This window comes from Pseudomonas kilonensis, from assembly GCF_001269885.1.
Classification (GTDB): Bacteria; Pseudomonadota; Gammaproteobacteria; order Pseudomonadales; family Pseudomonadaceae; genus Aquipseudomonas; species Aquipseudomonas kilonensis.
Window position 1 is genome coordinate 228520 of record NZ_LHVH01000019.1, and the last position, 52955, is coordinate 281474.

A 52955-nucleotide genomic window follows, 5' to 3' on the forward strand; every position below is an offset into this window, starting at 1 on the left:
GTGGTCGGGGAATGCAGGTTCGCTCTGACTGCCATCGGCGATGAAGTCGAAGGTCGTGGCGCACATGTAGAGCCCGCTCAGTGCCGATAACAGCAGCCCAAGCAACGCGAATCGACCGACCTCTGCGTGCCAGCGCTGGCTGAAGTCGCCCCGCAATGGCCGCAGCAGGTTGCGCCAGCCGCCGACCCGCCGGACCAGCAACAGCGCCCCGGACACCGACAGCATCAGCATGAACAGCGCGCCGACGCCTGACACCCCGTGGCCCGGCGTACCAAGAAACAGCGAGCGGTGCAGGTCTTTCATCCAGCGTGAGAAAGCGGAGGGTTCGTACGGGGCCAGGCCTCGTCCGGTCAGCGGGTCGACCTTTTCGGCCCCGACCCGGCCGTCCTGATTGAAGTAGACGATGACGGTCCCGGACGCGGTGCGCTGGATCTGCTCCACGCCCGGAAAGTGACTGGCAACGCGTCCGGCCAATTGGCCGACATTGACTTGCCCGGCCGCAGTGGACGTGTTGTTCAGGCGTTCAAGGGCCGGATCGACAGACAACATCGCGCCGCTGATGGCCAAGAGCATGACCAGCAGGGCGGCGATCAGACCGGGCAGGGAGTGGAGCTGGCGAAGCATGTTCGGCCTCCGAACAGGTAGGTGCTACAAATCGTAGGTAAAGGATTCGACGTAGGTCTTACCGGCCGCCGGCTTGCCTGCGCCTTCGCTGGTCAGTGGCACGCTGACGTCGGCCCGGGCATCACGCTTATCCTCGACGGCGCTATCGATACGGATCTGATACCCGGCATCGATCAGGGTGTCTGCCAGCTCGACGCTGACTTTGAGGGTGTCGCCGCTGCCAACGCTGGCGCCGCTGACGCCGTCGTACTCGCTGGGGCTCAGCTTGCTTCCACGGGCCCAGTCGGCCAGGTGCTTGTAGTACTTGGCCTTTTTGCCGGCCACCCAGAGGGTTTTCTGGTACTGGCCGCTGGCGTCGGTGACGTAGATCGCCAGGTACGCATCGTTGCCGCTGTAGCGCTTGAGCAGGGTCGTGAGGGTTACTTCACGGGCTTGAGCCAGCCCCGGCAGGATGATGGCGCTGGCGAGGCAGGTTGCAGCGATGATTTTTTTCATGGGAGGTGTCCTTTTGATCGTTGGGGCGAGAGCCTGGACCTGCTTGCTGACAGCAACCTGAATGGCAGGATCAACGCGTCGAAATGTCACGGCGCGGGAGCAGGGGCGAGGTAGGCGCTGGCATCGTCATCGTCCCGGAAGTAGATCTCGAGCTCGCGCAGGTGCAGCGACGCTGGTGTGTAGCGGGCTTCGATGACATTGCCCTGGCGGTCCAGGCCCTTGAGCTTGTAGCAGCCGTCGTCCACCTTGATGCGCTGCACCGTCCAGCCGTACCGCTGTTCCACCTGCAGGCGCAGGGTTTCCCGTGGCTGCCAGTCATTGACCGGTTCGCCGCAGTCGTCATCGGCCAAGGCGTAACCGTTGGCCAGCACGCTTATCAGCGCAGTGCTGGCGATAAAACCTGATTTCATGATCTGTCTCCTGCCGGGGCTTCGTTGTGGGCATACCCTACGGTGCATTCCTGACAGCCAGCTGAATCTTCAGATTCACGTCAGGTAAGGCCGCTAAGGTGCGGCAAACCACGATGACAGGAGCTGCCCGATGCGGGTTTTATTGGTTGAGGACTCGCCAAGGTTGGGGGAGGCGGTGCGCGAGCAGATCGCCGATGACGGCCATGCCGTTGATTGGGTGCAGAACCTTGCCCATGCACGCAGCAGCGTGAGCACGACCGCTTATGACCTGATCCTGCTTGACTTGATGTTGCCGGACGGCCGAGGGCTGGACTTCCTGCGCCAGCGACGCAGCGCAGGTGAGGCGACTGCGGTGATCATCCTGACGGCCCAGGACCAGATCTCTGATCGAATCGCCGGCCTCAATGCCGGCGCCGACGATTACCTGGTCAAACCCTTCGACCTGTTTGAACTGTCGGCCCGTGTGGCTGCGGTGGCCCGTCGTTACAGCGGCAACCCCAATCCCCAGATCAGGCTCGGTGAGCTGCACGTCGACATGACGGCCCGTACGTTGCATCGGGCCGGCATGGCCGTGGACCTCACTGCCCGGGAATGGGCGCTGTTGGAGGCATTCATCCAGCGTCCCGGCGCGCTGCTGTCCAAGGGGCAACTCGAAGATCGGCTGTACGCCTTCGGCGCCGAAATTGAAAGCAACACGATCGAGGTCTATATCAGTCGATTGCGAAAGAAACTCGGGCGCGACCTGATTGAAACCGTGCGGGGCATGGGTTACCGGATGGTGTCGGCATGAAGACGACCTTCAGCCTGCAAAAACGTCTGGGCCTGGGACTGACGCTGGGCATGACGTTGCTCTGGCTGATGGCGACAATCGGCACTTGGCGCGGGGTGCAACATGAGCTGAACGAGGCCTTTGACAGCGCACTTGAGGAGACCGCCCAACGCATCCTCCCCCTGGCCGTGCTGGAAATCAGCAACCGGGAAAACCCGGAGGAGGTGCAACAGGTTGCCACCCTGAAGATGCACAAGGAGCACCTGACTTATCTGGTGCGCGATGCTGCAGGCAAGGTCCTGATGCAGTCCCACGATGCCAACCCGCAGATCTTCAGCAAACACCCGGCCGAGGGGTTCTCCACGATTGGAAAGTACCGTCTGTATGGCGCCAGTGCGCTGCGTGAGACGGTATTCATCGAAGTCGCCGAGCCGTTGCGCCATCGCCGCGAGGCCGCACGACAGGCCTTGTTTACCTTGTTGTGGCCGTTATTGGCGCTGGTCCCCATCAGCCTGTTGGGGACCTGGTTATTGGTGCGCATGAGCCTGGGCAGCGTGCTGGCCTATCGTTACGCGGTAGAGGCCCGTGGCGTGGGTGATCTGTCGCCGATCAAGGTGTCGCGCCTGCCGGCAGAAATCAACCCCTTGGCGGATGCGGTAAACCGCCTGTTGGAGCGCTTGCGCAAGGCCCTGGAGGCCGAACGCAGCTTCACTGCCAATAGCGCACATGAGCTGCGTACACCCTTGGCCGCGACACTGGCGCAAGTCCAGAGGCTGTACCAGGAGGCCCCTGAAGGCCCGTTGCGTTTGCGTGCGAAAAAGATCGAAAGCGCTTTGCGCGAATTGGCCCGGTTATCGGAAAAACTCATGCAATTGGCCAAGGCTGAAGGGGGCGGACTGCTCTCGCAAGCGCCCCAGGACCTGGTCCCATTGTTGGCTCACGTGGTGGATGAGTGGCGGCACAACAGCACCCGCCAGATCGCGCTGCAACTTCCTGCCCAGGCCCATGTGTATTCGACCGTCGACCCGGATGCCTTTGGCATTCTGTTGCGCAATCTGATCGAGAACGCATTGAAGTACGGTGCGATGGATCAACCCATCGAAGTCACCCTCACGGACCAGGCGCTGTTGCGGGTGATCAATGCCGGACCGGTGGTGCCGGTGGCCGTCCTGCAGCACCTGACCGAACGTTTCGTGCGCGGCCAGAGCGAAACCAGTGGGTCGGGATTGGGGTTGGCGATCGTCAAGACGATTGTGCAGGGGATCAATGGACGAATCGAACTGTTGTCTCCGGCAAAAGACCGAGAGGAGGGGTTCGAGGTTCGGGTCTGGCTACCACTTGCCACCGTTGCCGTCGGCCATTCGTCAGCCAGCTAACCCGGGCATTCTTGACAATCAATCGACCTTGAGCAAATACTCGCACCCATATTCATATATATGACTAGATAACAAGGTGAATAAGGTCAATGAAATCTCTCTCCAGTGATGCCCGCCTGCCGCTGTATCAACGTTTACGCGACCAATTGGCTGAACAGATCGCCAATAATCGCTGGCGTCCGGGGGAGGCGATTCCTACTGAGGCGGCACTTTCAGCCGAATACCAGTTGTCTACCGGCACGGTGCGCAAGGCCATCGATGCATTGGTCAGCGAGGGCGTCCTGGAGCGCCAGCAGGGGCGTGGCACCTTCATTCGCCGGCCGCAATTTCAATCGTCGCTGTTCCGGTTTTTCCGCTTTCAAAGCGCTTCAGGCGAACGCCGGGTTCCCGAGAGCCGGATCCTGTCCGTGGAGCCGGTGGCCGCGCCTTCGGCGGTGGCCCAGGCGCTGGGGTTGCCGGCGGATGCGCCGGTGATTCGCATCGTGCGGGTGCGTCTGCTGGATGTAGCGCCGGTGCTCGCCGAAGAAATCTGGCTGCCCCGCAACCGTTTCCAACCCTTGCTCGAGATCGACCTGAGTCAAAAGGGACCGCTGCTTTATCCCATCTATGAAGAAACCTGCGGTCAGGTGGTCGCCTATGCCGAAGAAACCCTCACCGCCGAATCGGTGAATGAGGTGTACGCGCGATTGCTGCAGGTACCGGTCAACAGCCCGGTGGTGGTGATCGAGCGTCTGGCGCGGGACTACGCCGGCAATCCCCTGGAGTGGCGACGCTCACGCGGGCACGCCGAGCATTTCCGCTACCGCGTGGAAATCCGCTGACCCCACCTGGCTAGCGGCGAGTCGGTCGCCGCAGCCCTTATCGTTTTGTTTGCCATGACTGGCCTTGCAGCGGCGCGGTTCGCTCTCGGCTGCCTTTCGTTCCAGCCATAAGGATAAAAATCATGTTCAGTTGGTATCGCCAAGTCACTGCGCGGGAGCGCAAAACGTTTTGGGCCTGTTTCGGCGGATGGTCGCTCGACGCCCTGGAAGTACAGATGTTCGGCCTGGCGATACCGGCGTTGATCGCCGCTTTCGCCCTGACCAAGGGCGATGCCGGGCTGGTCAGCGGTGTGACCCTGGTCACTTCGGCCATTGGCGGTTGGGTCGGCGGGACGCTGTCGGACCGTTACGGTCGGGTGCGCACGCTGCAGTGGATGATCTTGTGGTTTTCGTTCTTTACCTTCCTGTCGGCGTTCGTCACCGGTTTCCACCAGTTGTTGATCGTCAAGGCGTTGCAGGGCTTTGGGATCGGCGGGGAGTGGGCGGCTGGTGCGGTATTGATGGCCGAGACCATCAACCCCAAGTACCGCGGCAAGGTCATGGGCACGGTACAAAGCGCCTGGGCGGTGGGTTGGGGGCTGGCGGTCGGCGTCTTCACGCTGATCTACTCCCTTGTGCCGCAAGACATGGCCTGGCGGGTGATGTTCGTCGTGGGGCTGCTGCCGTCGTTCCTGATTATCTGGGTGCGGCGCAACGTTGAAGAGCCCGACAGTTTCCAGCGCCTGAAAAAAGAAAACGTCATCCCGCAAAGCTTCTTCAAATCCCTGGGCGGTATCTTTCGCCCCGAGCTGATCCGCGTGACCTTGTTTGGCGGGTTGCTGGGGCTGGGGGCACACGGTGGTTACCACGCGGTGATGACCTGGCTGCCGACCTTCCTCAAGACCGAGCGCAACCTGTCGGTACTCAACTCCGGCGGTTACCTGGCGGTGATCATCTTCGCTTTCTGGTGCGGCTGCGTGGTCAGTGGCTTGTTGATCGATCGTATCGGACGTCGCAAGAACATCGTGCTATTCGCGCTGTGCTGCGTGGTGACCGTGCAGTGTTATGTGTTCCTGCCGTTGAGCAACACCCAGATGCTGTTCCTGGGTTTCCCGCTCGGCTTCTTCGCGGCGGGCATTCCGGCGAGCCTCGGGGCGTTTTTCAACGAGCTGTACCCGGCGGATGTCCGCGGCGCCGGCGTGGGGTTCTGCTACAACTTTGGCCGGGTGCTCTCGGCGGTGTTCCCGTTCCTGGTCGGGCACATGAGTGACTCCATGTCCCTGGGCTCGGCCATTGGCATCGACGCCGGGATTGCCTACGGCGTGGCGGTGATCGCGGCGCTTTGCCTGCCGGAAACCCGCGGTCGCAGCCTGGAAGCCACTGCTGCATCGGCGCCTGCGGTGGAGAGTGACGGCCAGGGCGCCCGAGCCTGATTTTCCTTATTTTCGATAGATGAAACCCATGGTTGATACCCGTACTACGCCGATCACCGGCATTGACTGTCACGCCCACGTATTCAGCCGCGGGCTGGAACTGGTGGCTGTCCGGCGCTACACACCCGACTATGACGCCACGCTCGCCCAGTACCTGGGCCACCTGCACACCCACGGCTTGAGCCATGGCGTGTTGGTGCAGCCGAGTTTTCTCGGCACGGATAACCGCTACTTGCTGGCCGCGCTGCGGCAGGCGCCAGCGCAATTGCGCGGGGTCGTGGTGGTGGCGCGAGATATCAGCCGCGCCGAGCTGGATGACATGGCCCGGTTGGGCGTGGTCGGTGTTCGCTTGAACCTGATGGGCGAAGCCTTGCCTGACTTTCGCGACGTTGCCTGGAACGGTTTTTTGGGGCACCTCGCAGAACTGGGTTGGCATGTCGAGTTGCACGCCAACCTGATGGACTTACCGGGGCTGATTGATCAGCTGTTGCCATTTGGCATCCCGTTGGTGGTCGATCACTTCGGTCGCCCGGATGCGCGTTTGGGCCTCGATCAACCTGGCTTTGCCCAATTGATGGAGCTTGGGCAGGGCGGGCACCTGTGGATGAAGGTGTCCGGCATCTATCGATTGGGCGCAACGGCGCCGCAGAATCTTGAATTCGCCCGCGCCTCGTTGACGTTGCTGGAACACAGCTTTGGCCCCGAGCGCTTGGTATGGGGCAGCGACTGGCCGCACACGCAGCATGAAGAACATGTCGGTTTCGAAACGGTCATGGGGCAGTTGCGCGCATTGGAATGTTCGGCGTCGCTGATGCAGGCGTTATTGGTCCAGGCACCCCAGGCATTATTCAGGTTTTGAGGCGCGCGGCCTGTGACGTCAAGTTTTCCTGAACTCGCCCAGTGAATAGGGATCTAGACTCCATTCAGGCGGTTTGAGGATGACTGATGTCGAACATTGAAGAGCTACCCAGGGAAACGCGTGCGCCAAGCGAGTACGAAAGCTTGATCGCGATGGGGACGAGCGCACTCGATGCCATCCCCGGTGCCGTGTACCTCTGTGATCGCCAGGGGTGGCTCGTCAGGTACAACAGCGAGGCGGCCGAGCTGTGGGGAAGGGCGCCAGCACTTGGAGAGAACGCTGACCGTTTCTGCGGTGCCCATCGACTGTTCCTGACCGACGGTACGCCGCTGGCATTCGAACACTGTCCGACGGCCTCGGCACTCGATACCGGCATTGCCTCGCGCAATCAGGAAGTGCTCATCCAGCGCCCGGATGGCTCGCGGTTCGTGGCGCTGATGAATATCCGCGCCCTCAGGGATTGGCGGGGCGTCATTCAAGGGGTGATCAACTGCTTCCAGGATGTTTCGGCGCACCATGCCATGGCCGAGGAGCTTCGGCGCAAGAGTGCCGACCTGGAAGACTTTTTCGAAAACAGCGCCGTGGGCCTGCATATCGTCAGTGGCGAGGGCATCATCCTGCGCGCCAACAAGGCGGAGCTGGCGCTGCTGGGCTATTCGGCGGACGAGTACATCGGTCGCCACATCACCGAGTTTCATGTCGACGAGCCGGTCATTGGTGACATCCTCACCAAGTTGGGCAGCGGCGACTGCCTGCAAAGCTATCCGGCGCGACTGAGGGCCAAGGATGGCTCGATCAAGCATGTCACGATCACTTCGAATGGCCGGTTCGAGGACGGAAAACTCTTCAATACACGCTGCTTCACCCTCGACAGGAGCTGCGTTCACGCGGCGGAGGCGGCGCGCCAGGAGAGCGATGACCGGCTTTCGGCGACCTATGAGGCGGTGACCATCGGGATTTCCGAGGTCGATATGGATGGGCGCTTGCTCCGGGTGAACGACGCCCTGTGCAACATGCTGGGCCGTTCGCGGGAAGAGCTCCTGTCGATGACATTCCTGGACTATACCCACCCGGATTGCATCCCGCAGGACGCGGGGTTGTACGCCCGCCAGGTGGCCGGTGAGCTGGATAACTACGTGCTGCGCAAGCGCGCCCTGAAGCCCGATGGCGAGGTGGTTTACCTCGACATCCATAGCTCGTCGGTGAGGGACGCCAGCGGTACGTTTCGTTATGGCGTGCGAGTGCTGCAGGACGTCACGCTGGCGCGGCGGATGGAAAACCAGATCCGTGAAAGCGAACGGCACATGCGCAATCTGCTCGAGGCGTTGCCTGCCGCGGTGTACACCACCGACGCGGATGGCCGCATCACCTTCTACAATCGCGCCGCTGTCGAACTGTCCGGGCGCATGCCTCAGTTAGGCGACATGTGGTGCGTGACCTGGAAACTGTTCAATACGGACGGCACCGCGCTACCCCACGATCAATGCCCGATGGCGGTGGCCCTGAAGGAAAACCGGCCGATACGCGGCGTCGAGGCCGTTGCAGAACGGCCGGACGGTAGCCGCGTTCCGTTCACGCCTTATCCCACGCCTTTGCATGATGCCGATGGAAACCTGGTGGGCGCCATCAACATGCTGGTCGACATCTCCGAGCGAAAACAGGCGGAATATCGACAGAAGACGCTGATCGATGAACTCAATCACCGGGTCAAGAACACCCTGGCCACGGTGCAATCGCTGGCGGCCCAGACGGCGCGCAATGCCGAGGATGCGAAAGACGGCTACAGGCGTTTCGAGGCAAGGCTCCTGGCGTTGTCGCGGGCACACGATCTCTTGACGAAACGGCATTGGGGGCAGACGCCGCTCGACACCCTGGCCCACGAAGTGCTGATGCCGGTGTTTGGGCATGAGCCTGGCCGCATCGTGATTGAAGGTCCTTCTGCAGACGTCGGCACTCGCGTGGCGCTCAACCTTACGATGACCCTCAATGAATTGGCGATCAACGCGCTGAAATATGGGGCAATGTCGGTCGAGACCGGGACGCTTGCAGTCACTTGGCACCTGCAAGCCCAGGCGGACGGAACGTTGCTGACCCTCGACTGGCGCGAACAAGGAGGGCCACCGGTGTCACCGCCGGAACGGGAAGGGCTCGGTTCACGCTTGATGCAGCGCTGCATCGAGCGCGACTTGGCCGGCCAGTTCGACCTCACCTACGCTCCGCAAGGCGTTTGCTGCCGCTTTTCGTTCCTGATTGGGATGACAGGGGCATGACCCCCTTTGCGGGCGTCAGGGTGCTGGTCGTCGAGGACGAAGGCGCGATTGCCCTGTTGATCGAAGAGATGCTGGAGGAATTCGGATGCGAGGTGGTGGCGTCGGTTGCGCGGCTCGCTGCTGCATGTGAAGTCGCTGGCTCGGCGCAGGTTGACCTGGCGATCCTGGACGTCAACCTGGCGGGCGAGCGGGTCTTCCCGGTGGCCAACATTCTTCACGGTCGCAAGATTCCCTTCCTGTTCAGCACCGGATACGGCGCCAGCGGACTGCCAGCCGAATACGCCGGGTGCCCGGTCCTGCACAAGCCATTTTCGCAAAGTGAGTTGCAGCAGAAAATGGCCGTTACGCTGAAGGAGGACCGCGAAAGCGGCCTGGCATCCAGCACCGATGCCAACTGACCCGCCGCCATCGCGAGCAGGCTCGCTCCCACAATGGGGTAGCGGTGGACTTGTAAGTGGGTAATCACCACAAGTCCCCTGTGGGAGCGGGCTTGCTCGCGAAAGCGGTGGGTCAATCAACTACGATGCCGACAGGTCCGCCGCCTTCGCGAGCAAGCCCGCTCCCACATTGGATCGGCGGTGGAGCTTGATTGAGTGACCCCCGCAAGTCCCCCTGTGGGAGCGAGCCTGCTCGCGATGGCGGCCCGGCATTCAGCACCGATCCCCACTGATCCAACACCCTCCCCAGCAAGCCCAGTCCCGGTGTTCAAGCAGCCCTCGACAAGACGTTGCCCCTGGACTGTGCTAAATCTCTTACCGGCAACCCACCTCTCCGAACCCATTCAAGGAGTGATCATGAGTCTCCACGGTCATTACGATCCGCAGAACATCTTTGCGCTGATCCTTCGCGGCGATGCGCCGTGCTACAAGATTTACGAAGACGCCGATGTGTTGGCCTTCCTGGATCTCTTTCCTCAATCGCGCGGCCATGTCCTGGTCATCCCCAAAGCCTCCCAGGCGCGAAATATCCTTGAGGTCGAGCCCGCCGTCCTGGGCGCGATGATGTCTGCCGTGCAGCGCCTGACGCGGATCATCGTGGACGAGTTGCAGCCGGACGGGGTCCAGGTCGCGCAGTTCAATGGTGCTGTGGCCGGGCAAACGGTCTACCACATTCACATGCACATCATCCCTCGTTGGGACGGTGAGGCGCCCGGCGTGCATGGCAGGGGCAAGGCGGATCCCGAGGAGCTGGAAGCACTCCAGGCGCGTCTGGTCGAGCGCATTCGCTCAGAAGCCTGACGCTGGGCGGGACGCCGTAAGGGGCACAGGGCGTGCCCCACTCATCAAAATGTTCGGCAACCTTGCCACAACGTTCGAGGTTGTGAATCCCGCCACAGAACCCATCAACAATTCGCCACCCAATCCCTTGCCAACCGCTACCATTGCGCGCTGACCTCCTGACACCCGGACTTCACTTTCATGAAATTGCGCCTGCTGACCGCTGCCTTGTTGTTCACCTGCACCCTGACTCACGCCGCTGAATCGAAACCCGTTCCCAAAGCCTTGGAAAAACAGATCGGACACCTGGTCGCGCTCATCAAGGACAGCTACGCCACCGGCTACCCCGAAGCAACGCTGGTGCAGACGCTGGACACCGGCGAGGACAGCCAGGTCACCCTCGCGGTCTTCACCGTCGAGGGCTTCGGCATGGGCAACAACTACAGCCAATACCTGGCGGCCTTTACGCCCGAAGAGAACGAGGAGGGTGTGCCGCATTACAGCCTGTTGGACGTGATGCGCATCGGTGGAGACAGCTGGCGTGCCATCGACAAACTGGATGCCAAGCTGGTCAGCGATCCGACCGGTGAGCAGACCCTGATCGACATTCCCGTGATGGAGAATACCGACGAGGACGCACCGAATTTCCCAAGCAGGGCCACCGTGATTCACCTGTCTCTGGACGGGTCACAGGCAGTGCGGTTGGTTGAGATCAAGTAAATCGGATTTATGCGACTGCGATATGAGTGCTATGTAATTGGGATGGTTTATCGATTAATGCGGCGCGGGTAATTTGTTTCTCTACGATATCAATCGAGAGGAAAGCCAAATGACTCTGCGTTCAACCGGTAGCCTTTGTTTTGCGCTATGCGCGGCGGCGCCTTTTGCCGGCGCCGCCAGTACAGAAAGCACCAGCGAGTCGCGGACTTCGCAACAGATCAGCCGAGCCGGCAGCCAGGCTTCAGTCGCAGGCCCGGCGGACTATTTCACCGGGCGAGTGCGCGTTGATCCATTATTCCCGGCAACCCATGAAATCAATGCCTCCGGCGCCTACGTCAGCTTCGAGCCGGGCGCGCGCTCGGCTTGGCATACCCATCCGGCCGGACAACGCTTGGTGGTGATTTCCGGTGTCGGCCTGACGCAGGAATGGGGCAAACCCGTGCAGCAGATCCGCCCGGGCGATGTGATCGTCTGCCCGCCGGGCGTCAAGCATTGGCATGGCGCCGCACCGACGAGCGCCATGACCCACCTGGCTGTGACCGGCACGGTGGAGGGCAAAAACGTGGAGTGGCTGGAGAAGGTCAGCGAAGAACAATACGGCGCGGCTGGAGTGTCGACGCCATCGACCAAGCCGGAGGCCGTGGCGGTTTCGCAAACCCTGTCGGCCCAGCAGCAAGCCATCCCGTTGATTGCTGCCGCCATGGCGACGAGCAACATGCCTGGCCTCAATACCGCCTTGAATCAAGGGCTGGATGCCGGCCTCACCGTCAGCGAGGCGAAGGAAGTCCTGGTGCAGCTTTACGCCTACAGCGGCTTTCCCCGCAGCCTCAACGCCCTCGGCGAATTGATGAAAGTGGTCGAGGCGCGCAAGCAACGCGGCGTCCAGGACGACCCGGGTCGTGAGCCCGCTCGCCCGGTGCCTACCGGCGATGCGCTGCTGGCGGCGGGCAAGGCCAATCAGACGCGCATTGCCGGTGCGCCCGTCCAAGGGCCGTTGTTCGACTTCGTCCCGGTCATCAACCAGTACTTGCAGACGCACCTGTTCGGCGACATTTTCGAGCGTGACAACCTGGACTGGCAAAGCCGTGAGCTGGCGACAGTCGCCGCGTTGGCGGTCACCCCCGGCGTGGAGTCACAACTGCGCTCGCACATGGCCGCCAGCCTGCGCGTCGGCTTGAGCGCTGCCCAGTTGCGGCAGTTGATCCAGTTACTGGGCGAGCAGGGCGACGCCGCCGCGGCCAAGCGTGCCAGTGACGCGTTGGACACCGTCCAGGCCAGTCAACCTTCATAACGCAAGGCTTCGCGCAGCAACGTGAAGGCCGGTGAACTTTGGCGGCGACTGGGGTAGTAGAGGTGGTAGCCGGAGAACGGCTCGCACCAATCTTCCAGCACCCGAATCAACCGGCCTTGCGCGACGGCGTCCTGCACCAGGTCCTCCGGCATGAAGGCCAGCCCCAACCCTTGAAGCGCGGCCTCCAGGCGCATCGCAATGGTGTTGAAAACCAGTTGGCCTTCTACCCGGACTTTCAATTCCTGCCCGTTTTTCTCGAATTCCCAGACATAAAGGCCGCCATGGGTCGGCATGCGCAGGTTGATGCAATTGTGCGCCGTAAGGTCATCTGGAATGACCGGCTTGGCATGCCGGGCGAAATACGCGGGCGAGCCCACCACCGCCATGCGCATGTCGGGGCCGATGCGCAGGGCAATCATGTCCTTGGCCACCTGTGGACCCAGCCGCACACCGGCGTCGAAACCCTCCGCGACGATGTCGGTAAACCCGTAGTCGACGATGATTTCAATATTGAGATCGGGATGGTCAGGCAACAACCTGGCGAGCACGGATTGCAGGATCGTGATTGCGGAGTGCTCACCCGCGGTGATGCGCAATTTACCCGCCGGTTTATCGCGAAACGCACTGAGCATCGCCATCTCGTTATCGATCTCTTCGAACCGCGGCGCGACCACCCGCAGCAGGTGTTCACCTGCTTCGGTCGGGGCAACACTTCGAGTGGTTCGCGAGAGCAGCCTGACCCCCAGCCGCTCCTCCAACTGACGCATCGCCCGGCTCAGCGCCGGTTGCGACATGCCGAGTTTGGCCGCTGCGCGGGTGAAGCTGCGCTCCTGGGCTACGGCGGCGAAGATGGCGAGTTGGTCGTAGCGTTCGGTGGTCATTGATCCGTCTCTGGTATGAGCAGGGAGGGATTATGGCATCTGCCGGATTAATTGGCTGAGCCATTTGGCGTGAGGATCTGCCTGGAAAATTGACTGCTATAGTCAACCGGCAGCCCCTGATGTAAGTGAAGTTCGTAGCGCCAAGCGCCATAAAAATGATTTGAGTTGGCTGATTGTTATATCGACAAGGAGAGGGCGATATGCGTAAGGCTATAGCGCTTATGGTGCTGTTAATGGGTGTCGCAAATACACTGTTTGCGAGTCAGTTTACAGGGGAACTGACATTGCTCCCTGAAGGTTGCCAATTGACCAAGGAGCGAAAGTGTCAGTTAGGCTCCATGCTTACGTTCAAGGCGCCAAATGGCTTGGTTTGGCAAACCGATATTTGGAAAGCAGGCAATCATGAGTCAGGCACCACGGATGGCGCTTCGATCCCGAAATGGGCGCAACCTATAATCGGCGATGCTTACGACGAGTCTTTCTTGAAGGCGGCAATTGTTCACGATCACTATTGCTATAAAGAGAATCGGGTTCGGTCGTGGGTTGAAACGCATCGGATGTTCTATTACGCGCTCATCGATCTTGGTATTGATAAAGCCAAGGCGAAGACCATGTACTTTGCTGTCTTTACTTTTGGACCTCACTGGAAGGATGTTGTCGCTGGAGAGGTGTGTGGGGAAAATTGCATCAAGACGTTAGCGCCTTCTGGGCTGGTTTCAGAAGAAAGTCAGCTCAATTGGGAGCGCTCAATAACGACGACACAAAACTTCAAGGCGGCTGTTGAGGCGGATCCGAACATGAGTCTCGATGAAATCGAAGCGTATGCCGAGGCGGCCAAGCCAAATGATTTTTACGTGGGTCAGGGGAGTACGTATGTCGCCGAGGGCGTGAATGATCCCAATTTGTTACAGAAGTACTAGCTTGGTCAGGATACACGTCACATCGCACCCGTCGCGCAGCGCTTCGGTGGTGGAAGGGTTAAACGAGCTTGTCGTAGGAAGCGACGGAGCGAATATTCCCCATTGACTTGCAGGACATTTCCTAGAAAATTCCAGTCCCTTGCGCCTGCTGATTTCGGTGCCTAGTCTTTGTCCACCGCTGCCATTCAGCGGTCGGGTTTAGCAGCTCGGAATCACGTTAGGCGCACGGCAACTGCCTTCAGTGCGGGCATTTTCATTGCTCGAATTCTTATGGCGGCTGTGCGCAGGGCATCCTCGGGTGCGCCGGTTTCCTAACGTACCGGTCTGCTAACCTGCGCGCGGCTGCCACCCACTCGTTTAGCAGCGAACGTGGCAGCTCTCACTTACGTTAGGAGCATTCCATGGACAAACTCATCCCCGACCCACCCGTTCCACCGCTGCACCTGGACATCGCGGCCGACGCCAACGCCGAACGTGTCATCGATTCCTATCTGAACCCTAAACCCGCCCAGCCTGACAAGAAGCCACCTCCAGAGCAGCTATTCGCCGTCGTGGAGGGTGTCGATGCTGAAAGCCTGTTGGCCAACCTCAGCGAAACCTTGGCCTCTGCCAATGCCATGGCCGGCGATTTGGCGTTCGACCTGGAGGATTCTCGACGGCATGTTGCACTAGGGCTGCAACAATTGATTGAACTAGGTCTGCTATTGGCAAACCGGGCGCTGGATGTCATCGACCCTAGATAAGCGTTTGGTGGAATAGATTCCATTTTCCCAAGATGGATCGGGTCGGAAGCGAAGGGCTGCTTCCGACCCAAAGCGGACATTGCCAAGGGACGATTAGCAGATAGTGGTCGGAAACGTCACTGAAAGATTTTGAGGCGCAGAGGTTTAAATATAGAGTAATGACAGCTCTGGTTCGCTTGGTATTTGAATGAACGATTCTTCCGATATTGACTGTGTAACCCTGAAGGTGACGAAGCGAGAGCTTAGGTATCTCATTGCATGTGGGCCAGCTCTCGCGCAGAACATTCCGTCCGAATCACTTCCTACATATTGTGGAATGACGAAAGACGAGATCATCGCCGTAACACTGAAGCTGAGGGCGTTAGCGAATAGCCTGGGCGTAGACGTGTGATCAGCATGCTGTCCAGCGTCCGCTTCTGGCCGATAGCTGCCTGTCGTGAGGGCTGCAATCGGCCAAGAACGGACGTTTAGAGCAGAAAAATAAATCTGTTCTCTTTTCCCAATGGACATCACCGCGGCGTACGCAGGGCTATCGCGTGGTGCGCGCAGCGCTCTCTACAAAGGCACCTGAGCACTTGGGGCCGCGCAATGAGGCGAAGCATGGACTTCGCGTACGCTAACGTTATGCCTGAACCAATGCATTAAAGAACCACTCGTAGGGTGCCCGTGGGTTGTATTGGGGAAAATACACAACTAGCACGGTTGAAGTTACAAGCACCAGCACCACCAACAGCGCGGTAAGCAGCTTTACCGACGTCGAAAGAGGTGGATTGGGCGGGCCGTATTTATTAATCGCTTTACGCCCCGGAAGCATGAAGAGCGGAAGCGTTATCACAAAGCCGATAACAGGGACTACGCTGAGAATTCCCCATATCATCGGACTCCAGCCTAGATCACGTGCCCTGCGTACCAGTAGAGACACGTTGAGCAGGATGGCAGGAACGACAACGGTGACACCGACTATCAGCAAAACCACCAGTTGATGGCGCAACCCCACCATAAAGAACGTCAGCAAAATGCACGGAAGAACCAGCACCAAGGGCACATGAATCAGCCAGAAGCGCGCCAGAGAAATACGCCCGGAAAAACCCAAAATCTTGGGGTTTGAAAACGTGACAACCTCGTCGTCAATCAGTTGGGCGTCGCCCGGTTGGTATGGGTTTTCGATTTCGCTGCTGATGCTGCCGAAAACGGGTTCTATCCGGGCCATTTAGTGCTATTCCCTTATGTTTGATGGTGCTATTCACTTCACAACGTTTACGCCTCATATCTAATCGAAGGCCGGCATCAAACTCAAGAGAAAAGACGCTATCGTGTAAGGGGGGCTGTGTGCACCACAGCATGTGTGGGGCTGTCGCAAGGTGCGCGCCGTGCACCTTATGAAGCCGCTAGTAAAAAGGCGGGTCATGTCCCTACTCTGAACGACGGCTTCTGGGCCGAAAGCTGCCCGTTGTGAAGGACAGCTGACGACCCAAAACACCCACTTGCAGTTCACCCCAGGCCCTTCACGCTTAGACCTGATCCATCGCCTCCGTCACCCCCCGATCCTCACCCAGGAACCCACCACTCTGATGGTGCCACAGCCGCGCATAAATACCGTTCTTGGCGAGCAATTCAGCGTGGGTACCCTGTTCAATAATGCGCCCATCATCCATGACAATCAGCCGATCCATCGCCGCAATCGTCGACAGTCGATGAGCAATGGCGATGACAGTTTTACCCTGCATCATTTCATCGAGGCTTTCCTGGATGGCCACTTCGACTTCCGAATCCAGCGCGCTGGTCGCCTCGTCGAGGAGCAGGATCGGGGCGTTCTTGAGCATCACCCGGGCAATCGCGACGCGCTGGCGCTGGCCGCCCGACAGCTTGATGCCGCGCTCGCCCACCAGGGTGTCGTAGCCGGAGTGACCTTGGCGGTCGCTCAGTTGGCTGATGAACTCATCGGCCTGGGCATTGGCCGCGGCACGGCGGATTTGCGCGTCGCTTGCATCGGGGCGGCCGTAGGCGATGTTGTCGCGAATGGAGCGGTGCAGCAGGGACGTATCCTGGGTGACCATGCCGATGGCGCTGCGCAGGCTGTCTTGCGTCACGTGCGCAATGTCTTGCCCGTCAATGCGAATCTGCCCGCTGTCGACGTCATAGAAGCGCAGCAGCAAGTTGATGAGCGTGGATTTGCCCGCGCCGGAACGGCCTACCAGGCCGATTTTCTCGCCCGGGCGAATGTTCAGGCTCAAGCCATCGAGCACCTGGCGTTCACCGTTGTAGTTGAAACTCACATTGTCGAAGGTGACCGCGCCGCCAGAGGTCTCCAGCCCCCCGGCGTCCGGCGCATCCTGCACCTTGGGGCCGCGGGTCAGGGTGGTCATGCCGTCCTGCACGGTGCCGATGCTCTCGAACAGCGAGGTCATTTGCCACATGATCCAGTGCGACATGCCATTGATACGCAACGCCATGGCGGTGATTGCCGCCACGGCACCGGCGCCGACTTCACCCTGGTGCCACAGCCAAAGCGCATAACCGCCTGCGGCCATGATCAAGCCCACCACCAACGCCTGGTTGACGATCTCGAACTGGCTGACCAGGCGCATCTGGCGAAAGCCGGTCTGCTTGAAATCCTCCATGGCCGCGCGCGCGAAGTGCGCTTCACGATTGGAATGGGAGAACAGCTTCACGGTGGTGATGTTGGTGTAGGCGTCCGAGATCCGTCCGGTCATCGAGGAGCGCGCATGGGCCTGTTCCTGTCCGACTTTCCCCAGGCGGGGCACGAAGTAGAGCATGGCCAGCCCGAACAGCACGATCCAGGCAAGGAAAGGCAGCATCAGTTTCAGGGCGAAGCCGCCGGCCAATGCGATGATCGCGATGAAATACACGCCGATCCCGGGTGCGATCTCGATCAGGGTGAACAGCACGTCGCGCACGGCCAGCGCCGTCTGCATCACCTTGGTGGTGACCCGGCCGGAGAACTCATCGGAAAAAAACGACAGGCTTTGCCGCAGCATCAGGCGGTGAAAGTCCCAACGCAGCCGCAGCGGCAGATTGATCGCCAATACCTGGTGCTGCACCATCGTACGCAGCGCCACCAGCCCGATGCTGGCCACCATGACGATGCCCATACCCCACAGCACGCGACTTTCCTGCGCCGCCGCCTCACCACCGGCTTGCCAGGTCGAGAGCAGGTCCACGACCTGACCGAGGAAAGAAAACAGCCAGGCTTCGTAGATCGACACACCGGCGCTGAGCAGCGCAAACGCAAGGATGTAACCGCGGGCGCCCCGTGTGCACGCCCACAGAAACCGAGCCAGGCCTGCGGGTGGCGGCGGTACCTCGTCGGGCGGGAAGGGGTCGAGTCTTTGTTCAAACACGCGAAGCATGGGGGTCTCCAAAACGATCAATTAAGGAGATTCTGCCATTTAAAGGTGGCTTTGAGGGTTCTGTGGCGCCGCTGTCGAATTGACTGCTCTCAGGGATTGGAGCTCATCCGGCCCCGGATCGCCATGCGCAGACAACCCCAGGCGATGAATCCGATGATCAACACCTCGGCCATGCCCACCAGCATGTTGAATGAGAAGGTGAGCGGTTGCTCGGCCCAGTAGAAGGTGGTCGTGCCCGTTCGACCGCCGACCCGCAGCCGCCCGGCAAACAGAGCGGGCACCAATGCGATGACGCGACTCAGCTCCAATAGTGCCAGGAAAACACCCATTAGAAGGAGCAGGGCGCGTGCGGGCGTGCCGAGTTTTTCGGTGGCTTCATGGGCAGGCGTGAGCCCCTTGGCTTTGCGCTGCCTGGCTTCCCTCACCGCTTTACCGCTGGTTGGGGCTGGAGCAGGCCTGTAGGTTGCCTTCTTCACACCCGCCGTCGAGCCCACCACGACTTCGGTGGGCACTGCCACGTTCAGGTAGTCGGCCAGCTCACGCAACCACAAGTCGGTGCGTTGACTTCCTGGCACCACCGGAACGTTGTCGGTCGTCAGGCGGTGTTCGCTGCCATCGCGCATCACCAGCCACAGTTGGGTGTAGGCGGGCTCGGCATCTTGGCGGCGGCGAAGTTCGAGGCATTTGGGGGTATCGATTCTAAACACCGAATGCACACGCTCGCGGCGCCCAAAAAAGTTTCGGGTGCGGCGCTTGCCTTCACCGTCGCGTCGCGATAACAGCAAGGTCTCGCGGATGCCGGTGTACACCATCAGGAGGAGGCCGAGTGCAGGAATCAGCAGCAGCCCGAGCACGATCAGCAGTGAAGTCAGCGGATCCAGGTCAGTCAGGGGCGAGCCTTCATCAGCGATCACAAACACGGCTAACGCCATCGGCATGATGAAGGCTAGCGCGCCGGTCAGCAGTACGAAGGCGCTCTGCACCAGATTGCGCGAGTGGATGTACAGGTCATCCTGGGCGGTGCGCTCGAACCGATGTCCAAACAACATGCAGACCTCCTGGTGCGCCGCTTTTAGATCGATCAATGGGGCGTACAAGCAGTGGCACGCCGCAGGCCTGGATCGTGTTTTACGCCGCGCAGAATACCTCATGCCCAGACAAAATCACTCCGCGCTCAACTCCCACAACACATCCAGCACATGTTGCGTAGGCCGTTCGATGTCCCGACTGCGGTGGGCAATACCCAGTTGACGCCACAATAAGGGCTTTAATGGCCGCATGACGATCCTGTTATCGAGCAATGGCGTGGCCGCCTCATGGGGCAACAACGTCGCACCATATCCCGCCGCCACCAGGCTTTTGATCGCGTCGTTGTAGTTCAGTTGAATGCGCGGCGCAGGCTGCTGCCCATCGCTGGCGAACCACTCCGCCGTCAAGCGCGAAAGGCGTGTGGTGGCGTCATTCAAAATCAATGGTTGAGCGGACAGCCAGTCGGGGGTCACAACCTCCGGGGACTCCCAGCGAGCCGGCAAGAAGGCCATGACCGGGTCCCGTCGCCACGGCTCGATCCGCAAACCCTTCACCGGGGACTGCGGCAGCGCGACCAAACCAACCTCCAAAGCGCCCTCGGCAAGTTTCTTCAAGGTTTCCTGGGAGGTGAGCACTGCGACTTGTACATCGATCGCGGGGTGGCGTTGGCTCAATGTCTCCAACGCATGCGGCAGCAACTGTGCGATGGCCCCTGTGGAGGCGCCTAGCCGCACACGCCCGGCCAATCCTTGAACCTGACGTTCGACGTCCTCAAGCGCCTGCTCTGCATCTGCCAATAGGCGCCGCGCGCGTTCTACCAGCGTGTTCCCTATCGCTGAAGGCTGAACGCGGCCACGCGTGCGTGACAACAGCTTGCCGCCCACGCGCGCCTCCAGGTCGGCGATATGCAGACTGACGGTGGGCGGCGCAAGGTGCAGCGCACGAGCGGCCTCGGCAAACGATCCCAGGTCGGCAATCGCCACCAGCGTGCGCAGACGGTCCAGGCTGATTTCGCGCATGAGGATTTCCTTGTTCAGAAAAACTGAATTTCATCGTTTATAAATTCAACTTTTCCTATCTTAGAGCGTCGCTGAAGATTGGGCTCCTGATTTCCAATGTCCGAGAGCATTCCATGGCAAGTCCCCTTGTATTCATCGATGGCGACCAAGGCACCACCGGGTTGCAAATCCACCAACGTCTGCGCGAGCGCAGCGATCTGCGGCTTTTCACACTCAGCCCTGAACATCGCAAGGATCCGCAACGTCGCGCCGAAGCCATCAACCACTGCGACATCGCGATTCTCTGCTTGCCCGACCAAGCCGCCCGCGACGCTGTAGCGACCCTCGAAAATTCCGCCGTTCGGGTGATCGATGCGAGTTCGGCGCACCGCACCCATGCAGACTGGACCTATGGATTCGCAGAGATGAATCCGCAACAGGCCCAGCGCATCGCCGCTGCGCGGCGGGTCAGCAATCCCGGTTGCTATCCAACGGGGGCGATTGGGTTGCTGCGGCCATTGCTGGAGGCCGGATTAGTGCCCAGCGATTACCCGCTGAACATTCATGCCGTGTCGGGTTATTCCGGAAAAGGACGCGTCGGCGTGCAAGAGCATGAGGGAGCAGGCGCAGCTCAAGCGTCAGCGTTTCAGGTCTATGGGCTGGGGCTGGCACACAAACATATTCCGGAGATTCAGCAGCAAAGCGGGCTGACGGAGCGGCCGATGTTTGTGCCGGCCTATGGCGCTTTTCGGCAGGGGATCGTGCTGACCATACCCTTGCAAACCCGGTTGTTGGCGCCAGGCGTGAGCGCGGTGCAGTTGCATGCCTGTCTGATGCAGCACTACGCCGATACGCGCCATGTACAGGTGATGTCGATGCAAGAAGCTAAAGCGTTGACGTCCCTTGATCCTCAAGCGCTTAACGGAACCGATGATTTGCGCTTGTCGGTGTTCGAGAATGATGAGACCGGGCAAGTTTTGCTGGCCGCGGTGTTTGACAATCTTGGGAAGGGCGCCGCTGGCGCGGCGGTGCAGAATCTGAACTTGATGCTTGCAGGCGCATGACCGAGCAAATCAGCCCGAAGCCCTGACTTCAATGGGTAGCGGGAATATTCTGTTTGGGCATGAAGAATCGAGCAAATAGCTCAGATTGTGACTTGATATTTAATTTAGCGTAAATGTTGCGGCGGTGAACCTTTATGGTCTCCGCCGAGAGGGACAGCTTTCCGGCTATTTCCTTATTGGAGAAGCCGCTGAGTAACAAACGGAGTACGTCACTCTCGCGTGCTGTTATTTGGGTGCCAAGCTGATTGACCGTTTCCGGCCACAGAGGCGGCTCAGTCAGGGTTTTCTCTACGTCAGTTTCAAAACCCATGCGCTGATGCATCAATGCAGTGACCCACGGTTTGATGATGTCAAGCATGGTTATCTGTTCTTGGCTAAAGCGGACTTTGCTGCCAATGGAAATGCACAATGTTCTATTGGTGTCGAGCTGGACATTGTACTGTGCTTCATCCATGGAAATGTATTGTGCAAAATATTTGTGGTAGTACTCGGTTTCAAGAAAGTACTCGGGTGCAATATCCAATAGATGAAAGAAGCCGCTCTGTGGGTTTTCTCGATTAGCTATATAAAATGGATCAAGTAGATAAAGCCCCTTTACGTAACGATGAGTGAACGCGTCAATCTCTTCCGCATCTGCTACCTCAGGAAGACTAACGACCTGTACGTGTTGATTGCTGAAAATCAATACAACCCAATTATCGATTTGCACGTACTCATTTAACGTGCGAACAAGTGAACTCCAGAAGTCTGGACGGTTCAACTGCATGATCAGCTTTCCAATCGATCGATGCCAAGCCAGGCTGTGAAGGTCAAACGGCATTTTCTACCCCTTTAGGGTTAGGGATTGGCAGGTCAAGGGTAAGTATTCGTAGGTATTTACTATTCGGTAACACCCGGTATATTCGCTGCCAGGGTTAACGATGGCCATGAGGGCATATCGTCTTGACAAGGATGTTGCATGAGAAAGTCACATTTGCGAACCATTTTTTCCGCCTCGCTTCTCTGTGCCGGGATAAGTACATCAGCAGCGGCTGTAGAGCCCGGGATGTATCTGTATAACTGGTTCGGGTTGCTTGCGCCGGAGACGCCAAAGGAATTTGAACAGGAAACTGGCACGAGCGTGCATATGGATGCGTTCGACAGCGCTGAAATCATGCAGAGCAAGGTCATGGCTGGGCGCACCGGGTATGACGTGGTTGTGGCTACCTCCAATGTGTTGCCAAGCCTGATCCAGGCGGGAGTCCTTCAGCCGTTGGATCGTAGCCAGCTGAGTAACTTTTCACACATCGATCCTGAGCTCTTGGCCCAGCTCGCGGTCAATGACCCTGGTAACCGCTACGCCGTACCTTATCTATGGGGCACTACCGGCATTGGTTATGACGTTGACAAAGTCAGGGGCGCGTTGGGTGATAATGCGCCGGTCAATAGCTGGGATCTGATCTTCAAAGAAGAAAACATTAGTAAGCTCCAGTCGTGTGGGGTGGCAATGCTTGACTCTCCAAGTGAGATCATTTCCATTGCTTTGAATTACCTGGGGCTCCCTAGCAACAGCAAGAACCCGGATGATTACCAGAAAGCCCAAGCCTTGCTGTTGAAAATTCGCCCTTATGTCCTCTATTTCGACTCCTCCAGAATCGACGCCGACCTGGCTGACGGCAATATCTGTGCAGTTGTGGGATGGGCTAATGGTGCCCTTGCTGCACAGGCCAGCAACGAGAAGACCAACACCGGGCGCAAGATCGCCTACAGCCTTCCTCGCGAAGGCGCGCTGTCTTGGTCGGAGAATCTGGTTTTGCTGAAAGATGCTCCCCATCCAAAAGAAGGTATGGCGTTCATTAATTACATGATGCGACCAGAAGTTATCGCCAAGACCTCAAACCACACGCTATACCCTAACGCCAATAAAGATGCCGCTGAGTTTGTCGAGCAGAAGCTGCGAGACAACCCTTGGATTTATCCAGACAAAAAGACGATCGCTACACTTATTCCACTTGAGCCACTGCCATTGAAACTGGAGCGGATCCGCACGCGGATCTGGACCAAAGTGAAGAGTGGTGTCTGATCTGACTTGATTTGTCGCCTGATGCTCGATGCAAGCCTTTATTTCATACATGGGCGTGGGGCGAACAGTAGGTTTTAAAAAGAGAACAGCGGATGTTCAGCCCAGCCAATCAAACGCACTTCAGTTTGACCATCGACGGTTTTGAGCACGATTTTCAAGTGCTCGCATTCACCGGAGAAGAGGCAATCAGCAGGCCTTACCTCTTCAATGTGGAGTTTGCTAATGAGCGGTCCGATCTGGATCTCGAAAGCCTCTTCGACGTGGAGGCTTTTCTGACCTTCGACTCGAAGGGCAACGGCATCCATGGACGGGTCTATCACATCGCTCACGGCCGCAACGGTCAGCGGTTGACGCACTACAGCCTGGCCCTCGTACCGCACCTTTCCTACTTGCGCCACCGCATCAACCGGAGGATCTATCAACGGTTCTCGGTGCCGAAAATCGTCGCCTTGATACTGGAAGAACACGGCATTCTGGGCGACGCCTATCGGTTTCAACTCGGGTCGACCTATCCTGAGCGTGACTGCTGCGCCCAGTACGACGAAACTGATTTGCACTTTATTCAGCGTTTGTGCGAGGAAGAGGGTATTCACTTTCACTTCCAACACAGTGCTCAAGGCCATGTGCTGGTCTTTGGTGATGAGCAGGCGGTTTTCCCCGGGATGGGGCACCCGACTGCTTATGGACAAGCGTGCGACAGGGTGGCCAACGAGCCACTGATCAAGCGCCTCAACCTGCGCTTGGGACAGCTCACCAGTCGTACCTCGCACCGCAACTATGATTTCGAGCAACAGCTGGACATTGAAAAAGATCACAGGCCGGAGCGTTCCACCGGTCACGAGCACGGCAAGCAGATACGTCTTCGTAGTATGGAGCGCCGCCATGCGGCCTATCGGCAAGCTGAGGGGCAGAGCGACCAGACTCGGTTACTCAGTGGCCATGTGCTGGAAATCTCAGGCCATCCGCGCCAGGAGTGGAACGCTCCATGGCTACTGACTCAGGTCATCCATGAAGGCAGGCAACCACAGGTATTGAGTGAGGACATCGCCGCTGGCAGCACTGACAACGAGGATGACTTTCATCAGGGTTACCGCAACCGCTTTATCGTTCTTCCATGGAATGTGCCCTATCGTCCGCCGTTGGCCCACAAGAAACCTCAGGTGCCAAGCAACCAGGCTGCTGTAGTCGTCGCTTTAGAAGGCGAGGGGATCCAGAGTGATCTGCGCTTTGGAAGGATCAAGGTCAAGTTCCCCTGGGACCGTGAAGATCGATTTGACGACAAGAGTTGTTGTTGGCTGAAGGGAGCCGTCGATTGGAGCTGTGAGATGGGGCCGCCCCGGACGGGCATGGAAGTCGTGGTCACCTTTCTCGAAAACGACCCTGATCAGCCGGTGGTCAGCGGTTGTCTGTGTTGTCGCTAAGGGGGCCAGACCATTAACATGCGCTTCGCTCAGGGGGCAGACAGAGGAGTACCTTCCGCCGGATTATGCTCCCATGGTGGAAAAGGCGACCAAGCCTCCACAAGCTTATCGATGAAGAGTCGAATTTTTGGAGAGAGGTGCCGCTTGCTAGGGTAGATCACCCGAATAGGCTCTGCGGCCTCTGCATATCCTGCGAGCAATTGAACGAGTTTGCCGCTCCTCAAATCGTCGTTAACCACGTAGGAGGGAAGAGTCGCGATACCCAGGCCAGCGACAGCTGACTGGTGCAATGACTCAGCACTGTCCATCTGTAGCCTTCCACCATGAGTAACTGGCAAAGAGCGACCGCTCACTCGAAAATTCCAGGGAAGCAGTCTCCCGCCGCTCACGAAATGCAGGCACTGATGCTCGAAGAGATCTTCGGGCGTTTTGGGGGGTGCATGCTCAGCCAGATACTTGGGTGAAGCGCAGGTAATCATTTGCTGGTAAGCCACGGTGCGCGTGAGCAACCGAGAGTCTTCCTTGGGAGGCCCGATGCGCATGGCCAAGTCAAATCCCTCATCAATCAGGTCGACCAGCCTGTCGGAAAAGGTGATATCCACGCTCAAGGATGGCCAATCCTTCAGACAGCACTCAATGTGCTGAAGGACATGAAGTCTGCCCAACGCAACCGGCAGGCTCATCCGCAGTCGTCCACTGGGTGTCGAACGACGAAACGCAAGGGCATCCTCCACGTCGTCCAGATCCTGAAGAACGCCCACGCAGCGCTCATAAAGAACCTGGCCGTCATCCGTCATGCTCAAACTACGAGTGGTTCGATTCAGCAAACGTACCTGTAATCGAGCCTCAAGCCTGACTATGGACTTCCCCACTGCCGAGCGAGTAAGGCCAAGTTGCTTGGCCGCCGCAGTGAAGCTCCCAGCGTTTACCGAGCTTACAAACGCTGCAATATCGTTCAGGTTATGGAGTTCCATGGGACCTCTGGACGTCAACGTTCGGGCGGCTTAGCACCCGGCTATGGGGAACCCTATTCCCCAATTATGAGCATAACATCTCAATTAGCCATTCCGTTGCCCAACGATCAATTGAGGTCATTATGAACATTGAAGTACAAGCAGCCGTCCAAACCTGGGCTAACAGCCTTAGCGATCTGGTACCCGTTCTCAAGGGAATCGATACCACCACAAAGATGAGCGACATCCGCGACTCCTACGCAAAAATGCTCGCGCAAAATCCAGCGCCTGCTGGCGTCAAATTTGAAGCAGTCGACATGGGTGGCGTGCCAGGCACACTGGTCACTCCGGACGAGATCAAAAGCGACGCAGTAGTGATGTACATCCACGGCGGTGCTTACATTGTTGGGCGTCCAGACGGCTATCACGGCATCGGCGGCAACTACGCAAAGATGCTCGGTGCTCGTGTGTACATGCCGGACTACCGCCTTGCCCCTGAACACAAGTTCCCAGCCTCTATTGACGACACATTGCGCGCCTACGAGTGGTTGCTCGAGCAGAAAATCCCGGCTAACAAGATTGCATTCTCTGGCGAGTCAGCTGGCGGCGCGATGGTTGTCAGCGTGATGGTGGCGGCCAAATCCAAAGGACTTCCATTGCCTGCGGTTGGCTCTTCCATTTCGCCATGGGCAAACCTTGAACACACCGGTGCTTCCATGAGCAATCGTGAAGGTTTGGATCCTCTGAACTCCAAGCCTGTCCTGGATATTCTGGCCAGGGCGTTCTTGGGCGACACATTGGCCAATCATCCTCTGGCCTCTCCTGTGTTCGCGGACGTCACTGGACTTCCGCCAATTCTGGTGCAGATCGGCGAGAACGAGCTGATGTTGAGTGATGCGATGCGTCTTGCAACTCATTTGGCTGATAACCGCGTTCGCGTCAACCTGGAGGTATGGCCTGCGATGTTCCATGCCTGGCACTTCTACGCCACCATGCTGCCAGAAGGTCGGCAGGCAATGGAGAGTTCCGTGCACTTCATTGAGGTTGGCCTGGCCGACGCTAATCGCTAAAACGTAAACCGACCGCGACAGTTTCCGGCTGTCGCGGTTCACCCCTTGGCATTCAAACAACGGGGCCCACCCTGGATGTTCTGAGAAGTTGTTTCCTGAGCAACTCAACATATACGCACGTTAATTTAGCTAAACGAACCATTACAGCAGTGTCAGCTTTTGGCTGTGGACTCAACCGGTGTTGCGTTTCAGGAAACCCTCGATAAGGGTTGCGAAATAAGGCGGGCACTCTTGCATCGGGTAATGACCGCAGTTGGGGATAACGTGCAGTTCTGCGTTCGGATGCCACGCCAGAAAGGTGCGTGTCATAGCCGCGGAATCAAGTCCGGGATCCTTGTCGCCGACAATAACCAAATACGGTGTTTCAAGGCCTCGAACGTCATCAACGAAATTGGCTGTGACCAGCATTTCGAGGTACCTCGCCCGGCAGGCTGGTGAGACCGTGTTGCGGCTTTGTTGGACCTTGAGATCAACCCACCCATCGGAGAGACCTCCGGTCACGAATTTGAACAGACGCCGAAGGGCCTCGTCGTCTTCTATCGTGCTGGCAAAGAACGCCAGGGCCTCTGGACTCAACCGATTGCCAGCGGCAGAAACGGGACACACCGCTATCGCGCTCGCGACGCGAGACGGGGCGTCCGCCGCAATACGTTGCGTGATCATCCCGGTCATCGAGTGGCCGACCACGTGGAAGCGCGCCCAACCGAGCTGGTCGGCGAGCATGAGGCAATCGGAGGAAATTTCCTCTACTGTAAATTCACCAGCCAATTCAATGGATTGCCCGTAGCCACGCACATCAACGAAAACATAGGTAAACGCGTGGCCGTCAAGACAGGGCATGACGGCATCGTAGCTGGAGTGGTCGCCCAGCCAGTCATGCATGACCAGCACATGAGTGGGGCCATTGCCGTACCGCACATACCCTAAGGTGGCGTCGGCGCCGAAGCTGATTTCAATGGGTGCTTTCATGTCATGGTTCCTTTGTGGTCGGGGGAACCAAAACGAAAACGCCCTCCCGGCGAACCGGGAGGGCGTTTTGAAAGAGAGGCAACCCTATCAATCCCTTGAATCAGGGTCAATAGACGAGCGCACCGACGGGCGCATTGCCGAAACCGACCTCTAATCAAATATCCGATCCGCATCTAAATTGCTACATTTCCCTTCACCAACCGCCAATACCATCCCACAACAAAGGCCCCCCAAAATGCCCACCGCCCACGTCTTCATCGCCACCAGCCTGGATGGCTTCATCGCTCGAGCCGACGGTGACATCGACTGGCTTCTACAACGCGACGACCCCTCCGAAGACCACGGCTATTCAGCCTTCATCGCCGACAAGGACGTGATCGTGGTGGGGCGCGGGAGCTATGAAAAGGTGCTGACCTTCGACACCTGGTTCTACGACCGGCCCGTGGTGGTGCTGTCCGAGCAGTTGGCCGATTCGCCAGTGCCCGAGGCGTTGAAGGGCAAGCTGCGTTTCTCCAATCTGGCCCCCAAGGATTTGATGGCGGAGCTGGAGAGCCAAGGCGTGCAGCGCGTCTATGTGGATGGTGGACAGGTGGTGCAGTCGTTCCTGCGCGAGGGGTTGGTCACCGATATGGTGATCACCACCGTTCCCGTGTTGATCGGCTCGGGGCGGCCGTTGTTCGGTGGGCTTGAGCGGGACGTGGATTTGAAACTGGTATCCAGCCGCAGCTTTCCTTCGGGGCTGGTGCAGTCCACTTACCGGCTGGCCCCCTGACTCGCCGACTCAACGCACGCGGTCGCGGCTTTGTGCGGTCAGGTCCAGGGCCTTTTGCATGTCCAGCCGCGCCGAGCGACCGACGTCTTTGTCGTTGAGTTGGAAGCGGCGTTCCGACGGCAGGATGGGCGCAGTGAGGTCTTCGCCGTCCATCTGTTCGAAGTCGTGGTTGTCGCCGATGGTCATGGCGCTGCGGCGTAGCAGCGTGCGCAGTTGCTCGGGTTGCAGTTGCGGGTTGATGGACAGCATCGCCGCGAGCAGGCCCGCGACCATGGGCGTGGCATAGGACGTGCCGCAATGCACGGCGCTGTCCTGGCCGACGTTGGCCGTCGAGGCGTGGGCGCAAGCGGCGGCGGTGATGTCGACACGCATGTCGATGTTGGAGGAGGCGCGCTTGACCGCATAGGCCGGGTCGTCGACGGCGACGCCGCTGCGCTCGCTGCGTTGATGCCCGCCGACCACCAGCAATTGTTCGGTGATGAAGGAGGAGGGCAGGCGGTATTCGTCGCTGCCCGAGAACGAGGCACCGTTGCCGGCGGAGTTCACCACGATGACGTCGGGATGTTCCTTGCGCAACCAGAGGAAGAACTCCTCCAGCAACTCCTCGTACCCGCCCATGGCGATGCCCGAGCGCAGCAGCGAATCGACGTCATCGCCTTTGACGTCTTTGGCGCCGACGCGGTGGATGCCCCAGCTCCAGTTGAGTACGCGCACACCGTCCTCCACGAGGTTGACCGAGGCGGCGATGTTGGCGGTGATCCCGGCATCGGAATTACGTTCGACGATGACCTCGAAGCCACCGCTGGTTTTGTCCAGGCCACGGAGAAAACCAGTGTTGCCGCTGTCGTCCCAACGCGCGGCGAGGATGCCGGCGACGGTCGTGCCATGGTTGTCCGGTTTGTCTGCATCGCGGGCGTAGACGCAGGTGCGCGGCGGTGAGCAGGCGCCGAGATAGTCGGCGAAATCCGTCGTGTCGAAATCCACACCGCGCTCGATCAGGCCGATGCGCACCGGTTGCGGCTGGATGGGCGGCTGTCGCCCGGGGATGCGTCGTTGGTAATAACTCACCGCGTCGAGAAAGCGGTTCGCGGCCCACTCATCGGAGTCCAGGGCTGGCTTCTTCGGTTCTTCAGGATGGGCTGCGGCTTGCTCGGTTTCTTCGGCCGAGGACTCCTCAATGACCACGGCGTCCACGCTGGTCTCGCTGCCCAGGCGCAGCACCAGGGCGTCACGCTGCACCAAGTCCTTGGCCGGCAGGCGAAGTTGGTACAGGTTCAGTGGCGCGATGCTGCCGACCACCGTTGCCCCGTACTTGCGGGCCAGGCGCTCGGCTTCCTGACGGCCGTCACGGTCTTCCTCGATCAGCACGCTGACCAGGTCGACGTAGGTGGTCAGGCCATCCATGTTCTTCGCCACTTCGTCCGCTCTGGCGGCCAGTACGTGACTGTTGCGCAAAGTCAGCCAGGCGGCATTGCTGGCGCGCGGGCCATCCTGCAGCCAGAGCGGGCCGCTCTGGTAGTCGGCGCTGTCCAGGCGCACGCGCAGGTTTTCCCCTTCGCGCTGGATCGTGTCTGCGGGTATGACCTTTGCGCCCAGGTTCAACTGCGGTGTTGCCTCACCCAACCCACGTACGGTCAGGCACCAGTCCTGGTGCTGGGTTTCCAGCAGGTCGCCGCAGCGTTTCAGGCTTTCCAGGCGCAGGGGTTCAGGCGCCGCCGTTGCTGTGCCGGCAGCCAAAGAGAACAACGTAGCGAGGGCAGCGGATCGTAGGGGCATGAGCCAGGTTTCTTTGCCGAGGGTCTTGTTGCTCCGACTGTTGCGTTGCTTGCTTCGTTCAGAAGCTATCGAGGCCACTTCAATCGTACTCTGTGTAGAATCGGTCTTTTTCGTTTCAAAGGATTGAGCCTGTGATCACCTGTCATGTCCGGTACGTTATCGACCCCTACCAGATCCTTGCTTTCGAACGCTACTCGCGCCAATGGATTGAAGTGGTGAGCCGAATGGGGGGAGAGCATCACGGCTATTTTCTACCCGCCGAAGGCGCCAACAATATCGCCTACTGCCTGTTCAGCTTCCCCAGCCTGGCCGACTACGAAAACTATCGAAGGAAAGCCGAACAGGATCCAGCGTGTGTTGAATTGGTGGCCCAGGCGACGGAACAACGATTCATTTTGAGTTATGAGCGTAGTTTCCTGCGCCCTGTCCTTGAGTGAGCAGGTGGACGCTTGAATCAATGCCAGTTTTCACATCACCCCACAAACGGACATCACAACGACACGGAGTGTCACCACATGAAAACCATTGATCGTGCTTTGCTAAGCTGCGGAATACTGATTCCATTCTGGCTGTTTTTGGGTGTCACACTGACCGCGCGGGCCTATCCAGGCTACAGCCATCTGGATCAAGCCATGAGCCAACTAGGCGCCGCGGGAGCGCCAACCCACAGCTTCTCTGCTTGGCTGAACAATTTTCCGCTGGGTGTGATGTTCGTGCTTTTCGCAATAGGTGTGGCGAGACGGTTCAAGGCATCGCCGATGGCCTTGTTTAGCGCGGTACTGATTTTCGTCCACGGTTTGGCAAGCTTCGCGACCGGCTATTTTTCCTGCGACCAAGGTTGTGCGCCGGTTCAACCATCGGTCTCGCAGCAAAGCCACAATCTTGCGGGGCTGGTGATGTTCATCTCGCTTACTCTGGCGGGGGCGCTGTGGACGTTCCTTGGCAAGTCGCTGCTTTCATCGTCCAGGTTCGCCATGCTCTCGGCGATTTGCGTAGTCCTGGCCATCGTGACGGTTATGCTGATGGCGATGGCATTTGCCGACGGTCATTTGTTCGGCTTGTACCAGCGACTCAATTACGGGGTTTCGGTGGTCTGGACTGCGTCATTGGCCGTCGTTGCCCTGCAAGACCCCTTGAGTAAGCAGCAAGGCGTGGCGGTTCTGGCGCAGCGCTTCAGAGGGGGCCGGTGATGTGGATCAGCTTTGCGTGGGTGTGAGGGGGGCGTCACTGGATTCGGCTTCCAGTTTCAATCGGTCGGCTTTGCTGATGTATTGATTCTTGTTTTTGGGAGCCAGCTTGGCACTGGCTTTCTTGGCGTTAGCCTTCAATAACTGGTTTATCTTCTTGCGGCGATTCATGTTGTTCTGCTCAGCGTGTCAATGTGCGGATGGTATCAGCTTTCCGTTTTCTCAGGACTTTTCCTGACTTTGGCAACGGGCTTCACACGGCGCTCGACAATGATCGAGTCATTCGGGATCTCCAACCGAATCGCCGTTCCCTCGGAGTGCATTTCAATGAGCGTCGAGATGCCAACACCTCGGAAAATCACCGTCGCATTTTCAAATCTTTTGTAGTCTTCCAGCGGTGAGTCCTTGGGGGTTGGCAACAGGTTGGCGTAAGGCGGTTTCACCAGAATTGTTGCCCTTTCTATACGTATTTGCGCGAAGCTCATGGCCGCTTGCAGCAAGTCTGAAGTCACGCCCCCCATGAGAAGGGGCGTCAGGAGGATGACCCCAGCGATCACGAGCCTGGTTCTCTTCAAGGGTTTCATTTCGGCGTGGGGATTCTGGTCAGGATGCTCGGAATCGACGATTTCAGGTGCCGACGGCTGCGCTGCGCTTATTTTCTTGTTCTGTTCCAGATAGGCGGAGTAAACGATGAACTGGAAAATGGGCAGGAGGATGAGCTGAATGTGTTCCAAGGGGCTTTTGTGGGTAAGGAAGTAAATGGTCGCAGCGCCGCATATTCCAAAAAACACCGAGAGGAAGGTTATTTTGGGTCGTTTGAATTCCAGTATGGGTTTTTTATCGGTGATTTTTCCATGTAGCCAGACAAAACCTCTAAGCACCGGTATGAAGAGCGGCGAAAGCAATATCCCTACAGCGGTGACGGAGACTGAAAAATAAACACAAACCAGCCCAAAGCAAAACGCCGTGACCAGAAATAGCAAACTGTCTCCAACGGATACGCCTTGTGGGAAATGACCGTTGCTCAATAAATAACTGACGATGCACGTACCGCCTATCAGTAATCCGATTTTTGCCGACAGAGAGAGTAGTTTTGTCGCGATCTCAATCTGTTTTTCGAGTCCAGTGGTTGCTTCCCGCATCATCAATCCTCCTTGATATACGCATAGAAGGGTCGTTACCCGACTCATCTATCTGTGGGTAGCATAGCGATGATTTTTGTTCCTTGTGGCGAGATGGCAGCTGAGGTCCATAGAAACCGTGACGGCGCGTCCTCAAGTTTGAACGCTGGCGGGGCACGGTCACGCTACCCCACGTAATACTTATCCCAAAGCTTGTTCCGGAATCGCTTCTGCGGATCGAACCGTGCCTTGAGTGCGAACAACCGTTGTGCACCCGGATAGGCCCGCAAAAACTGTTGTTGCGTCGCATGCAACTGGTAGGGCAGGTAGTAGGTGCCTCCAAACGCGAGCGCAACATCGATCAGTTCGCGAGTCCATACGCCGACCTTCTCGCGGTCGGCCACGCCAACGTGTTGCCAGTAATAAAGTACGAATGAAAAGACTTCCTCCCGTGCCCAGGACAGGCATGAGTCAGGCGCAGGCGGCGCGTGTCGGATGGAGATGTTGATGGCATCAACGTCATGCGCCTTCAGTCGATCGGCCATTTGTATGACAAACGCGTTGAGGTGGGCTACCGGTACGAAATATTCCTGCAACGCGTAGGTGCTGTTGCGGGTGGCAATCGGCCCGAGGGAGGCGACGTCCCTGCTAGCCTCGTAATTGCGGCGTACCACCGGGTGGCTGAGGTAGCGTAATGGATCGACCACATCCTTGCGAATCACCGAACCGCCGGGGAGTTTGGCCACGCCCCACATGATGGTTTGATCGAGCGTGTACGATTGCCCCGGTGCGACCAGCCGGTCTTCGACGGTCAGTGCTTTTTCCGTGGTGCTCCAAGTGATGGCGGTGGCTTGGTCAAAGTTGGGCGGCGCCAGATCGGCGTTGTGCAGGATTGCCTGGTCGTTTCCGCGGATCTGGTCATTAAAGAACGTGGGGTAATCGGCAATTGGCATGTGGTGTACCTGACGCTCCATCGTGACGTTTGATGCCAGGTCCAATTCGATCTCTGTGATGACCCCCATCGCGCCATAACTACCGATGGCTGCGTGAAACAGGTCGGTATTTGTGGCGCGAGAGGCTTCCACGACTGAGCCGTCGGCGAGTACCAGTTGCAGGGCGCGTACAGAGTTGCTCATCGGGCCGGCACCGACGTAACGCCCATGAGCATTGACTGACAGCGCTCCACCGACGGTGAAGTTGGCATAGCTCTGCATGATTTTTACCGAAAGCTCATCCGGGTCGATGACGGTCTGAAGGTCACGCCAGCGCATCCCTGACTGCACGCGTATGACCTTGTTTTCAGGCGAATAGCGAATGACCTGATTGAACTGACGCATATCGAGATGCAGGCTGTCTTCGCTGGCAATCTGTCCGCCCATGCTATAGCGGCCACCACCGATGCTCACCGGGCCTGTCCATAGGGCTAGCGCCTGTCGTATCTCATCGGTGGTGCGCGGAGCCAGCAGGCGATTCACCCAGACCGGGTTGAGCAGTGTCACATCGTTAACCAGCACGCCCGAAGGTGCCGCCCATGACGACCAGGGGGACAGTACGCCGAAGGCAATCCCGGTCATGCCAGCCTGAAGCAGGCTGCGCCGGGTGAGACAGGGTGCCGCCCCTGAAGGGACAAGCGTTTGTGCGACGCGGATCATGCAGTGTCACTCAGTTGGGAATCGAAAATGACGCGCACGTCCGGACTTCGAAGCAGGCTGGCTGGAGTGACGGTACGACGTTGCCACGGAATTCGGCCGAAGTACCACAACTGCCAGAAGGCGAGATTCGGATTGGTATTATCTTGCAGCAAGCTCGCGAATGTCTCCACTTTGCCGAGCTGGATGTTCGTCGCTTCATGGATGACCTCGCGCACGAAACGAGAGCAGAACTGGCGCCGCGAACCTATGTTGAAGCCGGTGTCGTAGAACGTACCTAACCGATGATCAGCGGCATTCTTAAGCGCCGTGCGTTGCGTGTCGGTGAGGGGCCGCGTGAGCCTCGCGACGGCGCAGCGTCCATGCTCGGAGCGACGGAGAAACCGGGCGAGCGAGGTGGTTCGCGAAAGCGGAAACGTACTTTCTGCAATCAGCGGTTCATCGCCACGGTCGTCGACCACCACACCCACATGGTTTGTCCACGAGTTCGTCGCGTTGGCGACTTCCAGAAAAGGGCGGGCGGTGACACGGATGAACACGATATCTCCAATCTGCAAATCGCCCGTGGGTGGTCCGCCTAGTGCTGGGGAAACGTGCGCTGCGTTATTGATCGACATGCTGACCTCTTGGCTCATCTGAGTTTCAAGCATGCGGAGGAGGTGGTGTAATTCGCAACTTTTTCGTTGGTATTTCGCTAAGCTGATACCAACAGTATCGGATATCAATACTTATGACCCAGATTACCCAACTCATCTCCACCCTGAAACAACGTCTCAAGGCCGCCGGCATGACCTATCGCGACGTTGCTCAAGCGCTCGATCTGTCGGAACCCAGCGTGAAGCGCCTGTTGGCCAGCGGTCGCCTGACGCTCGAACGCCTTGCCCAGCTCTGTGAGCTGCTGGGCCTGACGATGGCGGAATTGCTTCAGGAGGCTGAGCGATCGACACCACGCCTGCAAACGCTGACGCGCGAACAGGAAGCGCAACTGGTCTCGAACGAAAAGTTGTTGCTGGTGGCGGTGTGTGCGCTGAATCACTGGTCACTGGAAGACATCGTGTCCGCCTACTGCGTGTCAAAAGCCGAGTGCATCAAAAATTTGTTGGTGTTGGAGCGGATGGGCTTGGCGGATCTGAAAGCGGGGAATCGCATCAGGTTGCTGGTAACGCGGGATTTCGATTGGCTGCCGGACGGCCCTATCCGAGGGTTCTTCCTGCGACAGGGTTTGCCGGATTTCATGGCCAGCCGATTCGACGTCCCCGATGAAACCCTGCATTTCGCCCATGGCATGCTGACCAAGCCCGCTTACGCCCAGTTGCAAGTCGAAATCCATAAGTTGCGCAGCAAACTGGCGGCGCTTCACAACGAATCGTTGGCCGCGCCGCTGTCAGAGAAACGTGGGACTGCCCTGTTGCTGGCGATGCGAGTTTGGGAGCCGCAGGTGTTCAGGAAGCTTAAGCGGGGGTAGATCGATAGGTCTCTCGACTGGGCCAGATATTACTTCAGATTGCTCTGGAAGAACGTCGTCAGCTTATCGAACGGAATGAGGTCGACCCGATCATAAAGATCGACATGGCCAGCGCCAGGAATGATGACAAGTTCCTTGGGTTGACCGGCGAGCTTGTAAGCCTCCTCGCTGAACTCCCTGGAGTGCGCATCCGCGCCAGCAATGAACAACATCGGATGAGGCGAAATGGTCTCGATGTCATTGAGCGGGTAGAAGTTCATGAACTTGATGTTGCTGGTCAACGTTGGGTGCGTGGTCAGGTCTTTTGACGAGCTCGATGGCGTGAACTCACCGCGCGGGGTGCGGTAGAAGTCATAGAACTCACGTTGGATAGGATGAGTATTGTCATCCAACTGGTGCACCGTACCGCTGGTGTAAAGCGATTCACCGCCGGCGAACTCCACACTACGCTGCTGAGTGGCTTGGGCGATGATAGCCCGGCGCTGTTCAAGCGTTTGGGAGTGCTTCAATCCGTTGCGATTGACGCCGCCCATGTCATACATGCTCACGGTAGCGATGGCTTTCATGCGCGGGTCAATCTTGGCTGCACTGATCACGAAGCTGCCGCTGCCGCAAATGCCGATGGCGCCAATCCGCTCCCTGTCGACAAAAGGCTGGGCGCTGAGAAAGTCCACTGCGGCGCTGAAGTCCTCGGCATAGATATCCGGCGAAACCGCATTGCGCGGCCGCCCCTCGCTTTCGCCCCAGAACGACAAGTCCAGGGAAAGGGTCACGAAGCCTCTTTCGGCCATTTTCGTGGCGTAAAGATTAGCGCTCTGTTCCTTCACTGCGCCCATCGGGTGGCCCACGACAATCGCCGGACTTCTGCTCTTGCCATTGAGTTTTTTCGGGATGAACAGGTTGCCTGCCACGTTCATTTGATATTGGTTCTTGAAATTGACCTTCTGTACGGTCACGTCGTCGCTGGTATAGAAGTTATCTGCGCCGTTGGACATATCGGCTCCTATTGCTGAGAGCGAACTGACAAGAAGGGTTAATAAAACGATGATCTTTTTCATTGGAAATCCTATCGATGCGGAGTAGTCAATTCTGGGAAAACGTCACTTGCACACCCCGCCGACCCAGCACCTGAGCCAGCCTTGCGGGGTCGTCCACACGCCCCAAGCGTGTGTATGCGTAGGTTGAATCGAAGTTCGTATAGAAAACGACCAGGGTGTCCGGGCCATACAGCATGAGATCGCCGTTGTGGATCGTTCCCGGCTTGCTCGCCTGGGTAGGTAGTGCTCGGGGGAGGGTGGCGTACTTTTCATTGCGGTTGAGATCATTCATGTCCAACGTCAGTGGCAATAACGCGACAAGCGCGCGGGCAGCTGAGTTGTCGGACAGGGTGATGGCGAAACGTTGTTCCCCGACGGTCATCCACATGCCCGTGTTCTCCGTTAGCGAAGATGCCGACGCAGCATCATTCATTGTCGAGTAGCTGCCCAGCACGAGTATCGAAGCCAGCAAGCCAAGCCAGGTCGCCCTCATCGCAGTTCTGCTTTCATTCCTGTTCATGGGGAGCATGGTGACCGACGTGCAGTTATGCGACTAGCTAATGAATGCTTAACAAGGCTATAAGCAAGGCTAATCAATTGGCTTAGATGCGTTTCACCATGATCAAAAGAAATCTCAATGATCTGCTGTCTTTCGTCACGGTCGCGCGCGAAGGCAGCTTCACGCGCGCTGCCGGGGCATTGGGGGTTACACAATCGGCACTGAGCCAGGCCATCAATGGCCTGGAAGCACGCTTGCAGATCCGATTGCTGACGCGGACCACCCGCAGCGTTTCGCCGACTATCGCGGGCGAACGGCTGCTGCACGCGATAGGCAATCGCTTCGATGAAATAGAAGCGGAGCTGGATATGCTGACGGAAATGCGCGACAAGCCCGCGGGCACTGTACGCATCACCTGCGGCGATCATGTCTTGCGCACGACCTTGCTCCCCAAACTTACCGGGTTGCTGCACGACTACCCGGATGTAAACGTCGAATTTGACGTGTGTTACGGCTTTCGAGACATCGTGGCGGATCGTTTTGATGCCGGCGTGCGCTTGGGCGATACCATCGACAAAGACATGGTTGCCGTTCCGATAGGCCCTCCATTGCGGATGGCTGCCGTCGCTTCGCAAGCGTATTTCGCTACCCACGCCATTCCCAGGAGTCCGCGCGACCTGATGACCCATCGCTGTATCAACCAGCGCATGCAAACATCAGGCGGGCTCTATGTCTGGGATTTCGAGCGGCGAGGCAAGCAGGTGAACGTGCGAGTTGACGGCCAGCTGATTTTCAACACGTCGACGCATATCGTGCAGGCGGCAGTGGCCGGGCTGGGCGTTGCCTACCTGCCGGAAGAGGAGTTTGAACCCCATCTTCAGGAGGGGCGGCTGGTGCGCGTGCTGGAAGATTGGTGTCCGCCATTTTCAGGCTACTATCTGTACTACCCCAGCCGGCGGCAACCTTCGCCTGCGTTTACATTGGTTGCCAATGCGTTGCGCCAAGCCCATTAAGGGTGAGTGACGGTTCAAATGAGCGGATCCGGCGCATGTCTTGCTCGTTCAGGCAACGCTGCTTCACGGGTACGGCTTTCAAGTAGTCATAGTCATAGTCGTAACGTTTAGTAACTCATATGCTAGCCCTTATGAGAATCTCGATATCCACCAAGTGATATAGGTTTCAAGGTAATTGTTTGACCATGATATGTATTTCAATCCTTGGTGACTGCTCTGATGTTTTACAGTCAGTGTCTCGGTTTTACTTGCTGGGTGTTTTTCGAATACGGTGTCTGATGCTTTCGGAAAGTAGGATATGGAAAATAATCGTCCATTTATAAAGCCGAATTGCGCAGTGCCGGTGTTGCTGTCTATTTTGTAGTAGGGTACTTCAAATATTTTTAAGGAGAATTTTTTACGCAGAAGGCCACTGTTTTTTTCTAAGCTTTCTAGAGTTGTAGGCTTGTAGCCTTGCGTCTCAAGGAAACTCAAGGTCTGATCAATATGGCTGCAGCTGTTGAAATTATTTATTAGCAGGGGTGGCGACTCCTCGCAGATACGTTCAATATTCACAGGTTCTTGGTATCCGAGCACGATGGCAGCAGAAGCCACAGGCACCATAGTAATTAGTGCTGCTGGTGTTTTCGACAGTTTAAGAATGGTATTGATAGTATGCATCTTCAGAGCTTGCCTCTGTCCTTAAAGTTGAAATTCCACTTCTTTTCCCGCATCGCGTTCGTTGCGCTGCGCGGTGTAATGAGATGGTCGCTATGGAGTTTTCGGCAAAAGCGCCGCCGATAACTGTGGTAATAGCGAGTGTGCTGTTAATGGTTTACCTTCTGAAGACCGCCCCTTGACGAGGCGGTGACGCAGAGACCGTTTTGATATCGCTATAAATAAATATAAGCAAGAAGGATTAGGTCGAGTCCTAGGATGATTCTGCCAAAATTGCAGAGATTTCCAGCGCTTTCTTTATAGCTATTCTTATAGAGGCACCACCATGGTCCGGCCACTACAATACTTTGGCCCTTTTTTGCATGTGGATACGCCATTATCATCAGACTTATATAAAATAGCCCCAGTATTGAAAAAAACATATTTGATCATTGTTTATTCTGTTCAGAGCCGTTAAGCCGGACTTGCACAGCTTGTTCAATCCGCCTCTAGGCGATCAATGTCGGCACTTCAAACTCAGTGTCTATTTTTCATCTGGTACATAGGTGAAAAAACCTTCCATCCAATGATCTTTACCTACCTGATAGCCTTCAATAAAAAAGCCATCTTTGGTTTCCGAGAATCCAGTTTTAAGGCTTGCTCTTTTTACGGCTTCTTCAGCTGATGCATGATTCGCATAGACGCCTATAAACTTTATATCGTCATTTCCACCTGGTAATTGATGTGTGTGTATGACTATGTAAACAAAATTCATCACGGGATCTCTATAGTTGTCGGATTATTCGAACGCACGATCACCCCATTTCCTTATTTTATTATGCTCCGATGCGGGTCCTTTGTTGTATCCATTATCTCCGTATTTTTTGCCCAAAAGACGATCAGCAAAATCTTTTCCAGATTCGCCTTTGAATGATCTTTCTCCTTTAGCCCAGTTTGGGATATCCTTGGCTCCATTTTTTCCGGACAGACCAGCTATTGTTTTTTTCTTTTCTTCTGCGTCAGGTTCGGATTCGCTTAGTAACTTGTCGATAAGATACCAATTCAGTCCTACGCCTAGACCGGCACCAATAGCCCTCCAATAATAGTTCCAGCGCCAGGGCGGTGAGAGATTGAGGCGGTCGACAATGTGTTCAATAGTGGAGCGCTTCGTTCTGTGCGAATGAGTGGATCGTAGCGCTCTACGCATTATATGTTTTGTGTCGGTGAGTCACCACCAAGATGGCGCATGCAGTGATGCATTGAAATCTAAGGAATTTAAATAACTAAGTAGAGCCAAGTCTCTAACCAATATCATTCCTTCGTGACCTATTGTACATGCTTGCCATTCAGGGTTTTTGGGGCTATAGATACATAGGCTGTCACAATTTTTTACTATGATGTTTTTTTCTTGGGTAATGTTATTTATTAATGCGTCGGTCACCCGAAGACGCTGAGTGCAGCTGGCAATAACGTCATTTGTGTAAGTGGTAACTGGCTCTGCATTTACTGTGGTTGATTTATAAACGCTGACGCCTAATATGGTATCGATGGTGGAGTCCGGATGCAGCCAGGCAACTAAGTCAAAAGGTGCCTGATTTGCAAGTGCGGAAATCAAGTCTATTTGTCTCTCGAAGTTGTTTTCTTCAATATAGATCATTTTGAATGCCTCTGGTGTTTCTTCGGGGATTTAGATTTGGTCGGATATGTTAACAGTCTGTTGGTATCCCCTCCATTGGGTCAGGGAGGCGCTCAGGATTTATTCTATCTAATATTTCAGGGGGGAGCGGGATTAGCATGGAAGGAATTTTTAGATTCCAATTAAACTTATTATTTATCTTGTCTTTTATTTTTTGGGGTGGCTCTTTACCGTGTCTGATTGAACCGTCCCTGTTGACAGCATTTTCCCGAGGATTGGATTTATCTCCCCAATGTACATGCTCCTTGCCACCATTGTGCGATTCCACCCCGCTGCCTAGGTCTGGCTTGGCAAGGCCATATGGATCAAAAAAGCTAATTGGATTTCCTTCCACATATCCATAGGTATTGATCCCTCCGGCCAACCCAATCGGATCACTCTGCACATAGCGACCAGTCTTCGGGTCGTAATCACGAAAATAGTTATAGTGGAGTCCAGTCTCGACATCGTAGTACTGACCGGGAAAGCGCAGGTTGATTTCCAGTTGTCCGCTGGCTTGCTTTGTACCAAATGCATCGGAAACCCACTCCCATACCTTGGTTCGCGCTGCGTTCGTTGCGATTCGCGGTGTGTTGAGGTGGTCGCTATGGAGGTAGAACGCGGCGCTGTTTGCTGGCGCGCCCGTTGCACCGTAGCTCACACTGATCCCGCCCAAGGGCACCCCTTCGAGCCAGATATAAAACTGACTTCTCAGCTTCTTGCCTTGGTTATCGAATACGTGCTCGCCAAGAAGTTCGCCACTCAACCCGTAGATAAATGTTGTAGTGCCTTGAGAGGTGATTTTTTTGGTTCGTTGGCCGAAAGCGTTGTAGCGGAACCGAGCCTTGACAGCACCCTTGATTTTCACTTCGCTCAGGCGATTCTGCTCGTCGTAGGAAAACTGACGATTGGCGCGGTCTGCGGTCAGGTTGCCTGCCGCGTCGAAGTCTACCGAGTGGGTGCCTGCCTGCGTCAACCGATTGTTGCTCGCCCCATACTGATAAGACGTGCCAGCGGTGACACGCAACTCGCTGTCAATCAACGTGCTGAGCGCTTTTCGGGTGCGGTTACCCGCAGGATCATAAACGTAAGTCATCCGGTTGAAAGCAGTAGATTCTCCTACCAGGCGATCCAGCGGGTCATAGCTGTAGCCATGCTTGTCGACTGAGTCGCGTTGCATTTGAGTCATGTTTCCCTGGCCGTCGTAGGTATAGGCGTTGCTCTGGCCTGCAACGGTTTGAGCGGTCAGCCGGTAGTCCAGATCGAAGGTACGTTGAAGCGTAGTCCCGTTGGCCCAGGTCAGGTTTTTAAGCGGACCGAAAGGTTGATACGTGATGTTGCTGGCGAACGCGGTCGGCTGCCCCGTGCCCTGCCGAATTTGTACTTGGCTGATTTGTCCTGTGGTGTTACGCGAGTAGACGATGCTGAAACCTGTTGGATAATCGATCCTGCTCAACCGATTGGCGACATCGTATCCATAGCCGATTTGTTCTGGCTGAGTCGCTGTGTTTGCGGGCGCCGTTTGCCGCTGGGCTGTAACGTTGCCTTGGGCGTCGTAGGTGTAATTCAGTACCCCGTTGACGTCCTCCACGGCGGTCAGTCGGCCGATGCCTTTGTTACCTGCGGCAATCGAATCGTAGTGGAACTGAACGTCCAATGCCGGGTTCGTCGGATAGCGGCGGGCGGACAGGCGATTGAGCGCATCGTAGGTAAAAGTCGTGACCACACCACGCGCGTCCACCTGTTGCGTCACGTTGCCTGCGGCATCGTGCTGGGAGTGAGTGGCGCCGCTGTCAGGGCTGTTCACCCGCGTCAGGTTTCCCAGGCCGTCGTATTGATATTGAGTGGTTACACCACGTGGGTCGCGGACTTGCGTGAGGTTATCTTGAACGTCGTACTCAAGTTGAGTGATTCCATTAAGCGGGTCAGTATTCGTCACCAATCGGTTCAGCGAGTCAAAGGCCCGTTGGTGAATGTGATTGCGGGGATTGGTCAGCGCGATCGGATTATCGTTGAGGTCGTACTGTGTCCGGCTTGTCTGGCCGGCAGCACCCACTGAGTGCAGCAAACGACCCAGTTCGTCATACACCCATTGATGTTGTTTGGTCAGATGACCCGTCTTGTCCTTGATCCGTACCGCAGTCCGGTTCCCCATCGGGTCGAGATCAAATTCGATCTGTTCCCCTGCGTTATTGGTCACTCGAATGAGCCGCCTTGCGTCGTCCCAGGTGTAAGTCGACCAGCTATTGTCTGCGCGAATCATCTTGGTGATGTCGCCCACGGCGTTGTGTTCAAAGCGAACAGTGCCGGTAGCGGTACTCAACGACCTCACCCAGCCTTGTGACGCATAGGTCAGGTTTGTAATAACCCCATTGGAATCGACAACTGTCTTAGGGTTGCCGGCGACGTCAAAGTTGGAAAATGTGGTGGTGTGCCCGAGCGCGTTGATAATGCGTGCCAGATGTCCTTTGGCATCGTATTCATAGCGGGTAATGTCACTTACATCTGTTCGGGGCCCATCTGACGACTCCAACTGCCCCTGGGCATTATAGGTGAACGACCAGCCACGTTCGGCAGCTTGGCAAATAGGAAGGGTGGTAATGGTTCCGCACAAAGCGAGAGCGAGCAGAGCAACCTTGCATGTCAATGTGTTCATATTCAGATCCTTCTGAATTAACGTGAAGTGATTGTTTTACTGAGCTGGCGCCCTTGAGTGTCGTAGGTGTATTGAATGGAGCGATCCGGTTCGTTGATGCGCACAGGGGAATACAGCGTCGGGTGCCATTCGGTGGTGATCGTTCTAGCTTGAAAAGTGCCGCTCGCTTCCGTGCGAGAGGTTTCCAGGCCAAGGTCGTTGTAGAGATAGGTGGTTGTATTGCCATTGTTGTCTGTTTTTTTTGTCAGCAGACCGCGGGTGTCGTAGGTGAAAGTTGAGTTGCTATCGGGGCAGTTGGCCGATGGAAGACCTGTAATGGATTTGATGCGTTTGACGCCTTGAATCAATTCAAATTGATACCGTGTTTCTTTACCCAGTGCGTTGATTACCGTCGATGACCCGTCAGGGTTGTAGCCGACTGAGATTTTTTCTATACCCGCCGCGTGTTCACTCGTAATGGCGCGCCCTTGAGCATCATAAGTCCATGTGGCATAACGTACCCCGCGCTCATCAACAATGCCGGTCAGCAGTCTGCTATCTTTCGGGTCTTCATAGATGTATTGTTTATTCTCCGTATGGGTCGGATGGGTTTTGGTCATGGAGGTTAGCTGTTTGTAATTGTTGTAGGTGTAGCTAATGCTTACGTCGCCCGCAGTAACGGTAAGAGGCTGTTTTAACGTGTCCTCGGTAAATTTTAAGGCGTTGCCAAAACCATCAGTGACGGTCGCAATGTTGTCTAAATAGGCGATGCTCAGCGCGCTACCTGATTTAATAAGCGCAATTAACCTTCCGTTGCTATCAAATTCAAGTGAGCGATTATTGCGGGCGTGATAACTCCAACGGTCCGACTGATAGACGAGCGTTCCTGTTTCGGGTGGTCTAGCCTCATAAGACGTTCCCTTTTTTTCAAAAAAGGATCGACTTCCATCAAGGTGAATAAGCGTGATCAAGTTTTCTTCGAGGCTGAGCCTAGATGAATAACTGTGCCGCCATACTCCATCAACACTTCTGTAGAATCTTGAAAAATCGAGTGGGTTTGCGCTTGGGTGTGAATGCACAGTTGAGTAATCGCTTTCTGTTTGTATTTTGTAACCTGTCGCGAAATTTATTGGGTTTCCCGCCAGGCTCAAGGGGCAGCCACTGTCGACGCCTTGAGTCTCGCATTGGCCTGAGATCTTATTGAATTGTTGGTTTTCGCTGCATGTGTTGCCGCTGCGGAGAATAGCTACAGCGCCATAAGAGTCGTTTAACGGATCCTTGCCATATATCATGTGGCAATACCAGATGTGATCGTCCTCCGTGGCTACCGCGGGTGTGTAATTCCAGATTTCTTCATACTCTTCATGTAACCATCTACAAACCAGTTCGGGCGAGGGCTGTCGCTCTTGAAGATGTTCCGGGATCTGCTGAATCGTCCAATAATATTCTTCTGCCAAGGTATGAAAGTTTGCTGTAAGTGATAAGAGCAGTAATGAGTACGTAAAAAGCTGTTTGTGTAGCATTCCAGGATTCCTTCTGGTGTCAGGTTGTTGTCCTCCTAAATGATGGCAAGATTGATAGCTGTAAAACGATACATATATATTGTGTTTGTAACCTTATGTGGTGATTCAACAAAGCACTCGCCACGCTGGCAGTCAGGAAAACGGCCAATCGCCACCGATCGCTGCGGGTCGCCTACAATCACTTGGGTATTTGACCTCCCACGGACGCAGGACAACTTTTCACGTCTAGTCGCTTTCAGAACACGTTTCGTCGTCCATGTGCAATCGCCAACCCCCGGGAGTGGCAAGCTGTGAGGATGCCCCGGATCAGGTGCGCCAAAGACACCTGGCCGGAGAGCGAGAATGGCGATCGGATGTGCCACGCGACCGTGACGTGGACCGGACGCCGCAGCCAAGACTCCGAACGGCTGCCGCTATGCGGCGGTGGCGTTCGAGATGCCGAGGTACGTTTATGCCTGATGAGACGCTTCACCTGCCGTTGATCCACAGCGTGCTTGCGCGCGAAAAGGACACCCCCGGTGCCTTGCTGCCTATTCTCCATGCCATCCAGGCAGGCTGCGGGTATGTCCCCGACAGCGCCGTCCCGGAGATCGCCCACGCCCTCAATCTCAGCCAGGCTGAAGTGCGCGGGGTCATCAGCTTCTACCACGATTTCCGCACCACGCCGCCCGCGCGCCATACCCTGCGCCTGTGCCGGGCCGAGTCCTGCAAGAGCATGGGCGCCGAGACCCTGGCTGCGCAGCTGCGCGAGCAATTGGCGCTGGACGATCACGGCACCAGCGCCGACGGAAGCATCAGCCTGCGGCCGGTCTATTGCCTGGGTGCCTGCGTCTGCTCGCCGGCCCTGGAGCTGGATGGGGAGTTGCATGCGCGGATCACGCCCGAGCGTCTGCGTCAGTTGGTCAATGATTGCATGGAGGAGGGCGCATGCTGACGCTCTGTATCCCCCGCGATTCGGTGGCCCGTGCCGTGGGCGCCGACAAGGTGGCCGATGCGTTGGCCTGTGAGGCTGAGCGTCGACAGCTGCCATTGACGGTGTTGCGCACCAGTTCCCGTGGCCTCTATTGGCTGGAACCGCTGGTAGAGCTTGAAAGCGCCGGCGTCCGATTGGGCTTTGGCCCTGTCACACCGGCCGATGTGCCGGGTCTGCTGGATGCGCTGGCAGGCGATCCCGGCAGCCATCCGCTGGCCCTGGGGCCGGTGGAGGAGATTCCCTATCTCAAGAGCCAGCAGCGCCTGCTGTTCGCGCGCGCCGGCATCACACAACCACTGTCCCTGGACGACTACCGTGCCCAGGGCGGCTTCCAGGGCCTGGCCCGGTCCATCCAGATGGATGGCGCGGACGTGGTCGCCAGCGTGCTGGATTCCGGCCTTCGCGGTCGGGGCGGTGCGGCGTTCCCGGCGGGCATCAAGTGGCGCACCGTGCGCGATGCCGTGGGTGCACAGAAGTATGTGGTGTGTAACGCCGATGAAGGCGACTCCGGTACGTTTGCCGACCGCATGTTGATGGAGGGCGACCCCTTCCTGCTGATCGAAGGCATGATCATCGCCGGCCTCGCCGTAGGCGCGACGATGGGCTACATCTACGTGCGTTCGGAATACCCGGCCGCCATCAGTACGCTGAACGAAGCGCTGCGCATCGCTCGCGACGCCGGCTATCTGGGCGCGAACGTGAGCGGTAGCGGCTGCGCCTTCGACATCGAGGTTCGTGTCGGGGCCGGCGCCTATATCTGTGGCGAAGAAACCGCACTGCTGGAATCCCTCGAGGGCAAGCGCGGCACGGTTCGCGCCAAGCCGCCACTGCCGGCGATTCAAGGCCTGTTCGGGCTGCCGACGCTGGTGCACAACGTGGTGACCCTGGCCTCGGTGCCGATCATCCTGGAGAAGGGTGCGCAGTTCTATCGCGACTTCGGCATGGGCCGTTCCCTGGGCACGATGCCGTTCCAACTGGCCGGCAACGTCCGTCACGGCGGCCTGGTGGAACGCGCCTTCGGCCTGAGCCTGCGTGAACTGGTGGAAGGCTATGGCGGCGGCACTGCCAGCGGTCGGCCCCTGAAGGCCGCACAAGTGGGCGGGCCGTTGGGCGCCTGGGTGCCGCCTGCGCAATTCGATACGCCGCTGGACTACGAAGCGTTTGCCGCCATGGGCGCGATGCTTGGCCACGGTGGCGTGGTGGTCGCCGACGACAGCCTGGACATGGCCCAGATGGCCCGGTTCGCCTTGCAGTTCTGCGCCGAGGAATCCTGCGGCAAGTGCACGCCGTGCCGGATCGGCTCCACCCGTGGGGTGGAAGTGGTGGATCGCTTGATCGCCAGCACCGAAGCCGGTGCTCGCCAGGAACAGGCCCTGTTGTTGCAGGACCTGTGCGACACCCTGCAATACGGTTCGCTCTGTGCCCTCGGTGGGATGACGTCCTACCCCGTCGCCAGTGCCCTCAAGTATTTCCCCGCCGACTTCGGTCTGGCGACCACGGAGGCCGACCAATGATCACTATCTTCGATCCCAGCAGCGATATCGACCTGGGCACCCCGGCGCGCGAAAGCGACGTGCAGGTCAGCCTGACCATCGACGGACGTGAAATCAGCGTCGCCTCCGGTACCTCGGTCATGCGTGCCGCGGCCTTGCTCGGCACCACCATTCCCAAACTCTGCGCCACCGACAGCCTGGAAGCCTTCGGCTCCTGCCGCATGTGCCTGGTGGAAATCGACGGCATGCGCGGTTATCCGGCCTCCTGCACCACACCGGTGACCGAGGGCATGGTGGTGCGTACCCAGACCTCCAAACTCGCCGATTTGCGTCGCAACGTGATGGAGCTGTACATCTCCGACCACCCGCTGGACTGCCTGACGTGCGCGGCCAACGGCAACTGCGAATTGCAGACCGTGGCGGGGCAGGTGGGCCTGCGCGAAGTGCGCTACGGCTACGAAGGCGCCAATCATCTGGATGAAGCCAAGGACGTTTCCAACCCGTATTTCGAGTACGACCCGAGCAAGTGCATCGTCTGCAACCGCTGCGTGCGTGCCTGCGAGGAAATCCAGGGCACCTTCGCCCTGACGATCACCGGACGCGGTTTTGACTCTCGAGTGGCGGCGGCCGGCGGTGACAACTTCCTCGATTCCGAATGCGTGTCCTGCGGCGCCTGCGTGCAGGCGTGCCCGACGGCGACCCTGATCGACAAGAGCGTCGTGGAGATCGGCCAGCCGGAGCGCAGCGTCATCACCACTTGCGCCTACTGCGGCGTGGGTTGCTCGTTCCGCGCCGAGATGAAAGGCGAACAATTGGTGCGGATGGTCCCGGACAAGAACGGCCAGGCCAACCACGGCCACTCCTGCGTCAAGGGGCGCTTCGCCTGGGGCTACGCCACGCACCCGGACCGCATCACCAAGCCGATGATCCGCAAGCACATCGACGACCCGTGGCAGGAAGTCAGTTGGGACGAGGCGGTCACCTACGCCGCCAGCGAATTGCGCCGCATCCAGCTCAAGTACGGGCGCGACTCCATCGGCGGCATCACCTCCAGCCGCTGCACCAACGAAGAAACCTACCTGGTGCAGAAACTGGTGCGCACCGCGTTTGGCAACAACAACGTCGACACCTGTGCCCGTGTTTGCCATTCGCCCACCGGTTATGGTCTCAAGCAGACCTTGGGCGAGTCCGCCGGCACCCAGAATTTCGACTCGGTGATGAAGGCCGACGTCATCCTGGTGATGGGCGCCAACCCCACTGACGCGCACCCGGTGTTCGGCTCCCAGCTCAAGCGCCGGCTGCGCCAGGGCGCACGGCTGATCGTCATCGACCCACGGCGCATCGACCTGGTGGATTCGCCTCACGCCCGTGCCGAACTGCACCTGCAACTGCGTCCGGGCACCAACGTGGCAATGCTCAACGCGTTGGGCCATGTGATTGCCACTGAAGGCTTGATTGACCAGCCTTTTGTCGAAGCACGCTGCGAGGCGGCGGACTTCGCTCGCTGGCGCGATTTCGTCAGCCTGCCGGAAAACTCCCCCGAGGTGCTGGGCCCGGTGTGTGGCGTGCCTGCCGAGCAGATCCGCGCCGCGGCACGGCTCTACGCCACCGGCGGCAACGCGGCCATCTACTACGGCCTCGGCGTCACCGAGCACAGCCAGGGCAGCACCTCGGTCATGGGCATCGCCAACCTGGCCATGGCCACCGGCAACATCGGTCGCGAAGGCGTCGGGGTGAACCCGCTGCGTGGACAGAACAACGTTCAGGGCTCCTGCGACATGGGCTCGTTCCCCCATGAACTGCCGGGCTATCGGCATATTTCCAACGAAGCGGTACGCGCCGAGTTCGAACAGGCCTGGAACGTGACCCTGCAACCCGACCCGGGCCTGCGCATCCCGAACATGTTCGAGGCGGCCCTGGATGGCACCTTCAAGGCGCTTTATTGCCAAGGCGAGGACATCGCCCAGAGCGACCCCAACACCCAGCATGTGACGGCCGCGCTGTCCGCTTTGGAATGCGTGATCGTCCAGGACATCTTCCTCAACGAGACGGCCAAGTTCGCTCACGTGTTCCTGCCGGGCAGCTCGTTCCTGGAGAAGGACGGCACCTTCACCAACGCCGAACGCCGCATCTCCCGCGTTCGCAAGGTGATGGACCCGTTGGCCGGCAAGGCCGACTGGGAAGCCACCATCGCCCTGGCCGACGCCCTGGGCTACAAGATGCACTACAACCATCCTTCGGAAATCATGGATGAAATCGCCCGCCTGACGCCGACTTTCACCCGCGTCAGCTACGCCGAACTGGATCGTCACGGCAGCCTGCAATGGCCTTGCAACGATGCCGCGCCGGACGGTACGCCGACCATGCACATCGACCAGTTCGTGCGCGGCAAGGGCCGTTTCATGCTCACCGGCTATGTGCCCACCGAGGAAAAGGTCAACAGCCGCTATCCACTGCTGCTGACCACCGGACGCATCCTCAGCCAGTACAACGTCGGCGCCCAGACCCGGCGTACCGACAACGTGGCCTGGCACGAGGAGGACCGGTTGGAGATTCACCCAACCGACGCCGAGAACCGCGGGATCGTCGACGAAGACTGGGTGGGTATCGGCAGCCGTGCCGGGCAGACGGTACTGCGCGCGAAGGTGACCGAGCGGGTGGCACCGGGCGTGGTCTACACCACGTTCCACTTCCCTGAATCGGGTGCCAACGTGATCACCACCGACAACTCCGACTGGGCCACCAACTGCCCGGAATACAAGGTCACGGCGGTCGAGATCGTGCGGGTCAGCCAGCCTTCGGAATGGCAGAAGCGCTACCAGGCCTTCAGTGATGAACAGGGACGCTTGCTCAGGGAACGGCGCCATGCCGAGAAAGCCGAGGTGCGTCGATGAGCTCTGACAGCCTGATCAAGATGGCCAACCAGATCGCCCAGTATTTCGCCAGCGAGCCGGATCACGCGGTGGCGGTGCGGGGCGTGTACCAGCACATCAAGAGCTTCTGGACGCCGACCATGTATCACGACTTGATGGCCTGGCAAACGAAACATCCCGACGCTGTCCTGCACCCGTTGGTGTTGGCGGCATTGATGGAGTTTGAAAAAGCGGCTTAGCAAGGAAATGCTGTAGGACCTGCACACAGCCCCGGTCGGTTCCCTTCGTCGTTGACGAGGGCGCCGGCCGGGGCTGTGTGCATTTCAGTTATTGATTATTGACGGTGATGTAGGGGTCCCATGTGTTGTTCGGGCCGATCTGGTTCAGGTTACGGTCCAGCAGAACGAAGACGATTTGGTACCAGAGCTTTCCCGGGCTCAGCGCAGTGGACTGCCAGACGGTATAGGTCACATCGGTCTTGGCAATGCCTCCGGGGGCACCATTGTCCAGATAGGGCACTGGAATGCCGGGGATATTGAAAGATTGCGGGGTCGAGATGGTGCCCTTGTAATCACCGCCCTGATGAGGGTCGCCGATCACGACGTTTTTGATCAATGCGATGCGGTCGAAGTTGCGCGACAGCGTGGTGGCGCGCCAGCGAATGATGTCGCCGGGTTTTACGTCGAACCACAACTCGTTACCGCCTTCGCCTTCGCCACTGGAGATGTTGGCGTGGCTGTCGATGGCGCTGCGGGTCACCAGCATGGCAATCGCACCGCCTACGTCATTGGGGTGGGCGAGCAGGTAGTCGGCGTCAACGTTGACGAGCACATCAATGGTTTGGGTCGCTCCAGACATGTTGTTGCTCCTTGAGGGTAATGGCAGTGACGACCGCCCTTCAAAGGGTGTCCGGGCCACCCGGTCCCTGGGTGCGGTCTCGGGAGGAACGATAGGTGATGGCTTTGTAGTGTCAAATTTCCAATTCTTGACGCTGGCGAAACGGAGCGAAGCGCAGCACAACCAAGGCTTTGATTTACCTTTGTGGTGGCCGATCTCTTAACGGACTTTTGGTTGTTTTCCGAGGGCATCAGAGGGCAAAGGCGCACAACCGTTGTCGGTGACTGCTTCTGATCGTGCGGAGGATGAGAGCCATTGCCGACCGCGGTTCAGTTGTGGGACTGATTCGCCGTCCAGCGCTTCATCTCTTCGGCAATGAAGTGGTGCACCAGATCGCTGTACATCTTCTCGATGGCATCCGGGTTCAAGCCTTCGGCCTCGGCCCACACGCGTCGTGTCGCCAGCATGGCCTTGAAACGCTCCGGTGCCTGCACCGAAGCCGCCGAGGTCTTGAATTTAGAGGCCGCGAGCACGTATTGATAGCGCTTGCCCAGCAGCGTGATGACCGCCTGGTCGAGGGCATCGATTTCGCGTCGGATGTCCTCCATGTTTGCGCATTGCGAGGGTTGCAAAGGGTCCATGCAGTGAGCTCCGCTTGTTGAACAAGACCGGCCCGACGTGGGCCGATCTTCTGATGGGGTTTAGAAGCACCAGTCCTCAGCGCGAACGACACGACAGAAGGCGCCTGCCAGGGTTGCGTTGTGATGGGCGACGATCATTTCTGCCTTCAATTCAGGCGTGTCGGAACAGGTATGACCGTCGGCGATCAGGACCGCGTCGAACCCCAGGTCCCGCGCGGCTCGGCAGGTGCTGTCGATACAATACTGGGTTTTCATACCGGTGATGACCAGGCCTTCAGCATCGCAAGCCTTTAGCCGCTCTGCCAGGCCTGTCTGGGTGAAGGCGTTGGGGCGGGTTTTTTCGAAGATGACTTCGTCACCCTCCAACTGCAGTTCCTGCACCAGTTGCGTCAGCGGGCTTGCAGGCTCGATGGGCGAGCCAGGCGGGCCTACGTGGCGAACCAGGAAAATCGGTGCCCCGGCCTTCCGGGCCTTGAGCAGCAAGCCATTCAACGTGTCCAGCAACGCTTCGCCGGCCCAGGGTTTATCCGGGCCGTGAAACAACCCAACTTGCATATCGAGAATCAACAGAGCGTGCATGGTGCTTTCCTTGCGTGTGGGCCAGCGACGCAAGGGCAAAAGAAAAGGCCCTTACCATCGCTGGCGGGCCTTTGAGATACGTGTGTTATTGGCTCACGACACCTCACGACCCGCCTTGGCGGTCGTGGTTGTGGTGGTCGAGGCGATCTGTGGCAGGTTCATGGTGCTGACAGTAACTTCCGGTCGTCAGGTTTGGCAAGCGGGTATGTCAGTTTACTTGCGAAAGCGGTCGATCGTTCCCGCGCTGCTGCGTGGGTACGATCGGGTCGTGGGGGCTGTGAAGATCGTTCCTCACGCTCCGCGTGGGAATGCCGCCAGGGACGCTCCGCGTTCCGCTTCTGGAAAGTGACGCAGAGCGTCACAGGATGCATGCCCACGCGGAGCGTGGGAACGATCGGGGCGCGGGGCCTGTGGAAGATCGTTCCTCACGCTCTGCGTGGGAATGCCGCCAGGGACGCTCCGCGTTCCGCTTCGGGAGGGTGACGCAGAGCGTCACGGGATGCATTCCCACGCAGAGCGTGGGAACGATCGGGTCGCGGGGGGCTGTGGAGATCGTTCCTCACGCTCCGCGTGGGAATGCCGCCAGGGACGCTCCGCGTTCCGCTTCGGGAGGGTGACGCAGAGCGTCACGGGATGCATTCCCACGCAGAGCGTGGGAACGATCGGGTCGCGGGGGGCTGTGGAGATCGTTCCTCACGCTCCGCGTGGGAATGCCGCCAGGGACGCTCCGCGTTCCGCTTCTGGAAAGTGACGCAGAGCGTCACGGGATGCATTCCCACGCAGAGCGTGGGAACGATCGGGTCGCGGGGGGCTGTGGAGATCGTTC

Annotated in this window: 52 protein-coding genes (1 of these 52 running past the window's edge); 25 read left to right on the forward strand and 27 right to left on the reverse strand. The window is 57.9% G+C overall.

All coding sequences use genetic code 11. The features are described from left to right. From AD662_RS13395 to AD662_RS13405, 3 genes are all read right to left on the reverse strand, one after another. On the reverse strand, positions 1 to 624 hold the 5' end (the start) of the coding sequence (locus AD662_RS13395; RefSeq protein ID WP_053187896.1) for a PepSY domain-containing protein. Its footprint begins 1557 nt before the window's first position; 624 of the gene's 2181 nt are visible here — the first part of the coding sequence; the start codon lies at positions 622 to 624; its stop codon lies off the left edge, out of view. A gap of 24 nt (positions 625 to 648) precedes the next feature. After that, positions 649 to 1119 (reverse strand): DUF2271 domain-containing protein, encoded by a 471-nt coding sequence (locus AD662_RS13400; protein WP_053187898.1) that lies wholly within the window; start codon positions 1117 to 1119, stop codon positions 649 to 651. A gap of 86 nt (positions 1120 to 1205) precedes the next feature. Further along, complete coding sequence (locus tag AD662_RS13405) at positions 1206 to 1529, reverse strand: PepSY domain-containing protein (protein WP_018602149.1); 324 nt, start codon at positions 1527 to 1529, stop codon at positions 1206 to 1208. A 130-nt stretch (positions 1530 to 1659) separates the two neighbouring features. Between AD662_RS13405 and AD662_RS13410 the strand changes: the two genes are divergently transcribed. The 10 genes from AD662_RS13410 to AD662_RS13455 all read left to right on the forward strand — a co-directional run bounded on the left by AD662_RS13410 (position 1660) and on the right by AD662_RS13455 (position 12264). Then, positions 1660 to 2319, forward strand: coding sequence for a response regulator transcription factor (locus tag AD662_RS13410; RefSeq protein WP_018602152.1), 660 nt, complete (start codon positions 1660 to 1662; stop codon positions 2317 to 2319). Next, positions 2316 to 3674 (forward strand): sensor histidine kinase, encoded by a 1359-nt coding sequence (locus AD662_RS13415; RefSeq protein WP_053187900.1) that lies wholly within the window; start codon positions 2316 to 2318, stop codon positions 3672 to 3674. The genes AD662_RS13410 and AD662_RS13415 overlap by 4 nt, the downstream gene beginning before the upstream one ends. Positions 3675 to 3763: 89 nt before the next feature. Then, positions 3764 to 4495, forward strand: coding sequence for a GntR family transcriptional regulator (locus AD662_RS13420; protein ID WP_018602156.1), 732 nt, complete (start codon positions 3764 to 3766; stop codon positions 4493 to 4495). Between the two features lie 122 nt (positions 4496 to 4617). Next, entirely contained in the window at positions 4618 to 5907 is a 1290-nt protein-coding gene (locus AD662_RS13425) for an MFS transporter (RefSeq protein WP_053187903.1), read from the forward strand. Positions 5908 to 5935: 28 nt separating this feature from the next. After that, complete coding sequence (locus AD662_RS13430) at positions 5936 to 6766, forward strand: amidohydrolase family protein (protein WP_053187906.1); 831 nt, start codon at positions 5936 to 5938, stop codon at positions 6764 to 6766. 86 nt (positions 6767 to 6852) lie between these two features. Continuing rightward, the gene (locus tag AD662_RS13435) at positions 6853 to 9036 is read left to right on the forward strand and encodes a PAS domain-containing sensor histidine kinase (protein WP_053187909.1); all 2184 of its coding nucleotides are present in this window, start codon (positions 6853 to 6855) and stop codon (positions 9034 to 9036) included. Beyond that, positions 9033 to 9434 (forward strand): response regulator, encoded by a 402-nt coding sequence (locus AD662_RS13440; protein WP_053187913.1) that lies wholly within the window; start codon positions 9033 to 9035, stop codon positions 9432 to 9434. The genes AD662_RS13435 and AD662_RS13440 overlap by 4 nt, the downstream gene beginning before the upstream one ends. 396 nt (positions 9435 to 9830) lie before the next feature. Next, positions 9831 to 10274, forward strand: coding sequence for an HIT family protein (locus AD662_RS13445; protein ID WP_018602167.1), 444 nt, complete (start codon positions 9831 to 9833; stop codon positions 10272 to 10274). A 180-nt stretch (positions 10275 to 10454) separates the two neighbouring features. Continuing rightward, positions 10455 to 10973: a hypothetical protein gene (locus tag AD662_RS13450; protein WP_053187915.1), complete on the forward strand. Its 519-nt coding sequence runs from the start codon at positions 10455 to 10457 to the stop codon at positions 10971 to 10973. A 109-nt stretch (positions 10974 to 11082) separates the two neighbouring features. Next, a complete protein-coding gene (locus AD662_RS13455) occupies positions 11083 to 12264 on the forward strand; it encodes a (R)-mandelonitrile lyase (RefSeq protein ID WP_053187917.1) in 1182 nt (393 codons plus the stop codon). Here AD662_RS13455 and AD662_RS13460 read toward each other — a convergent pair. Then, positions 12252 to 13145 carry a LysR family transcriptional regulator gene (locus tag AD662_RS13460; protein WP_018602173.1) on the reverse strand — a complete coding sequence of 298 codons (894 nt, stop codon included), beginning with the start codon at positions 13143 to 13145 and terminating at the stop codon, positions 12252 to 12254. The genes AD662_RS13455 and AD662_RS13460 overlap by 13 nt on opposite strands. 200 nt (positions 13146 to 13345) lie before the next feature. Between AD662_RS13460 and AD662_RS13465 the strand changes: the two genes are divergently transcribed. Beyond that, positions 13346 to 14065 (forward strand): DUF1353 domain-containing protein, encoded by a 720-nt coding sequence (locus AD662_RS13465; RefSeq protein ID WP_053187920.1) that lies wholly within the window; start codon positions 13346 to 13348, stop codon positions 14063 to 14065. Between the two features lie 401 nt (positions 14066 to 14466). Continuing rightward, positions 14467 to 14808, forward strand: coding sequence for a DUF6124 family protein (locus tag AD662_RS13470; RefSeq protein ID WP_053187923.1), 342 nt, complete (start codon positions 14467 to 14469; stop codon positions 14806 to 14808). A gap of 622 nt (positions 14809 to 15430) precedes the next feature. Here the strand turns inward: AD662_RS13470 and AD662_RS13475 are convergent. From AD662_RS13475 to AD662_RS13490, 4 genes are all read right to left on the reverse strand, one after another. Further along, the gene (locus AD662_RS13475; RefSeq protein WP_053187926.1) at positions 15431 to 16018 is read right to left on the reverse strand and encodes a DUF805 domain-containing protein; all 588 of its coding nucleotides are present in this window, start codon (positions 16016 to 16018) and stop codon (positions 15431 to 15433) included. 301 nt (positions 16019 to 16319) lie between these two features. Beyond that, the gene (locus AD662_RS13480; protein ID WP_053187929.1) at positions 16320 to 18179 is read right to left on the reverse strand and encodes an ABC transporter ATP-binding protein; all 1860 of its coding nucleotides are present in this window, start codon (positions 18177 to 18179) and stop codon (positions 16320 to 16322) included. An 89-nt stretch (positions 18180 to 18268) separates the two neighbouring features. Next, entirely contained in the window at positions 18269 to 19228 is a 960-nt protein-coding gene (locus AD662_RS13485) for a hypothetical protein (protein WP_053187933.1), read from the reverse strand. 114 nt (positions 19229 to 19342) lie between these two features. After that, positions 19343 to 20227 carry a LysR family transcriptional regulator gene (locus AD662_RS13490; protein ID WP_018602196.1) on the reverse strand — a complete coding sequence of 295 codons (885 nt, stop codon included), beginning with the start codon at positions 20225 to 20227 and terminating at the stop codon, positions 19343 to 19345. A 113-nt stretch (positions 20228 to 20340) separates the two neighbouring features. Here AD662_RS13490 and argC point away from each other — a divergent pair, with 113 nt between their 5' ends. After that, positions 20341 to 21270 carry an N-acetyl-gamma-glutamyl-phosphate reductase gene (argC, locus tag AD662_RS13495; protein WP_053187936.1) on the forward strand — a complete coding sequence of 310 codons (930 nt, stop codon included), beginning with the start codon at positions 20341 to 20343 and terminating at the stop codon, positions 21268 to 21270. Positions 21271 to 21298: 28 nt separating this feature from the next. Here the strand turns inward: argC and AD662_RS13500 are convergent, their stop codons facing one another. Beyond that, positions 21299 to 22090, reverse strand: coding sequence for a response regulator transcription factor (locus tag AD662_RS13500; RefSeq protein WP_053179322.1), 792 nt, complete (start codon positions 22088 to 22090; stop codon positions 21299 to 21301). 138 nt (positions 22091 to 22228) lie between these two features. Here AD662_RS13500 and AD662_RS13505 point away from each other — a divergent pair, with 138 nt between their 5' ends. Together AD662_RS13505 and tssI are read left to right on the forward strand one after the other, a co-directional pair. Continuing rightward, entirely contained in the window at positions 22229 to 23332 is a 1104-nt protein-coding gene (locus AD662_RS13505) for a polyamine ABC transporter substrate-binding protein (RefSeq protein WP_053187939.1), read from the forward strand. 92 nt (positions 23333 to 23424) lie between these two features. Then, positions 23425 to 24753 carry a type VI secretion system tip protein TssI/VgrG gene (tssI, locus tag AD662_RS13510; protein ID WP_053187941.1) on the forward strand — a complete coding sequence of 443 codons (1329 nt, stop codon included), beginning with the start codon at positions 23425 to 23427 and terminating at the stop codon, positions 24751 to 24753. 29 nt (positions 24754 to 24782) lie between these two features. On the opposite strand, the gene AD662_RS13515 is transcribed toward tssI, so the two are convergent. Next, positions 24783 to 25727 (reverse strand): LysR family transcriptional regulator, encoded by a 945-nt coding sequence (locus AD662_RS13515; protein ID WP_018602204.1) that lies wholly within the window; start codon positions 25725 to 25727, stop codon positions 24783 to 24785. Positions 25728 to 25849: 122 nt separating this feature from the next. Between AD662_RS13515 and AD662_RS13520 the strand changes: the two genes are divergently transcribed. Then, complete coding sequence (locus AD662_RS13520) at positions 25850 to 26776, forward strand: alpha/beta hydrolase (RefSeq protein ID WP_024619002.1); 927 nt, start codon at positions 25850 to 25852, stop codon at positions 26774 to 26776. A gap of 171 nt (positions 26777 to 26947) precedes the next feature. On the opposite strand, the gene AD662_RS13525 is transcribed toward AD662_RS13520, so the two are convergent. Continuing rightward, positions 26948 to 27745: an alpha/beta fold hydrolase gene (locus AD662_RS13525; protein WP_053187944.1), complete on the reverse strand. Its 798-nt coding sequence runs from the start codon at positions 27743 to 27745 to the stop codon at positions 26948 to 26950. Positions 27746 to 27980: 235 nt separating this feature from the next. Between AD662_RS13525 and AD662_RS13530 the strand changes: the two genes are divergently transcribed. After that, positions 27981 to 28517: a dihydrofolate reductase family protein gene (locus tag AD662_RS13530; RefSeq protein ID WP_053187947.1), complete on the forward strand. Its 537-nt coding sequence runs from the start codon at positions 27981 to 27983 to the stop codon at positions 28515 to 28517. A gap of 9 nt (positions 28518 to 28526) precedes the next feature. Here AD662_RS13530 and AD662_RS13535 read toward each other — a convergent pair whose 3' ends face one another. Beyond that, complete coding sequence (locus tag AD662_RS13535) at positions 28527 to 30293, reverse strand: S8/S53 family peptidase (RefSeq protein WP_053187950.1); 1767 nt, start codon at positions 30291 to 30293, stop codon at positions 28527 to 28529. Between the two features lie 131 nt (positions 30294 to 30424). On the opposite strand from AD662_RS13535, the gene AD662_RS13540 reads away from it, so the two are divergent. Both AD662_RS13540 and AD662_RS13545 read left to right on the forward strand, forming a co-directional pair. After that, a complete protein-coding gene (locus tag AD662_RS13540) occupies positions 30425 to 30730 on the forward strand; it encodes an NIPSNAP family protein (protein ID WP_053187954.1) in 306 nt (101 codons plus the stop codon). Between the two features lie 78 nt (positions 30731 to 30808). After that, positions 30809 to 31483, forward strand: coding sequence for a DUF998 domain-containing protein (locus AD662_RS13545; RefSeq protein ID WP_053187957.1), 675 nt, complete (start codon positions 30809 to 30811; stop codon positions 31481 to 31483). A gap of 6 nt (positions 31484 to 31489) precedes the next feature. Here the strand turns inward: AD662_RS13545 and AD662_RS28565 are convergent, their stop codons facing one another. The 4 genes from AD662_RS28565 to AD662_RS13560 form a co-directional block, all read right to left on the reverse strand. Then, complete coding sequence (locus tag AD662_RS28565) at positions 31490 to 31651, reverse strand: DUF2986 domain-containing protein (protein ID WP_018602217.1); 162 nt, start codon at positions 31649 to 31651, stop codon at positions 31490 to 31492. A 35-nt stretch (positions 31652 to 31686) separates the two neighbouring features. Further along, positions 31687 to 32625 carry a hypothetical protein gene (locus AD662_RS13550; RefSeq protein WP_053187961.1) on the reverse strand — a complete coding sequence of 313 codons (939 nt, stop codon included), beginning with the start codon at positions 32623 to 32625 and terminating at the stop codon, positions 31687 to 31689. Between the two features lie 161 nt (positions 32626 to 32786). After that, a complete protein-coding gene (locus tag AD662_RS13555; RefSeq protein ID WP_235862408.1) occupies positions 32787 to 34253 on the reverse strand; it encodes an FAD-binding oxidoreductase in 1467 nt (488 codons plus the stop codon). Continuing rightward, complete coding sequence (locus tag AD662_RS13560; RefSeq protein WP_074849787.1) at positions 34250 to 34867, reverse strand: YebB family permuted papain-like enzyme; 618 nt, start codon at positions 34865 to 34867, stop codon at positions 34250 to 34252. The genes AD662_RS13555 and AD662_RS13560 overlap by 4 nt, the downstream gene beginning before the upstream one ends. Positions 34868 to 34980: 113 nt before the next feature. On the opposite strand from AD662_RS13560, the gene AD662_RS13565 reads away from it, so the two are divergent. After that, on the forward strand, positions 34981 to 35715 hold the full coding sequence (locus AD662_RS13565) for a helix-turn-helix domain-containing protein (RefSeq protein WP_053187966.1): 735 nt from the start codon (positions 34981 to 34983) through the stop codon (positions 35713 to 35715). Between the two features lie 29 nt (positions 35716 to 35744). Here the strand turns inward: AD662_RS13565 and AD662_RS13570 are convergent, their stop codons facing one another. After that, positions 35745 to 36773, reverse strand: coding sequence for an alpha/beta hydrolase (locus AD662_RS13570; RefSeq protein WP_053187969.1), 1029 nt, complete (start codon positions 36771 to 36773; stop codon positions 35745 to 35747). A 25-nt stretch (positions 36774 to 36798) separates the two neighbouring features. Next, positions 36799 to 37245, reverse strand: coding sequence for a cyclophilin-like fold protein (locus AD662_RS13575; protein WP_053187972.1), 447 nt, complete (start codon positions 37243 to 37245; stop codon positions 36799 to 36801). A 125-nt stretch (positions 37246 to 37370) separates the two neighbouring features. On the opposite strand from AD662_RS13575, the gene AD662_RS13580 reads away from it, so the two are divergent. Beyond that, positions 37371 to 38264 carry a LysR family transcriptional regulator gene (locus tag AD662_RS13580; protein ID WP_018602232.1) on the forward strand — a complete coding sequence of 298 codons (894 nt, stop codon included), beginning with the start codon at positions 37371 to 37373 and terminating at the stop codon, positions 38262 to 38264. A gap of 129 nt (positions 38265 to 38393) precedes the next feature. Here the strand turns inward: AD662_RS13580 and AD662_RS29295 are convergent, their stop codons facing one another. The 6 genes from AD662_RS29295 to AD662_RS13590 all read right to left on the reverse strand — a co-directional run bounded on the left by AD662_RS29295 (position 38394) and on the right by AD662_RS13590 (position 44733). Further along, the gene (locus tag AD662_RS29295) at positions 38394 to 38924 is read right to left on the reverse strand and encodes a hypothetical protein (RefSeq protein WP_139213123.1); all 531 of its coding nucleotides are present in this window, start codon (positions 38922 to 38924) and stop codon (positions 38394 to 38396) included. Positions 38925 to 39444: 520 nt separating this feature from the next. After that, on the reverse strand, positions 39445 to 39675 hold the full coding sequence (locus AD662_RS29300; protein WP_074849682.1) for a DUF7336 domain-containing protein: 231 nt from the start codon (positions 39673 to 39675) through the stop codon (positions 39445 to 39447). A 24-nt stretch (positions 39676 to 39699) separates the two neighbouring features. After that, positions 39700 to 40107 carry a hypothetical protein gene (locus tag AD662_RS29660; protein WP_174553536.1) on the reverse strand — a complete coding sequence of 136 codons (408 nt, stop codon included), beginning with the start codon at positions 40105 to 40107 and terminating at the stop codon, positions 39700 to 39702. A 21-nt stretch (positions 40108 to 40128) separates the two neighbouring features. Then, positions 40129 to 40557 (reverse strand): hypothetical protein, encoded by a 429-nt coding sequence (locus tag AD662_RS29310; protein WP_139213124.1) that lies wholly within the window; start codon positions 40555 to 40557, stop codon positions 40129 to 40131. A 49-nt stretch (positions 40558 to 40606) separates the two neighbouring features. Beyond that, on the reverse strand, positions 40607 to 43231 hold the full coding sequence (locus AD662_RS13585; protein WP_053187975.1) for an RHS repeat-associated core domain-containing protein: 2625 nt from the start codon (positions 43229 to 43231) through the stop codon (positions 40607 to 40609). 17 nt (positions 43232 to 43248) lie between these two features. Next, the gene (locus tag AD662_RS13590; RefSeq protein WP_053187978.1) at positions 43249 to 44733 is read right to left on the reverse strand and encodes a DUF6531 domain-containing protein; all 1485 of its coding nucleotides are present in this window, start codon (positions 44731 to 44733) and stop codon (positions 43249 to 43251) included. Between the two features lie 451 nt (positions 44734 to 45184). On the opposite strand from AD662_RS13590, the gene AD662_RS13595 reads away from it, so the two are divergent. Genes AD662_RS13595 through AD662_RS13610 form a run of 4 tightly spaced genes read left to right on the forward strand, consistent with a single transcriptional unit; the run spans position 45185 to position 50311 of the window. Next, positions 45185 to 45667, forward strand: coding sequence for a formate dehydrogenase subunit gamma (locus tag AD662_RS13595; protein ID WP_003201284.1), 483 nt, complete (start codon positions 45185 to 45187; stop codon positions 45665 to 45667). Then, complete coding sequence (locus AD662_RS13600) at positions 45661 to 47220, forward strand: formate dehydrogenase beta subunit (protein ID WP_053187981.1); 1560 nt, start codon at positions 45661 to 45663, stop codon at positions 47218 to 47220. Before AD662_RS13595 ends, AD662_RS13600 begins: the two co-directional genes overlap by 7 nt. Then, positions 47217 to 50093, forward strand: coding sequence for a formate dehydrogenase subunit alpha (gene fdhF / locus AD662_RS13605; RefSeq protein ID WP_053187984.1), 2877 nt, complete (start codon positions 47217 to 47219; stop codon positions 50091 to 50093). The genes AD662_RS13600 and fdhF overlap by 4 nt, the downstream gene beginning before the upstream one ends. Continuing rightward, on the forward strand, positions 50090 to 50311 hold the full coding sequence (locus tag AD662_RS13610) for a formate dehydrogenase subunit delta (RefSeq protein ID WP_053187987.1): 222 nt from the start codon (positions 50090 to 50092) through the stop codon (positions 50309 to 50311). The genes fdhF and AD662_RS13610 overlap by 4 nt, the downstream gene beginning before the upstream one ends. 88 nt (positions 50312 to 50399) lie before the next feature. Here the strand turns inward: AD662_RS13610 and AD662_RS13615 are convergent, their stop codons facing one another. From AD662_RS13615 to AD662_RS13625, 3 genes are all read right to left on the reverse strand, one after another. After that, positions 50400 to 50930 (reverse strand): AidA/PixA family protein, encoded by a 531-nt coding sequence (locus tag AD662_RS13615; protein ID WP_018602248.1) that lies wholly within the window; start codon positions 50928 to 50930, stop codon positions 50400 to 50402. A gap of 308 nt (positions 50931 to 51238) precedes the next feature. Continuing rightward, positions 51239 to 51550, reverse strand: coding sequence for an isochorismate lyase (locus tag AD662_RS13620; protein WP_018602250.1), 312 nt, complete (start codon positions 51548 to 51550; stop codon positions 51239 to 51241). A 60-nt stretch (positions 51551 to 51610) separates the two neighbouring features. Then, positions 51611 to 52129, reverse strand: a complete 519-nt coding sequence (locus AD662_RS13625; protein WP_018602253.1) for an isochorismatase family protein — start codon at positions 52127 to 52129, stop codon at positions 51611 to 51613. Between the last annotated feature and the right edge of the window lie 826 nt (positions 52130 to 52955).

Excerpts from the sequence above, each read along its gene's own strand:
- AD662_RS13400 (WP_053187898.1), bottom strand. The coding sequence starts at position 1,119 with ATGAAAAAAATCATCGCTGCAACCTGCCTCGCCAGCGCCATCATCCTG.
- AD662_RS13405 (WP_018602149.1), bottom strand. The coding sequence starts at position 1,529 with ATGAAATCAGGTTTTATCGCCAGCACTGCGCTGATAAGCGTGCTGGCC.
- AD662_RS13410 (WP_018602152.1), top strand. The coding sequence starts at position 1,660 with ATGCGGGTTTTATTGGTTGAGGACTCGCCAAGGTTGGGGGAGGCGGTG.
- AD662_RS13415 (WP_053187900.1), top strand. The coding sequence starts at position 2,316 with ATGAAGACGACCTTCAGCCTGCAAAAACGTCTGGGCCTGGGACTGACG.
- AD662_RS13420 (WP_018602156.1), top strand. The coding sequence starts at position 3,764 with ATGAAATCTCTCTCCAGTGATGCCCGCCTGCCGCTGTATCAACGTTTA.
- AD662_RS13425 (WP_053187903.1), top strand. The coding sequence starts at position 4,618 with ATGTTCAGTTGGTATCGCCAAGTCACTGCGCGGGAGCGCAAAACGTTT.
- AD662_RS13430 (WP_053187906.1), top strand. The coding sequence starts at position 5,936 with ATGGTTGATACCCGTACTACGCCGATCACCGGCATTGACTGTCACGCC.
- AD662_RS13435 (WP_053187909.1), top strand. The coding sequence starts at position 6,853 with ATGTCGAACATTGAAGAGCTACCCAGGGAAACGCGTGCGCCAAGCGAG.
- AD662_RS13440 (WP_053187913.1), top strand. The coding sequence starts at position 9,033 with ATGACCCCCTTTGCGGGCGTCAGGGTGCTGGTCGTCGAGGACGAAGGC.
- AD662_RS13445 (WP_018602167.1), top strand. The coding sequence starts at position 9,831 with ATGAGTCTCCACGGTCATTACGATCCGCAGAACATCTTTGCGCTGATC.
- AD662_RS13450 (WP_053187915.1), top strand. The coding sequence starts at position 10,455 with ATGAAATTGCGCCTGCTGACCGCTGCCTTGTTGTTCACCTGCACCCTG.
- AD662_RS13455 (WP_053187917.1), top strand. The coding sequence starts at position 11,083 with ATGACTCTGCGTTCAACCGGTAGCCTTTGTTTTGCGCTATGCGCGGCG.
- AD662_RS13460 (WP_018602173.1), bottom strand. The coding sequence starts at position 13,145 with ATGACCACCGAACGCTACGACCAACTCGCCATCTTCGCCGCCGTAGCC.
- AD662_RS13465 (WP_053187920.1), top strand. The coding sequence starts at position 13,346 with ATGCGTAAGGCTATAGCGCTTATGGTGCTGTTAATGGGTGTCGCAAAT.
- AD662_RS13470 (WP_053187923.1), top strand. The coding sequence starts at position 14,467 with ATGGACAAACTCATCCCCGACCCACCCGTTCCACCGCTGCACCTGGAC.
- AD662_RS13475 (WP_053187926.1), bottom strand. The coding sequence starts at position 16,018 with ATGGCCCGGATAGAACCCGTTTTCGGCAGCATCAGCAGCGAAATCGAA.
- AD662_RS13480 (WP_053187929.1), bottom strand. The coding sequence starts at position 18,179 with ATGCTTCGCGTGTTTGAACAAAGACTCGACCCCTTCCCGCCCGACGAG.
- AD662_RS13485 (WP_053187933.1), bottom strand. The coding sequence starts at position 19,228 with ATGTTGTTTGGACATCGGTTCGAGCGCACCGCCCAGGATGACCTGTAC.
- AD662_RS13490 (WP_018602196.1), bottom strand. The coding sequence starts at position 20,227 with ATGCGCGAAATCAGCCTGGACCGTCTGCGCACGCTGGTGGCGATTGCC.
- argC (WP_053187936.1), top strand. The coding sequence starts at position 20,341 with ATGGCAAGTCCCCTTGTATTCATCGATGGCGACCAAGGCACCACCGGG.
- AD662_RS13500 (WP_053179322.1), bottom strand. The coding sequence starts at position 22,090 with ATGCCGTTTGACCTTCACAGCCTGGCTTGGCATCGATCGATTGGAAAG.
- AD662_RS13505 (WP_053187939.1), top strand. The coding sequence starts at position 22,229 with ATGAGAAAGTCACATTTGCGAACCATTTTTTCCGCCTCGCTTCTCTGT.
- tssI (WP_053187941.1), top strand. The coding sequence starts at position 23,425 with ATGTTCAGCCCAGCCAATCAAACGCACTTCAGTTTGACCATCGACGGT.
- AD662_RS13515 (WP_018602204.1), bottom strand. The coding sequence starts at position 25,727 with ATGGAACTCCATAACCTGAACGATATTGCAGCGTTTGTAAGCTCGGTA.
- AD662_RS13520 (WP_024619002.1), top strand. The coding sequence starts at position 25,850 with ATGAACATTGAAGTACAAGCAGCCGTCCAAACCTGGGCTAACAGCCTT.
- AD662_RS13525 (WP_053187944.1), bottom strand. The coding sequence starts at position 27,745 with ATGAAAGCACCCATTGAAATCAGCTTCGGCGCCGACGCCACCTTAGGG.
- AD662_RS13530 (WP_053187947.1), top strand. The coding sequence starts at position 27,981 with ATGCCCACCGCCCACGTCTTCATCGCCACCAGCCTGGATGGCTTCATC.
- AD662_RS13535 (WP_053187950.1), bottom strand. The coding sequence starts at position 30,293 with ATGCCCCTACGATCCGCTGCCCTCGCTACGTTGTTCTCTTTGGCTGCC.
- AD662_RS13545 (WP_053187957.1), top strand. The coding sequence starts at position 30,809 with ATGAAAACCATTGATCGTGCTTTGCTAAGCTGCGGAATACTGATTCCA.
- AD662_RS28565 (WP_018602217.1), bottom strand. The coding sequence starts at position 31,651 with ATGAATCGCCGCAAGAAGATAAACCAGTTATTGAAGGCTAACGCCAAG.
- AD662_RS13550 (WP_053187961.1), bottom strand. The coding sequence starts at position 32,625 with ATGATGCGGGAAGCAACCACTGGACTCGAAAAACAGATTGAGATCGCG.
- AD662_RS13555 (WP_235862408.1), bottom strand. The coding sequence starts at position 34,253 with ATGATCCGCGTCGCACAAACGCTTGTCCCTTCAGGGGCGGCACCCTGT.
- AD662_RS13560 (WP_074849787.1), bottom strand. The coding sequence starts at position 34,867 with ATGTCGATCAATAACGCAGCGCACGTTTCCCCAGCACTAGGCGGACCA.
- AD662_RS13565 (WP_053187966.1), top strand. The coding sequence starts at position 34,981 with ATGACCCAGATTACCCAACTCATCTCCACCCTGAAACAACGTCTCAAG.
- AD662_RS13570 (WP_053187969.1), bottom strand. The coding sequence starts at position 36,773 with ATGAAAAAGATCATCGTTTTATTAACCCTTCTTGTCAGTTCGCTCTCA.
- AD662_RS13575 (WP_053187972.1), bottom strand. The coding sequence starts at position 37,245 with ATGAGGGCGACCTGGCTTGGCTTGCTGGCTTCGATACTCGTGCTGGGC.
- AD662_RS13580 (WP_018602232.1), top strand. The coding sequence starts at position 37,371 with ATGATCAAAAGAAATCTCAATGATCTGCTGTCTTTCGTCACGGTCGCG.
- AD662_RS29295 (WP_139213123.1), bottom strand. The coding sequence starts at position 38,924 with ATGCATACTATCAATACCATTCTTAAACTGTCGAAAACACCAGCAGCA.
- AD662_RS29300 (WP_074849682.1), bottom strand. The coding sequence starts at position 39,675 with ATGAATTTTGTTTACATAGTCATACACACACATCAATTACCAGGTGGA.
- AD662_RS29660 (WP_174553536.1), bottom strand. The coding sequence starts at position 40,107 with ATGCGTAGAGCGCTACGATCCACTCATTCGCACAGAACGAAGCGCTCC.
- AD662_RS29310 (WP_139213124.1), bottom strand. The coding sequence starts at position 40,557 with ATGATCTATATTGAAGAAAACAACTTCGAGAGACAAATAGACTTGATT.
- AD662_RS13585 (WP_053187975.1), bottom strand. The coding sequence starts at position 43,231 with ATGAACACATTGACATGCAAGGTTGCTCTGCTCGCTCTCGCTTTGTGC.
- AD662_RS13590 (WP_053187978.1), bottom strand. The coding sequence starts at position 44,733 with ATGCTACACAAACAGCTTTTTACGTACTCATTACTGCTCTTATCACTT.
- AD662_RS13595 (WP_003201284.1), top strand. The coding sequence starts at position 45,185 with ATGCCTGATGAGACGCTTCACCTGCCGTTGATCCACAGCGTGCTTGCG.
- AD662_RS13600 (WP_053187981.1), top strand. The coding sequence starts at position 45,661 with ATGCTGACGCTCTGTATCCCCCGCGATTCGGTGGCCCGTGCCGTGGGC.
- fdhF (WP_053187984.1), top strand. The coding sequence starts at position 47,217 with ATGATCACTATCTTCGATCCCAGCAGCGATATCGACCTGGGCACCCCG.
- AD662_RS13610 (WP_053187987.1), top strand. The coding sequence starts at position 50,090 with ATGAGCTCTGACAGCCTGATCAAGATGGCCAACCAGATCGCCCAGTAT.
- AD662_RS13615 (WP_018602248.1), bottom strand. The coding sequence starts at position 50,930 with ATGTCTGGAGCGACCCAAACCATTGATGTGCTCGTCAACGTTGACGCC.
- AD662_RS13620 (WP_018602250.1), bottom strand. The coding sequence starts at position 51,550 with ATGGACCCTTTGCAACCCTCGCAATGCGCAAACATGGAGGACATCCGA.
- AD662_RS13625 (WP_018602253.1), bottom strand. The coding sequence starts at position 52,129 with ATGCACGCTCTGTTGATTCTCGATATGCAAGTTGGGTTGTTTCACGGC.